At 61.6% G+C, this 41,937-nt stretch carries 43 protein-coding genes and 2 pseudogenes (1 of these 45 cut by a window edge); 18 read left to right on the forward strand and 27 right to left on the reverse strand.

Annotation, left to right across the window (positions count from 1 at the left end; all coding sequences use genetic code 11):
• Window positions 1-266 carry the 3' portion of a zinc-dependent alcohol dehydrogenase family protein gene (locus JJJ17_RS13165; protein WP_234464083.1) on the forward strand. The gene continues 730 nt to the left of window position 1, outside the view, so the window shows 266 of its 996 coding nt (coding positions 731-996); the start codon falls outside the window, past its left edge; its stop codon occupies window positions 264-266.
• 166 nt (window positions 267-432) lie between these two features.
• Here the strand turns inward: JJJ17_RS13165 and JJJ17_RS13170 are convergent, their stop codons facing one another.
• Window positions 433-777: a zinc ribbon domain-containing protein YjdM gene (locus JJJ17_RS13170; protein WP_200687206.1), complete on the reverse strand. Its 345-nt coding sequence runs from the start codon at window positions 775-777 to the stop codon at window positions 433-435.
• A 119-nt stretch (window positions 778-896) separates the two neighbouring features.
• On the opposite strand from JJJ17_RS13170, the gene JJJ17_RS13175 reads away from it, so the two are divergent.
• Window positions 897-1,253, forward strand: coding sequence for a hypothetical protein (locus JJJ17_RS13175; protein WP_200687209.1), 357 nt, complete (start codon window positions 897-899; stop codon window positions 1,251-1,253).
• A 62-nt stretch (window positions 1,254-1,315) separates the two neighbouring features.
• On the opposite strand, the gene JJJ17_RS13180 is transcribed toward JJJ17_RS13175, so the two are convergent.
• The 4 genes from JJJ17_RS13180 to JJJ17_RS13195 form a co-directional block, all read right to left on the reverse strand.
• Window positions 1,316-1,693: a DUF6180 family protein gene (locus JJJ17_RS13180; RefSeq protein WP_200687211.1), complete on the reverse strand. Its 378-nt coding sequence runs from the start codon at window positions 1,691-1,693 to the stop codon at window positions 1,316-1,318.
• Between the two features lies 1 nt (window position 1,694).
• Entirely contained in the window at window positions 1,695-2,381 is a 687-nt protein-coding gene (gene aqpZ / locus JJJ17_RS13185; protein ID WP_200687213.1) for an aquaporin Z, read from the reverse strand.
• A gap of 266 nt (window positions 2,382-2,647) precedes the next feature.
• Window positions 2,648-4,057 carry a sensor histidine kinase gene (locus JJJ17_RS13190; RefSeq protein WP_200687215.1) on the reverse strand — a complete coding sequence of 470 codons (1,410 nt, stop codon included), beginning with the start codon at window positions 4,055-4,057 and terminating at the stop codon, window positions 2,648-2,650.
• The gene (locus JJJ17_RS13195; RefSeq protein ID WP_234464097.1) at window positions 4,054-4,716 is read right to left on the reverse strand and encodes a response regulator transcription factor; all 663 of its coding nucleotides are present in this window, start codon (window positions 4,714-4,716) and stop codon (window positions 4,054-4,056) included. The genes JJJ17_RS13190 and JJJ17_RS13195 overlap by 4 nt, the downstream gene beginning before the upstream one ends.
• 88 nt (window positions 4,717-4,804) lie before the next feature.
• Between JJJ17_RS13195 and JJJ17_RS13200 the strand changes: the two genes are divergently transcribed.
• The 4 genes from JJJ17_RS13200 (at window position 4,805) to JJJ17_RS13215 (ending at window position 9,052) form a co-directional block, all read left to right on the forward strand.
• On the forward strand, window positions 4,805-5,908 hold the full coding sequence (locus tag JJJ17_RS13200) for an ABC transporter substrate-binding protein (RefSeq protein WP_200687219.1): 1,104 nt from the start codon (window positions 4,805-4,807) through the stop codon (window positions 5,906-5,908).
• A gap of 190 nt (window positions 5,909-6,098) precedes the next feature.
• Window positions 6,099-7,040, forward strand: a complete 942-nt coding sequence (locus JJJ17_RS13205) for a Bug family tripartite tricarboxylate transporter substrate binding protein (RefSeq protein ID WP_200687221.1) — start codon at window positions 6,099-6,101, stop codon at window positions 7,038-7,040.
• Window positions 7,037-7,531, forward strand: coding sequence for a tripartite tricarboxylate transporter TctB family protein (locus JJJ17_RS13210; protein WP_200687223.1), 495 nt, complete (start codon window positions 7,037-7,039; stop codon window positions 7,529-7,531). The genes JJJ17_RS13205 and JJJ17_RS13210 overlap by 4 nt, the downstream gene beginning before the upstream one ends.
• Window positions 7,532-7,534: 3 nt before the next feature.
• Window positions 7,535-9,052, forward strand: a complete 1,518-nt coding sequence (locus tag JJJ17_RS13215) for a tripartite tricarboxylate transporter permease (protein WP_200687225.1) — start codon at window positions 7,535-7,537, stop codon at window positions 9,050-9,052.
• A gap of 183 nt (window positions 9,053-9,235) precedes the next feature.
• On the opposite strand, the gene JJJ17_RS13220 is transcribed toward JJJ17_RS13215, so the two are convergent.
• Window positions 9,236-10,594: an aminotransferase-like domain-containing protein gene (locus JJJ17_RS13220; RefSeq protein WP_200687227.1), complete on the reverse strand. Its 1,359-nt coding sequence runs from the start codon at window positions 10,592-10,594 to the stop codon at window positions 9,236-9,238.
• Between the two features lie 118 nt (window positions 10,595-10,712).
• Between JJJ17_RS13220 and JJJ17_RS13225 the strand changes: the two genes are divergently transcribed.
• Genes JJJ17_RS13225 through JJJ17_RS13235 form a run of 3 tightly spaced genes read left to right on the forward strand, consistent with a single transcriptional unit; the run spans window position 10,713 to window position 13,902 of the window.
• Window positions 10,713-12,014, forward strand: a complete 1,302-nt coding sequence (locus JJJ17_RS13225) for a hydroxymethylglutaryl-CoA reductase, degradative (protein ID WP_200687229.1) — start codon at window positions 10,713-10,715, stop codon at window positions 12,012-12,014.
• 54 nt (window positions 12,015-12,068) lie between these two features.
• Window positions 12,069-12,515, forward strand: coding sequence for a hypothetical protein (locus JJJ17_RS13230; RefSeq protein WP_200687231.1), 447 nt, complete (start codon window positions 12,069-12,071; stop codon window positions 12,513-12,515).
• A 13-nt stretch (window positions 12,516-12,528) separates the two neighbouring features.
• Window positions 12,529-13,902: a tripartite tricarboxylate transporter permease gene (locus JJJ17_RS13235; RefSeq protein WP_200687233.1), complete on the forward strand. Its 1,374-nt coding sequence runs from the start codon at window positions 12,529-12,531 to the stop codon at window positions 13,900-13,902.
• A gap of 67 nt (window positions 13,903-13,969) precedes the next feature.
• Here the strand turns inward: JJJ17_RS13235 and phnE (JJJ17_RS13240) are convergent, their stop codons facing one another.
• The 5 genes from phnE (JJJ17_RS13240) to JJJ17_RS13260 form a co-directional block, all read right to left on the reverse strand.
• Window positions 13,970-15,286: a phosphonate ABC transporter, permease protein PhnE gene (gene phnE / locus JJJ17_RS13240; RefSeq protein WP_200687235.1), complete on the reverse strand. Its 1,317-nt coding sequence runs from the start codon at window positions 15,284-15,286 to the stop codon at window positions 13,970-13,972.
• 3 nt (window positions 15,287-15,289) lie between these two features.
• A complete protein-coding gene (phnE, locus tag JJJ17_RS13245) occupies window positions 15,290-16,165 on the reverse strand; it encodes a phosphonate ABC transporter, permease protein PhnE (protein WP_200687308.1) in 876 nt (291 codons plus the stop codon).
• A gap of 62 nt (window positions 16,166-16,227) precedes the next feature.
• Window positions 16,228-17,127, reverse strand: a complete 900-nt coding sequence (gene phnD / locus JJJ17_RS13250) for a phosphonate ABC transporter substrate-binding protein (protein ID WP_200687237.1) — start codon at window positions 17,125-17,127, stop codon at window positions 16,228-16,230.
• A 52-nt stretch (window positions 17,128-17,179) separates the two neighbouring features.
• Window positions 17,180-17,998 (reverse strand): phosphonate ABC transporter ATP-binding protein, encoded by an 819-nt coding sequence (phnC, locus tag JJJ17_RS13255; protein WP_200687239.1) that lies wholly within the window; start codon window positions 17,996-17,998, stop codon window positions 17,180-17,182.
• A gap of 386 nt (window positions 17,999-18,384) precedes the next feature.
• A complete protein-coding gene (locus JJJ17_RS13260) occupies window positions 18,385-19,506 on the reverse strand; it encodes an alpha-D-ribose 1-methylphosphonate 5-triphosphate diphosphatase (RefSeq protein WP_200687241.1) in 1,122 nt (373 codons plus the stop codon).
• Between the two features lie 89 nt (window positions 19,507-19,595).
• Between JJJ17_RS13260 and JJJ17_RS13265 the strand changes: the two genes are divergently transcribed.
• Window positions 19,596-20,288 (forward strand): DUF1045 domain-containing protein, encoded by a 693-nt coding sequence (locus JJJ17_RS13265; protein WP_200687243.1) that lies wholly within the window; start codon window positions 19,596-19,598, stop codon window positions 20,286-20,288.
• On the opposite strand, the gene phnN is transcribed toward JJJ17_RS13265, so the two are convergent.
• The 7 genes from phnN to phnG are packed head-to-tail and all read right to left on the reverse strand — an operon-like array spanning window position 20,258 to window position 25,130.
• Window positions 20,258-20,791 (reverse strand): phosphonate metabolism protein/1,5-bisphosphokinase (PRPP-forming) PhnN, encoded by a 534-nt coding sequence (phnN, locus tag JJJ17_RS13270; RefSeq protein WP_200687245.1) that lies wholly within the window; start codon window positions 20,789-20,791, stop codon window positions 20,258-20,260. The genes JJJ17_RS13265 and phnN overlap by 31 nt on opposite strands.
• A complete protein-coding gene (gene phnL / locus JJJ17_RS13275; protein WP_200687310.1) occupies window positions 20,788-21,459 on the reverse strand; it encodes a phosphonate C-P lyase system protein PhnL in 672 nt (223 codons plus the stop codon). The genes phnN and phnL overlap by 4 nt, the downstream gene beginning before the upstream one ends.
• Before the next feature lie 9 nt (window positions 21,460-21,468).
• Window positions 21,469-22,224, reverse strand: a complete 756-nt coding sequence (gene phnK / locus JJJ17_RS13280; protein WP_200687247.1) for a phosphonate C-P lyase system protein PhnK — start codon at window positions 22,222-22,224, stop codon at window positions 21,469-21,471.
• Window positions 22,221-23,054, reverse strand: a complete 834-nt coding sequence (locus JJJ17_RS13285; protein ID WP_234464098.1) for an alpha-D-ribose 1-methylphosphonate 5-phosphate C-P-lyase PhnJ — start codon at window positions 23,052-23,054, stop codon at window positions 22,221-22,223. The genes phnK and JJJ17_RS13285 overlap by 4 nt, the downstream gene beginning before the upstream one ends.
• A gap of 5 nt (window positions 23,055-23,059) precedes the next feature.
• Window positions 23,060-24,145: a carbon-phosphorus lyase complex subunit PhnI gene (locus JJJ17_RS13290; RefSeq protein ID WP_200687251.1), complete on the reverse strand. Its 1,086-nt coding sequence runs from the start codon at window positions 24,143-24,145 to the stop codon at window positions 23,060-23,062.
• Window positions 24,145-24,699: a phosphonate C-P lyase system protein PhnH gene (gene phnH, locus JJJ17_RS13295; RefSeq protein ID WP_200687253.1), complete on the reverse strand. Its 555-nt coding sequence runs from the start codon at window positions 24,697-24,699 to the stop codon at window positions 24,145-24,147. Before phnH ends, JJJ17_RS13290 begins: the two co-directional genes overlap by 1 nt.
• Window positions 24,699-25,130: a phosphonate C-P lyase system protein PhnG gene (gene phnG, locus JJJ17_RS13300; RefSeq protein ID WP_200687255.1), complete on the reverse strand. Its 432-nt coding sequence runs from the start codon at window positions 25,128-25,130 to the stop codon at window positions 24,699-24,701. Before phnG ends, phnH begins: the two co-directional genes overlap by 1 nt.
• A gap of 96 nt (window positions 25,131-25,226) precedes the next feature.
• Here phnG and phnF point away from each other — a divergent pair, with 96 nt between their 5' ends.
• Entirely contained in the window at window positions 25,227-25,952 is a 726-nt protein-coding gene (gene phnF / locus JJJ17_RS13305; protein WP_234464085.1) for a phosphonate metabolism transcriptional regulator PhnF, read from the forward strand.
• A gap of 22 nt (window positions 25,953-25,974) precedes the next feature.
• On the opposite strand, the gene JJJ17_RS13310 is transcribed toward phnF, so the two are convergent.
• The 5 genes and pseudogenes from JJJ17_RS13310 to JJJ17_RS13330 form a co-directional block, all read right to left on the reverse strand.
• Window positions 25,975-27,219, reverse strand: a complete 1,245-nt coding sequence (locus tag JJJ17_RS13310; RefSeq protein WP_200687257.1) for a type II toxin-antitoxin system HipA family toxin — start codon at window positions 27,217-27,219, stop codon at window positions 25,975-25,977.
• An 11-nt stretch (window positions 27,220-27,230) separates the two neighbouring features.
• Window positions 27,231-27,494, reverse strand: a complete 264-nt coding sequence (locus JJJ17_RS13315) for a helix-turn-helix domain-containing protein (RefSeq protein WP_200687259.1) — start codon at window positions 27,492-27,494, stop codon at window positions 27,231-27,233.
• Window positions 27,495-27,699: 205 nt separating this feature from the next.
• Entirely contained in the window at window positions 27,700-30,048 is a 2,349-nt protein-coding gene (locus tag JJJ17_RS13320) for a DEAD/DEAH box helicase family protein (protein ID WP_200687261.1), read from the reverse strand.
• A 12-nt stretch (window positions 30,049-30,060) separates the two neighbouring features.
• Complete coding sequence (locus JJJ17_RS13325; protein WP_200687263.1) at window positions 30,061-30,498, reverse strand: hypothetical protein; 438 nt, start codon at window positions 30,496-30,498, stop codon at window positions 30,061-30,063.
• 225 nt (window positions 30,499-30,723) lie between these two features.
• Window positions 30,724-30,894, reverse strand: a pseudogene (locus tag JJJ17_RS13330) (IS5/IS1182 family transposase); the annotation flags it as partial.
• Window positions 30,895-31,198: 304 nt separating this feature from the next.
• On the opposite strand from JJJ17_RS13330, the gene JJJ17_RS13335 reads away from it, so the two are divergent.
• Window positions 31,199-32,287, forward strand: coding sequence for a DUF4123 domain-containing protein (locus JJJ17_RS13335; RefSeq protein ID WP_200687265.1), 1,089 nt, complete (start codon window positions 31,199-31,201; stop codon window positions 32,285-32,287).
• A gap of 2 nt (window positions 32,288-32,289) precedes the next feature.
• Here JJJ17_RS13335 and JJJ17_RS13340 read toward each other — a convergent pair whose 3' ends face one another.
• The 3 genes from JJJ17_RS13340 to JJJ17_RS13350 all read right to left on the reverse strand — a co-directional run bounded on the left by JJJ17_RS13340 (window position 32,290) and on the right by JJJ17_RS13350 (window position 34,962).
• Window positions 32,290-33,558: a T6SS phospholipase effector Tle1-like catalytic domain-containing protein gene (locus tag JJJ17_RS13340; protein ID WP_200687267.1), complete on the reverse strand. Its 1,269-nt coding sequence runs from the start codon at window positions 33,556-33,558 to the stop codon at window positions 32,290-32,292.
• A 121-nt stretch (window positions 33,559-33,679) separates the two neighbouring features.
• A complete protein-coding gene (locus JJJ17_RS13345) occupies window positions 33,680-34,267 on the reverse strand; it encodes a hypothetical protein (protein WP_200687269.1) in 588 nt (195 codons plus the stop codon).
• Entirely contained in the window at window positions 34,264-34,962 is a 699-nt protein-coding gene (locus tag JJJ17_RS13350; RefSeq protein WP_200687270.1) for a GAD-like domain-containing protein, read from the reverse strand. Before JJJ17_RS13350 ends, JJJ17_RS13345 begins: the two co-directional genes overlap by 4 nt.
• A gap of 570 nt (window positions 34,963-35,532) precedes the next feature.
• Here JJJ17_RS13350 and JJJ17_RS13355 point away from each other — a divergent pair.
• A pseudogene (locus tag JJJ17_RS13355) lies at window positions 35,533-35,667 on the forward strand (transposase); the annotation flags it as partial.
• A 19-nt stretch (window positions 35,668-35,686) separates the two neighbouring features.
• Here the strand turns inward: JJJ17_RS13355 and JJJ17_RS13360 are convergent.
• Complete coding sequence (locus JJJ17_RS13360) at window positions 35,687-36,529, reverse strand: IclR family transcriptional regulator (protein WP_200687272.1); 843 nt, start codon at window positions 36,527-36,529, stop codon at window positions 35,687-35,689.
• A gap of 30 nt (window positions 36,530-36,559) precedes the next feature.
• On the opposite strand from JJJ17_RS13360, the gene JJJ17_RS13365 reads away from it, so the two are divergent.
• From JJJ17_RS13365 to JJJ17_RS13385, 5 genes are all read left to right on the forward strand, one after another.
• Window positions 36,560-37,783, forward strand: coding sequence for an ABC transporter substrate-binding protein (locus JJJ17_RS13365; protein WP_200687274.1), 1,224 nt, complete (start codon window positions 36,560-36,562; stop codon window positions 37,781-37,783).
• A 59-nt stretch (window positions 37,784-37,842) separates the two neighbouring features.
• The gene (locus tag JJJ17_RS13370; protein WP_200687275.1) at window positions 37,843-39,342 is read left to right on the forward strand and encodes an aldehyde dehydrogenase; all 1,500 of its coding nucleotides are present in this window, start codon (window positions 37,843-37,845) and stop codon (window positions 39,340-39,342) included.
• Window positions 39,343-39,357: 15 nt separating this feature from the next.
• Window positions 39,358-40,128, forward strand: coding sequence for an SDR family NAD(P)-dependent oxidoreductase (locus JJJ17_RS13375; protein WP_200687277.1), 771 nt, complete (start codon window positions 39,358-39,360; stop codon window positions 40,126-40,128).
• 12 nt (window positions 40,129-40,140) lie between these two features.
• The gene (locus JJJ17_RS13380) at window positions 40,141-41,259 is read left to right on the forward strand and encodes a CaiB/BaiF CoA transferase family protein (protein ID WP_200687279.1); all 1,119 of its coding nucleotides are present in this window, start codon (window positions 40,141-40,143) and stop codon (window positions 41,257-41,259) included.
• Window positions 41,259-41,937 (forward strand): ABC transporter ATP-binding protein (locus JJJ17_RS13385; protein ID WP_200687281.1); only part of this gene is annotated, 679 nt, incomplete at its 3' end. The genes JJJ17_RS13380 and JJJ17_RS13385, both read left to right, overlap by 1 nt.

Below are 41,937 nucleotides of genomic sequence, written 5' to 3' on the forward strand. Positions count from 1 at the left end.
TCGTCGATCTTGCCCAGCCGCAGAACCTTATCGAGGCCTGGGGCAAGAACGCCGCCTATCATTTCGTGTTCACCCGTCAGAACAGGGGCAAGCTCGACGCGCTGACCACCCTCGTCGAACGCGGTCTGGTCAAGCCTGTCATAGGAGCGGTGTTGCCTTTGGCTCGCATCGGCGAAGCGCACGAGTTGCTCGAAGCGGGCGGACTTCGCGGCAAAGTGGCTATCGATGTCGTGGGTCAGACTGTGGAGCTTCCCAAACCGCGCTAAGCCCGACCACCAAAACGCAGCCAGCCGCGCTTGAAGCGCGGCTGGTTTTTATGTCGAGACCGCGCGAACGACCACCATAATCTGGTCTCGGTGAGCAGCTCGTTCTCACGCTTGGGCTGGCTTTCGTTGACCGTAACGGAGAAAGTCGCGTCAACACGCCTAAGAGCTACTCGACGACTTTCTTGACGAATTGCGACTTCAGCCCGATCTGGCCGATGCCGGGCACCTTACAGTCGATGTCGTGATCGCCCTCGACCAACCTGATCCCGCGCACCTTCGTGCCGACCTTGATCACCGAGGACGACCCCTTCAGCTTCAGATCCTTGATCACCGTCACCGTATCGCCATCGACAAGAACGTTGCCCACGCTGTCACGCACGGCTGCAGCTTCTGCGGCATCGCCACCCGTTGCCGCCCATTCATGCCCGCATTCAGGGCACATCAACAACGCATCCACCTGATAGGTGAAGGCAGAAGAGCATTCGGGGCACGGTGGCAAGATGTCGGTCATCAGCAAGCTTTACTCTCCTGACCGGGCGAAGGCCATCGCTCGGTCATTGATTTTTCCCTTAACAGTACGCCGAGGTTCAGATATGGCCCGCATATCAACCCCATTTATCGGCAATTAAAATGAACAAAATCATCTATCTGGCACTCGCCGTCGCATTGATCGGCTTCGGCAGCTATCGGCAGTTCGGCGGCAGCAGCGTTTCAGCAGAAGATCAGGCGCGTTGCGAACAAATCACGCGATCGATCTATGGCGAGCAACAGGAAGCACTGGATACGCTCTTGCCGAAATGCAACGAACCCGGCGTGGTCGCGATGATGGATGCCCGCGAGTCCGGCGCCGACGCCGAGACCGCAGCCACCAACATCGCGAACGCCAACAAGCAGGACATCGTCTCCATCCTGATCAACTGCGCGCTTATCGGCGGCGGCATCGGGGCTCTTGGGGCGGCATTCGGGGCGCGTCGTAAGCGGGCTTGAAGCCGCGGGACACGGCAATAAGATGACCAGCGCACATGATTCAATGCGCGCTGGTCGCCACGTTAGTTTGCAGCGGTTTTCACGGCTGCAAAGGCCTGATCGGCGAAGCTGCCAAGCGAACCCTTCTGTTGCTGATAATCGATGCCCTGAACGACAACGACGGTCTTCGCATCCACGGTGATACATTGCGTCACAAACGCGCCTGCGCCATCCGCGCCACCTGACACCGTCACCAGTTGCCCGGGATAAGCCTGAACAGCCGCGCGCAGGCCAGCCTGCGCCGCGACCTGGGCGACGATCTCACCGCATTGCTCAATGCTCAGTTGTTCGGCACCAAGCCGCTCAACATGATATGTCAGACTAAAATCGGCGCTTTGGGCGAACAGCGGCAGGGGTCCGGCCAGAACTGCCGCCGCAACCATCGGAAGGAGCGTTTTCATCTCAATCCTTCTCCCCCACGGTTTTCCAGATCAGGGCACCGATCACGGCACCGACGATTGGAGCGAGCCAGAACAGCCAAAGCTGGCCAAGCGCCCACCCGTCTGCGAACAAGGCCTGACTGGTCGAACGTGCCGGGTTCACCGAGGTATTGGTGACTGGAATTGAGATCAAATGGATCAAGGTCAGCGCCAATCCAATCGCGATCGGCGCGAATCCTGCCGGAGCGCGGCCATGGGTCGCCCCAAGAATGGTCAGCAGAAAGAACGCGGTCAGGATCACTTCAATGATCAGTGCCGCCGTCATCGAGTAACCGCCGGGCGAATGCTCCCCGTATCCGTTGGCGGCGAAACCACCGGCCTCGAACCCGGCCTTGCCGGATGCGATCAGATAAAGCGCGCCCGCCGCCAGAATCGCCCCCAGCAACTGCGCGATGATGTAAGGGGCCAGCCTGGAGGCCGGAAACCGGCCCGCCACGGCCAGACCGACCGAGACAGCCGGGTTGAAATGGCCGCCCGATATGCCGCCGACCGCATAGGCCATCGTCAGAACCGTCAGACCAAATGCCAGCGCGACGCCATAAAAGCCGATACCGAGTTCAGGATAAGCGGCTGCAAAGATCGCACTTCCGCACCCGCCGAAGACCAACCAGAACGTGCCGAGACCCTCGGCAGCAAGCTGCTTCTGCATGAAATTTCTCCAATGAATTTCAACGTGAATGGCTCCACTTTTCAGCGGTAGCTGCCTCATCAATCGATCTTGAACATTGAAAACTCAACGAAAATATTGCGCTTCTAAACTTTTCAGGCCAAAAACCGCTCGCCGAGGATGAAACGGATACGTGCGGCTCAAAGAGCGATCAATGAGCCATGCGGTCAAAGGGCCATGAACCCTTGCGGCTTCCCGGGGCCGCCACTGCGCCAATCCCGGACTTCTCTGGACGCTCGATCAGCGCATCAGGTCGCGAGGTGTGCGACTTGCGGAAATGCAATGCGAACCAGCAGGCCGCGGCCATTTTCGCCCGATGCAAGGCTCAGGCTGGCGCCGAAAAGACTGGCGATCTCTTCCACGACCGGCAGGCCCAGTCCGGTGCCGGGGCCTCGGGTCTCGCCACGCGCAAAGCGGTTGAGCGCGGCTTCGCGCAATGCGGTCGGGATGCCGGGGCCGTCGTCTTCGACTTCCAGCAGCACTTTCCCGTCCCGTTGCAACACCCGCACGGTGACCATCGTTCCACGCCCGGTATGCAGCAGCGCGTTCGAGATCAGGTTGCTTAACGCTTCGCCGATCAGCAGCGGCTCGGCCCGGATCAGCAGCGGACCTTCGCCCGCAAAGCCAAGATCGATCCCGGCTTCGGCGGCCATAGGAATATTGTCGGCGGTCAGGTCGCGCGCCAAAGCGGTCAGGTCAAGCGATGCCGAAACCGGGCCATGACCGCTGGCGGCATCGACCTTGGCCAACAGCAAAAGCTGCGCCAGCACCCGTTCGGCATGGGCGACGGCGGCGTCGCCCTTTTGCGCGGATGCCTGCGCCTCGGTCAGATCGGCGGCGCGCGCGGCAAGGGTTAGCTGCGTGCGGATGACGGCCAGCGGGGTGCGCAACTGATGACCCGCATTGCCGGTGAAATTGCGCAACCCGTCCAGCGTGGATTTCAGCCGCAGCATGAAGATATTGATGGTGTCGACAAGGCTTCGCACCTCTTGCGGCACTCGCGATTCCAGCGGGCTCAGATCGTTCGGGCTACGCTCGGCAATCGCATCGCCAAGCCGGTAAAGCGGGCGCAGCGACACGGTGACGGCCAGCCAGACAATCGCAGCCGCGCCGAATATCATCAGCGTCAGCCGCAAAGCCGACCGCATCAGGATCGCCCGGGTCAGCTCTTCGCGGGCATTGGTCGTCTCGGCGACGGTGACGACAAAGGGCACCTCGTCAATCCCGGTCGAGGCGGCGCGGGCGACACTGGCGATCCGCACCGGCACGCCGCGAAACATCTGGTCGGCAAAGACCGTGCCGCCGCCCTGAACGGCCTTTGCAACCGGCAGATCATCATAGCCGGTGACCAACTGACCCGGCGGCCCGTCCACCCGATAGAAGACCCGGTCCTGCGCGGTCGAACTTAGCATCTCGATGGCGCCATAAGGGATTTCGATGGTGATCCGGCTGTCGTCGTCCAGCGAGGCACGTTCAGCAATGACCAACGCCGATCCCGCCAGCACCCGGTCTGACAGCGATGTCGCCATCCGCACGGCTTCGCGCCAGGTATCGACCAGCGCGCCGATCCCCAGAACCGCCGTCGCGACCAGAAGCCAGATCAGCAGCCTGCGCCGAAGCGAGATGGGCTGTCGCGCGGAACGATTGCGAAAGATCATCCGGGCGTCTGGTCCAGAAAATAGCCGATGCCGCGGGCGGTCCTGACCGTCACCCCGGCAAGGGCCAGCCTTTTGCGCAGACGGCTGACATATTGCTCGATCGCGTTCGGGGACAGGTCGTCATCGATCGTGGTCAGCGACTCGGTAATGGTATCGCGCGCAACCACCTTGCCGGGCCGCAGGATCAGCAATTCCAAGAGATCGCGTTCGCGCGCCGGCAGGTCCAGAGGCTGACCGGCCACCGAAAAGCTGCGGCCATTCAGGTCGAATTCCAGCGCACCAAAGCTGGCCGTCGCGCTGCGCAGGCCCGCCTGGCGGCGCAGAAGCGACCGGATTCGCGCCTCGAATTCACCGATGTCGAAGGGCTTGATCAGATAATCGTCGGCACCAAGATCCAGCCCCTTCACCCGATCCTCGGGTGCGCCGCGCGCGGTCAGGATCATCACCGGCGCCGCGTTCCGGCGCCCGCGCATCGACCGCAGCACGTCAAGCCCGTCCATCTGCGGCAGATTCAGATCAAGGATCACCAGATCGAAGCTGACCGCCGCCGTCAATGCCTCGGCCGAGACACCGTCATGGACCACATCCACCGCATAGCCCGACTGACGCAACACCGTGGACAAACCATCGGCCAGTGACAGGTTGTCCTCAACAAGCATGATCCGCACGGATTTGTCCTCCCCCGACAAACCTAGCCCTGTCCTGCAAGCTTGTGAACGGCCCTTGGCTCATGCATGATCTGCAATCATGTATGTGCCAGCCTTGGGTCAGCCTCTCTTCCGGTTCCTGAACGCCGCCCTGATCGCTGTTCCCCTTCTTGGCGCGGCGGTATCGGCGCAACCGGTGCTGTTACCCGCGCTGTCAGACCATTCCTCGGGCGAGTTGACCATCTATTCCTCGCTGGACAATGATCTGGCCTTGCCGATGCTGAAGGCGTTCCAATCGGCCCACCCCGACATCACCATCCATTACGAAGAACTGCTGACCAGCGCCCTTTATGACCGCGTCGTCCACGAAACCGATGCGGGCGGGCCGACGGCGGATTTCGTGTTTTCCTCGGCGATGGATTTGCAGGTCAAGCTGGCCAATGACGGCTATGCGATGCCGGTGATTACACCCGACACGCCGGACTGGCCGGATTGGGCGAATTGGCGCGACACGGCCTATGCGCTGACCTTCGAGCCTGCCGTCTTCGCCTATAACAAGCAAAGTTTCGCAGACACGACACCGCCCGAAACCCGGTTGGATCTGATGGAATGGATCGAAAGCGATCCTGATCTGGTCCATGGCCGGATCGGGACCTACGATATTACCCGGTCGGGCGTCGGCTATCTTTTCATGGCCCGCGATCAGGAATTGTATCAGGGCATCTGGGATGTCGTGGCGGCGATGGGCCGGGCCGATTTGCGCCAATATCCCACCTCTCGCGAATTGCTGGAGCGGATCACCGACGGGCGGCTGAGCTTTGGCTATAACCTTCTGGGTTCCTATGCGACCGATTGGGCGCGGCAATATCCCGATCAGGTGGGGGTGATCCTGCCGCGCGACTTTACCGTGGTGATCTCGCGGGTCGCGCTGGTGCCCGCATCGGCAGGATCACCGGAAAACGGCGCTGCATTTCTGGCCTATATGATGTCGGAAGAGGGGCAGCTTCTGTTGTCGCAAACCCTTCGGCTGTCGGCGGTCAGCCTTGAGGTCGCGGGCCAGACCACGCCTGCGGGCAGCTTGCAGGATCTGTCGGGGCTTCGGCTGAAACCGCTGCCGGTCAGTCCGGGGCTGTTGGCCTATCTGGATCAGGCCACCCGCGCCCGCCTGCTGGAACGGTGGGACCGCGCCATCGCGGGCAGATAGTCAGCGGCAGGCAAAAACCTTTCCCCGCGTCAGCTTCATGACAGGTTTCTATGCAGAATCGCGACCAAGACGGGGATGAACCCGTCCGGGAGGTCGCCATGCGCTTTGGGAGAGGCGCTGGCCCATGCATGAAAAACCAAAGGTTCCCGGTCGGTGCGACGCATCGGGCCGGACCACGCGGAGGAATACCATGAAGTCACTCGTTCTCGCCACCTTGCTTGCAGGCGCGGTCGCGCTGCCCGCTTTGGCCGATTACACCATCATCGCCCCGGCCAATCCCGGCGGCGGTTGGGACCAGACCGCACGGACGATGCAGACCGTGATGCAGGAAGAGGGTATCTCGCCCCGAACGCAGGTCCAGAACGTGCCCGGCGCCGGCGGCACCATCGGTCTGGCGCAATTCGCCAGCCAGAACAGCGGCAATGGCGAGGCGCTGATCGTCGGCGGCTATGTGATGGTCGGCGCGATCCTGACCAACAACTCGCCCGTCTCGTTGCAGGACGTGACGCCCATCGCCCGGCTGACCGGCGAATACGAGGCCATCGTGGTTCCCGCCGCCTCGCCGATTCAGGACATGCAGGGTCTGGTCGATGCCATGCGCGCCGATCCCGGTGCGGTAAGCTGGGCGGGCGGCTCGGCGGGCGGTGCCGACCATATCGCCGTCGGCCTGATCGCGCAGGAAGCGGGCGTTGACCCGACCAAGATCAACTACATCGCCTATTCCGGCGGTGGCGAGGCGCTGGCGGCACTTCTGGGCAATCAGGTGACCGCAGGCATGTCCTCGCTGGGCGAGATGGAGGCCCAGATCGAGGCCGGGACGCTGCGTCTGCTGGCCGTCTCATCGCCGGAACGGATCGAGGGCGTCGATGCACCGACCCTGATCGAGACCGGGCTGGATGTCGAATTGCAAAACTGGCGGATGGTCGCGGCACCTCCGGGCCTTTCCGACGAACAGCGCGCCAAGATCGATGCAGATATCGAAAAGATGGTGAAATCGGACGCATGGCAACAGCAACTGGCCGACAAGGGCTGGGCCGATACCTATCTGGCCGGTGAAGAATTCGACGCGCAACTGGCCGCAGACATCGCCTCGACCGAGGAAATCCTGCGTCAGATCGGTCTGGTCAAATGACCGCCCGCACCGAAACCAGCAAGCGCCGCCCGAATGTGGCGGCGCTTGTGATCGCCGCCTTTCTGGTCGTGATTGCGGTGGTGATGCTGTTCGACGCAGCCCGCCTTGCCGATATGGGAGGTTATTCCGGCGTCGGTCCCGCCAGCTTTCCCGGCGTGGTGGCCTTTGCCCTGATCGGGCTTGCCGCGTGGACGGTCTATGATGGCATCTTCGGCGACTTTCCCGCCCCCGAGCCGCAAAGGGTGGCGCCGGTCGTCTGGATCATCATCGGGCTGATGCTGCAATTGCTGCTGCTGAACGTCGCCGGTTTTTCGATCGCGACCGGGTTGATGTTTGCCTGCGCGGCCCGCGCCTTCGGCAAACGCAATCTGGCCCTGTCGATCCCAATCGGGATCGCGCTTTCCTTCGCGGTATGGGCCGTGTTCAGCCAAATCCTGATGCTGAACCTGCCGACCGGACCGCTTGAGCATCTTTTCGTCGCGGGGAGATAACCAATGGATGCGTTCTATTTCCTGATGGACGGGCTGGCGACCGCCGCCCAGCCGATGTTGCTGGTCTATGCACTGATCGGCGTGACCTTGGGCACCGCCGTCGGCGTATTGCCCGGCATCGGCCCTGCCCTGACCGTGGCGCTGCTGCTGCCGGTCACCTATCGGCTGGACCCGACCGGCTCGCTCATCATGTTCGCGGGGATCTATTACGGCGGCATGTATGGCGGCTCGACCACCTCGATCCTGCTGAATACGCCGGGCGAAAGCGCCTCGATCATCACAGCGCTGGAAGGCAACAAGATGGCCCGCAAGGGTCGCGGCGGCCCGGCGCTTGCCACAGCGGCCATCGGTTCCTTCGTCGCCGGTCTGATCGCCACGCTGGCACTGGCCTTTCTGGCGCCGTGGATCGTCAAGGTCGCGCTGATCTTCGGCCCGCGCGAATATTTCGCGCTGATGGTTTTGGCCTTCGTGACTGTCTCGGCAGCCTTCGGCGATTCGACCTTGCGCGGGCTGGTATCGCTGTTTCTTGGTCTGGCGCTGGCCTGTATCGGCATCGACCAGCTTAGCGGTCAGGCGCGGCTGTCCTTTGGCGTGCCCGAAATGCTGGACGGGATCGAGGTGACCACGCTTGCAGTCGCAATGTTCGCCATTGGCGAGGCGATGGCCGTCGCCGGTCGTGTCGGGACCGAGGATGACAGCGTGATCGCGGTCAAAGGCTCGGTCTGGATGAGCCGCGAGGACTGGAAGCGGTCGTGGAAACCGTGGCTTCGCGGCACCGCGACAGGCTTCCCGATTGGCGCGATGCCCGCAGGCGGGGCCGAGATCGGCACCTTCCTCAGCTACGCGACCGAGAAGAAGCTGACCAAGCACCCCGAAGAGTTCGGTCATGGTGCCATCGAAGGCGTCGCCGGACCCGAAGCGGCCAACAACGCTTCGGCGGCAGGGACGCTGGTGCCGCTGCTGACGCTGGGCCTGCCGACAACGGCGACGGCGGCGATCATGCTGGCCGGGTTCCAGCAATTCGGCCTGCAACCGGGACCGCTGCTTTTTGCCACCAATCCCACGCTGGTCTGGGGCCTGATCGCCTCGCTTCTGATCGCCAATGCGATGCTGCTGGTGCTGAACCTGCCGCTGATCGGGTTGTGGGTGAAGCTGCTGACGATCCCGAAGCCGTGGCTTTATGCGGGGATCCTGCTCTTCGCGACATTGGGCACGATCGGGGCCAACCCTTCCAGTGTCGAGTTGGGGATGCTGCTGGCCTTCGGGGTGCTTGGCTATGTCATGCGGCTTTACGGCTATCCGATCGCGCCGATTGTCATTGGCCTGATCCTTGGCCCGATGGCCGAACAGCAACTGCGCCGCGCCTTGTCGATCAGTCAGGGTGACTGGACCACGCTGATTCAATCCCCCGTCGCCGCCGGGCTTCTTGCGGTGGCCGCACTGGCCCTGATCATCCCGATGATCCTGCGCGCGCGCGGCAAAGGCGCAGTCCTGTCGCAAATGGCGGCTGACGAAGATTAACCCTTATGCCTGCGCTTCGGCCATCGAAGCGCAGGCATATAGACCCGCGCCGGTATCGGCGGCGGCTTACCAAGCCGCAGGTCAGGGTGATGCGAACTGCACCCCTTAGGATTCCTCGCTGTGTGTCGCAGCAATATCCTGTCTCCTTCGAAGATAGAATCGCCCTCAGAAGACCGGGACAGGTCATCCTCTTAGCAGCGCGATCAATTTCTCCTCTGCACCATAGGCCACATTTACCCGCATTGCTGGCGGGCGGATGACTGCGCGTTCCGGGTAAAAAACACTCGAAGGCGCAAGGAAAATGCCCTTACGAAAGGCCGCCGCGGTCAGCGCTTCTTCATCCGTCTCAATCGGCAGTGGCAGCCAGATGTAGAATCCAAGACTTCCCGGCACGATTGGTGCGAAGCCCGCCTCGGTCAGCGCCCGCAGCGAAGCTGTTTGACTGGCTTTTACACGTGCGACAAGTTTGCGCAGGTGTCGGGCATATTGGCCGCGTGAAACGCAGTCCAGAACCATCTGCTCGACCTGCCCCGAGGATGAGACCATCGTAATCATCTTCAGGTTTACGAAGTCAGCAATCTGGCCGGGGGCGCCACAGATATAACCGCAGCGCAGACTGGCCGACAGCGTTTTTGAGAACGACCCCAGATACAGCACCCTGTCGCGCAGACCAAAAGCTGCCAGACGTGGCAGGTTGGCGGGCAGCATGTCGGCGAAAACATCATCTTCGACCAACAGAAAATCATGCGCCTCGGCGAGACGCATCAGCCGAAATGCGTGCGAGGCGCTGAGCGAGGTTCCCGTTGGATTATGCGCCTGTGACTGAATGAAGAACATGCGCGGTTTGATCCGCGTCAATGCCGCCTCCATCTCATCCAGATCAGGGCCGTCCTGACCTCGGGTAATGGCCACCACCTGCACCTGCGCCAAAGCCAGCTTGGCGAAAAGTGGATAATAGCCAGGACTTTCCACGAAGACCGTGTCACCCGGTTTAAGATGATGCCGGATGATCAGATCCAGCCCGTGATTGACGCCGTGGGTCAGCATCACTCCGTCCACCCCGGTCTGAATTCCCCGTTCCGCCAGACTACGGACCAGCCATTCTCGCAGCGGCCGCAATCCCCAGGGCGAGCCGTAGCCATGCGCGTCAACTGCGCGACTGGCCGAGGCGCGGCTGCTGATCCGGCGCAACTCTACCCCTTCCATCCAGTCGGGCGGCGGCCGCCCATCGCCGGGCCGCAGCACGTAGTTCTGATCCAGTTGTGCGCGTAGCAGCGAAACGATGCTGATCGCTTCCTCGATATGCGGAGCCTCGACCGGCTCAGGCGGTGGGCGGCTGCCGGTGACATACATGCCCGACCCGGCGCGCGGCTCGATCAACCCGCGCGCCGCAAGCCGTTCATAAACCTCGGCCATGGTATTTTTTGACACGCCGTGCAATCGCGCAGCTTCGCGGATCGATGGCAGTCGCGCGCCGGGATGAAACCGCCCGGCAAGGATCTGCGCCTTCAGTTCATCGGTAATGACGCTGGCCTTGCTCATCGCGAGCCCCCGAAAATCTGGGACAGTTTGCCAATAAAATAGCGTCGAACTGTCCCTTGTTTGTTTGCCTATTTTTGGGACAGTTTGCGCCAATTGCAAGCGACTTCGGGAGTGAGAGATGGAGAGTTTGGCGCAAGGTGTGAATTCACGGCTTGAAAACATGCGCAACCTGTCGCCGGCTGAGCGGCTCGAAAAGGTGGCAGAGGCCGTGGGCATCGATGTCGCGACCAGCTCGAAACTGGCCGGGGACGCTCTGCCCGTCGATCTGGCGAATGGCATGATCGAGAACGTCGTGGGCACGTTCGAATTGCCGTTGGGCGTCGCCACCAACTTTCAGATAAACGGCAAGGACTATCTGGTCCCGATGGCCGTGGAAGAGCCTTCGGTCGTCGCGGCTGCATCCTTTATGGCCAAGCTGGTGCGCGATTGCGGCGGGTTTCAGACCTCATCGACAGCGCCGATCATGCGGGCGCAGATCCAGATCCTTGGACTGCAAGATCCCTATGGTGCGCGCCTGCAAATCCTGTCCCGCAAGGCAGAGCTGATCGAGGCCGCGAATGCCAAGGACCCGGTGCTGGTCGGCTTCGGCGGCGGCTGCAAGGATGTCGAGGTGCATGTCTTCCCGTCGTCGCGTCGGGGACCGATGGTTGTGGTACATCTGCTGGTCGATGTGCGTGATGCGATGGGCGCCAACACCGTCAATACGATGGCCGAAACGGTCGCGCCGCTGATCGAAGAATTGACCGGCGGCACCGTCCGTTTGCGCATTCTGTCGAACCTCGCAGATCTGCGGCTGGCCCGCGCCCGCGTCGAACTGACCGAGGCAGCGCTGACGACCAAGGCTTATGATGGCCGTCGCGTCATCGAAGGTATCGTCGATGCCTATGAATTCGCGGCCATCGACCCCTATCGCGCCGCAACCCATAACAAGGGCATCATGAACGGCATCGACCCTGTCGTCGTCGCCACGGGCAACGATTGGCGCGCAATCGAGGCGGGAGCCCATGCCTACGCCGCCCGAAGCGGCCATTACACCAGCCTGACAACGTGGGAAATCGCGGCAAACGGCAATCTTGTCGGCACGATTGAAATGCCGATGGCGCTTGGCCTTGTTGGCGGCGCGACCAAAACCCACCCGGCGGCACAGGCGGCGTTGAAGGTTCTGGGCGTCACCTCTGCGACCGAACTGGCCGAGGTCACGGTTTCTGTCGGTCTGGCGCAGAACATGGCCGCCTTGCGCGCATTGGCGACCGAGGGGATTCAGCGCGGCCACATGGCGCTGCATGCCAGGAATATCGCCATCGGCGCAGGCGCATCGGGCGCCGAAATCGATGCCGTCGCCCGCGAGCTGGCCGCCAATCACGATGTCCGCTCGGCGCGGGCACAAGAAATCCTGAACCGCCTGCGCGGCGAAGGTTGAGGAAGAACCCGCCGGGGACTGCGTTTCCGGCGGGTATCATTTGGGGAGGAAGTCATGTCTATATCTAAGCAGCCATCGGCTGCGGAAACCGATTTGGCCGAAATCTGGGGCGATATCGTTTCGCGACGCCAGCTTGCCATCTCTCTGATCATCGGTGCCGTAGTCAGCCTTCTATTCTATGCGGTCGCCTTGCGGCTATTTCAGGGCATCGGATCATCACCCGCCATCGACAAGGCGCTTGCCATGCTGATGGGGATCGTCGGCTGTCTGACCGGCGGTCTGATCTGCTCGCGGCTTTTCAAACCCAAGCGGCATCTTAGCGAAGACCCTTCGGGCAGCGACGATGCGCGGATCGCTGTCTTGCAGCAGATCGAGAACGAGGAAGGCGAAATCGGCAATGCCCGAGACCTTCCCGAAACCGTGCAGGCCGAGATGAAAGAGGTCGGGCTCTACGATCTCTTTGACCAATACTATCAGAACCAGAAGACCGGGGACCGCTGAGATGGATGGATTGATGTATGAAATCCTGGTCGCGGTCGGGCTGGGCCTGCTTGGCTCGGTCCTGTTCTCGCTGATCGGGCTGGTGTCGGGCACGGACGAGACGACGACCATCGCACCTATTACCCTGTTGGTGGTCCTGTTGGGCGCACCGCCCGCCGGGGTATTCACCTTCTGGATGGCGGCCGCGGTGTCCAAGCATATGACCCATGCCGTGCCCACCGCACTTTTAGGCATTCCGGGCGACACGCTGGCGGTTCCGCTATTGCAGCAGGCCACAGCGCTCCGCAATCTGGGTGCTCCACATATCGCGCTGCGCAAGATGCTGGCCGGTGCGGTTATTTCGGCGTTTATCGCCGTGCCGATGGCGGTTCTGTTCGCGGTGATCCTTGCGCCGTTCGGCACTTACATCACCGCCGCTGCACCTTGGATCTTTCTGGTGGCAGCGCTGTTCATCGCCTATTCTTCGGCCGGGCGTTGGGCTTCGGTCGTGGCTTTGGTGCCGTTCGTCTTCATCATTCTGGCGATGCAGACCTATACCGGCACGCATGATGTGAAACTTGCCATCTGCTATTTCCTTGGTATCGCCATCGGTCCGCTGGTCGCCGAACTGATCTCGGCCATGTCGCCGGTCGAGGCGAAACGGATGGACCGTGACGCCTATCGCGAAACCACCATTGCGCCGGACGTGAAAAGCTGGGGCGGCTATTTCCCGAATCCGTTCCGCGTGCTGGATCGCAGTCAGACGACTCAGGTCGCAGCGGCATCGGCGGTCACCTCGGCAACCTTTGTGTTCTCTCCGGTGGCGATGACGGTGCTGGCGGGCGAGATCGTCGGCGCGCGGGTCAAGCACGCCTATCATCGGCTGACTTCGGTTCTGTCGGTCAAGAATGGCGTCACGGAATCGACCTATATCGCGGAAGCGCTGATTCCGCTGATCGCCTTCGGCCTGCCGCTCAGCCCCGTTGCTGCAGGGCCAGCGGCCCCGCTGTTCAACGCGCCGCCGCGCTTCACCGTCGATGCTGAAACCGGAGTGGTGAACAACCTGCACAATATGATGTCGGTGACAGAGTTTCTGTTCTACGGCCTTGCGGCAGTCGCCATCGCGGCATTGGTGGCCTATCCCTTCGCGATGAACTACGCCCGCAGCGCAGCAGCGTTCGTCGCCCGCAAGATCAGCCACGAAGCGATCATCGGCACGTTCTTCGGATTGGTTCTGGTCATCGGCCTTTGGGAGGGTGGGCTTCTGGGCCTTGCCGTCATCATGACCATCGGCCTTGTCGGTGGCCTGCTCTATCGCATTATCGGCTTCAATACCGGCGTCCAGTTCATGGGTTACTACGCCGCGATTTTGTCGATGCCTGCGATCTTGAAGCTGCTGGGCGCGTAAGGCCCCGGCGGAGCAATACTGATGCGATTCCTCAGGATCGCATCAGTATTCATTGCCAAGTAGCGCTTCAGCCCTTGATCAGTTTCCGCCGCAGCCAGCCGGACAGGCTGTCCATCGCGATGACAGTCAGCACGATCAGGATCATGTAATAGGCGACATCCTCCCAATCCTTCTGGGTCTGGATCGCTTGGGTCAGCAAAAGCCCGATCCCGCCGCCGACGATGGCGCCGATGATCGTGGCGCCGCGCGTGTTGGATTCAAGGAAATACAGAACCTGACTTAGCAGCACCGGCATCACCTGCGGGATCACCCCGAACCGCGCGCGCTGCACCGTGTTCGCACCGGTAGAGCGGACGCCCTCGACCTGCTTTTCATCGATATTCTCCAGCGCTTCAGAGAATATTTTCCCGAAACTGCCGGTATCGGTCAGAAGGATCGCCAGCGCGCCGGTCATCGGACCGGGACCGAAGGCCCGCGCCAGAACGATGGTCCAGATCAGCCCGTCAACGCCGCGGATGAAGTCGAAGACCCGGCGCAGTCCAAAGCGGACCAGACGGAACGGCATCATGTTCGACGCCGCCATGAAGCCCAGCGGCAAGGCCACGATGGCCGCGCCGAAGGTGCCCAGAAACGCCATCAGCACGGTTTCGAACATCGCCCAGATCACGTCGCGATGCCGCCACATAGAGTTGTTCCAGAAATCCCCGGCCATCGCCGCGATATTCGTCCGGTCGGGATCGACACGCTCACCCCACAGGGCCGAGGCGGCCAGTTCGGGCCAGCTCATGCCGTGAAACGCGCTGGCGGGGGTAAAGAAGAACAGCGGCCAGCCGGGCTGATAGCGAAAGGTCTCGACCTTCGAGCGGGTATAGGCAAAGCGGCCCGCATCGGTGGTGACGCTGACCCGGTTATCCGAGGCATTGATCCAGTCGGGCAAAGGCTCGGGCGCGGTCAGGGTCAGGCCGTCCTCGGTCTGGCGGATGTCGATGACGCCGTAATCGGGCACAGAATAGCGCGCTCCGCCTTGATCATAGGTGATCAGATGGTCGTCGCCCAGATCAATGACCGTGACATCGCCATCCTGCGCGACCCAATCGGGCAGGTGCCCCTTGGGATAGGTGCCCTTCGCCTCACCCTCGACCGCGACGATCAAATCGCCGGTGCGGTTCTGGCGGGTCACATGGGTCTTGTGGCTCCAGAAATCGGCCAGAAGGATTGCCGCATTGTCCATCCGGGCACGCGAGGCCAGCCCGGCCAGATCGAAAGAGATCGCCGCATAGACCAGATAGGCCAGCATCACGGCGGGAATGGCAAAGGCTGCCATGCTGCGGCGGGCAAAGCGGCGGGTGATCGTCTCGGCAAGCGGGGGCGCGAATGCGGTCATGGCTTAGCCCTTCACCAGACGATTGCGGAAATGGTCCGAGACGCGATCGATCAGCACGATGGTCAGGAACAACAGGAGGAAGATCGCCACCACCTGATCGTATCTGCCCATGCCCCATTGCATGGCGATTTTCAGGTCATAGCCGATGCCGCCTTCGCCCACGAAGCCAAGGATGGCACTGGCGCGGACATTGATCTCAAATCGCAACAGCGCATAAGACAGCCAGTTCGGCGCGACCTGCGGGATCACCCCGAACCACATCTGCTGACCCCATGAGGCGCCGACCGATTGCAGCCCTTCGACCGGCTTCAGATCGGCGTTTTCCGCGACCTCCGAGAACAGCTTGCCAAGCGCCCCTGCCGTATGCAGCGAAATGGCGATCACGGCGGGAACCGGGCCACCGCCCAGAATATAGATCAGGATCAACGCGATGACGATTTCGGGGATGGCGCGGCAGATATCCATCATTCGGCGGAACAGGCCGGTCAGACGCGGCCAGCGCGCCAAGCCGCGGGTTGCCAGCAAGGCCATCGCCATCGCCGCGATACCGCCCAGCAGGGTCGAGACGGCGGCGATGTTCAGCGTCTCGATCAGCGCGGGGACGTGTTCCAGAAAGATGCCGGGCAGGTTGGCGCGCTTTTCCCATGCCTCCGAAAGCACCTCGGACGGAAAGGCGAAGACGTTTGGCAGGCCGTTCAGAAATCCGCCGGCATTGCGCGACTGGGCAAGGTTGAACCCCGACGCCATCAACGCGATGAACAGGACCAGCAGGATGCCGCCATACATCCGGCGACGCCGCACCAGTTCAAGATAAGCCGTCTGGCTATGGGCAAGATCGCGGCTGCGCTGTGCGCCGGATCCGAAGCTGGTATCGGCCATCTGGCCCCCCGAACAGGAAAAAACCGCGCCCGGTGAGGGGCGCGGCGGTTTGGTCATGGAAATCAGCTATTCGATTCTTCCAGTTTGCGGGCCGCAACGACGCCTTCATAGGCATCATGCGTGACCGGAACGAAATCCTTGGCCTCGCCTGCAGCAACACCATAGGCGCAGTCTTTGTCAGTCTCGTGAAGATCGGCCGTCAGTTGGATGACTTTGTCACGCACGTCTTGCGGCAGGGCATTGCGGACCACCATCGGGCCTTCCGGGATCAGCTTCGATTTCCAGATCTCGACGATGTCGTTCATATCGACCAGACCGGCATCCGCCGCCCGGCGCAACGCGCCCGAATTGTAGCCGTCTTCCCATTCGCCCAGACCATCGGCCCAGGTCACACCCGCATCGACATCGCCATTGGCAACCGCGACGATGGTCTGCTCGTGCCCGCCCGAGAAGCGCACTTCCGAGAAGAACTGATCCAGCGGGCCGTGAGCCTCGGTCAGCTCTGCACCCGGCACCAGATAGCCCGAGGTCGAGTTGGGATCGGCGAAAGCAAAGCTGTGGCCCTTGGCCTCTTCAACCGAAGTGATGCCGCTGTCCTTGCGGGCGATGCCGATCGAATAATAGCCGGTCGAGCCATCGACGTTCTGTTTGGTCAGAACTGCTGAGACGGCTTCGGGGTCGGTCAGATAGATTTTCGCATAGCCCGAAGCGCCCATCCACGCCAGATCCAGCGTGCCGCCCAGCAGCCCCTGGATCACGCCGTCATAATCGGCGGGGGTGAAGACCTTGACCGGAACGCCAAGCGCTTCCTCGATGGCGGCGCGGTAGCATTCGTTGGAATTCATACGGTCCTGCGCGTTCTCGCCGCCAAGGATACCGATGTTGAACTGGGTGATCTCTTGCGCCGAGGCGATCGAGGACAGGGCGGTGGTGGCGGCCAGCGCCAGAACGAGGGTTTTCATGGTCTCTCCATGGGTTGAGGCCCGTCCGCAGGATACGGCAGGGCCGGGGTCGTCAGGTCAGCAGGCGTTCCGCATAGGCGTGATCGGCTGCGGTATCGGCGGGAATAGCGGTCGAGGTCGCGGCTTCGTTGAAGCTGGCATCGGCGCCATAGATGTCGCGGGCCACGCCGGTCGAAAGCTGCGCGGGCGTGCCGTCAAAGACGATCCGGCCATCGCGCATCCCGATCACCCGGTCGCAATAGCGCCGCGCGGTATCCAGCGTGTGAAGGTTGGCGATGACCATGCGGCCATCCTCGATATTGATGCGCTTCAGCGTGTCCATCACCACCTGCGCATTCATCGGATCAAGGCTGGCGATCGGTTCATCGGCAAGGATGATCTTCGGGTCCTGCATCAGCGCCCGGGCAATCGCCACGCGCTGCTGCTGACCGCCGGACAAAGCCTCGGCCCGTTTCGGCGCCTGTTCGGCGATGCCCAGCCGGTCAAGGATTTGCAGCGCCCGCAGGATATCGTTGCGCGGCCAGAGGTTGAACATCGTGGCAAGGGTCGAACGACGGTTCAGAAGCCCGTGCAGCACGTTCGATGCCACATCCATGCGTGGCACCAGATTGAACTGCTGAAAGATCATCGCGCAATGGCTTTGCCACGCGCGACGTGCCGGGCCGCGGAGGGAAAGGATGTCCTGACCCTCGACCATGATCTGCCCGGAAGAGGCGTCGGTCAGGCGGTTCATCATGCGCAGGAAGGTGGATTTTCCAGCGCCCGAGCGCCCGATGATGCCGACAAAGGCGGGTCGGTCGATCGTGAAGCTGATATTGTCAACAGCCGCGCGGGTTCCGAAGATGCGCGTGACGTTCCGAACCTCTAGCATGCTGCCCCCAGATTGCTACCGGGGCGTCTTACGGGCTGAATGTGACGTTTCTCTGCCGAAAGATTGAATGTTTTGTAAAATCGGTAATTATTTGATTTCAAAAAATTAATGCTTCGTTAACGGTCGAAGCTCAGCGTAAAAGCGCCCTGCCCGCCGGGTGCGTTCTGGCGGCGTCTTTCAGCAAAGTTGATTCCGGGTTGGGGATTCAACTTCGGGCGGTGCCGCAACAGGCGCGCGTTGCATCCGGTATTTATGCAACGGAGAAATGGCGGCTGTGGATTTGGGCAGCAAATACTGAAGATCCGGCTGCACAGAAGATGCACCGCATAAGCACAGGCCGTACACAGCCTGTACACCGCTTGCGAGCGTTGCGCGCCCGAACCGCGTCAAGCGACCCTTTTGCCCGCCACCCATGTTTCGCGCATGAAGGGCGTTCCCTCGACGCGCGCGACGCGGATCAGGTCGGCGCGCAGGCCGGGCGCGATCTGGCCCCGATCCGTCAGCCCCGCCGAACGCGCCGGATTGGCGGTCACCGTCGCAAAGCCGCGCGCCAGATCGTTCCATCTGTCGCCCAGCATGAAGGCCGAAGTCAGCAGCGAGGCGGGCACGTAATCCGATGACACGATGTCCAGAAGCCCGCCATCGGCCAGATCGCTGGCCGCGACATTGCCGGAATGCGAGCCGCCGCGGATCAGGTTCGGTGCGCCCATGATCGTGGCGATGCCGTGGGCGTGACAGGCCGTCGCCGCCTCGATCGTGGTCGGGAACTCGGCCAGACGGATGCCATAGCCAGCCGAGGTCTGGACATGCTCGGCGGTGGTGTCGTCATGGCTGGCCAGCACCGCGCCCCACGCGGTCGCGGCCCGCACCGTCGCGGCCTCGTGCTCTTTGCCAAAACGGTCGCGGAGTTCGGTCAGGCCGGCGACGTGATCGGCAAATTCGGCGTCGCTCATGCCGCGCTTACCCTTCACATATTGTGCCAATTTCGACAGGTCGCGGAATTGCCGCTGGCCCGGCGTGTGGTCCATCAGGCTGACGATGCCGATCCGGTCGGCGTCACCGAATTCGGCCAGCTCTTCGATCAGGGTTTCCGAACAGATCTCGGCCCGCAGATGGATCCGGTGGCTGATCCGCAGATGCGGCCGTGCGGCAAGGATTTCATCGGCCAGCCCGCGCGCATATTTGGCATAGGAATTGCTGGTGATGATCGAGCCGACCCGCAGCGCGTCAAAGACCGTGGTGATCCCGCAGGCGGCCAGTTCGGCATCATGGGCGGCGATGGCGGCGGAATGTGGCCAATCGACGCCGGGGCGCGGCTGGATATGGCGCTCAAGGTTGTCTGTATGCAGCTCGATCAGGCCGGGGGCGATGATGTCGCCGCCCATGTCGATGCCGGTGGCCCCCGCCTCTCCGATCTCGGCGATCAGGCCGTCGCGGATGACGATGCTGCCTTGGCGGACCTCATCGGGCAGCACGAGGGTTGCGTTGGTGAAGACCGTTTCGTTCATTGTCGATCCTGCTGGCGGAAAGCTTGCCATGTGCCGCATTTTTGTAACCTTGTTATGTCAGAAGGGTGGGAAAACCGGAAAGGCCCCGAATGAAACGTTATGCGATCTACTATGCCCCCGAGCCCGGACCCTTCGCCGCATTCGGTGCGGCCTGGCTGGGCTGGGACGCCGAAAACGGTGTTCTGGTTCCGCATCCTGAAATCGACGCGACCGCGATCGGGCTGAGCGTTGCCGAGTTGACGACCGCGCCGCGCAAATACGGGCTGCACGGCACGTTGAAGGCGCCATTCCGGGTGCAGGGAACGCAGGCCGATCTTGAAGACGGCATCACCGCCCTGTGCGCCGGTCTGTCGCCGGTGACGCTGGAGGGGTTGGAGCTTGCCGATCTTGCGGGTTTTCTGGCGCTGCGGCCCTTGGGCGATCTGACCGGGCTGAACGATCTGGCCGCGCGGATCGTGACCGGGCTTGATCCGCATCGCGCGCCGCTGACCGAGGCAGAGATCGCCCGCCGCAAGCCCGGCAGCCTGACCGCGCATCAACGGCAGATGCTGGAGCAATGGGGCTATCCGCATGTGCTGGACGGTTTCCGTTTCCACATCACCCTGACCGACAGCCTGCCCGCCGAGACCTTGGCCAAGACGCGCCAGATCCTGCGACCGATGCTGGAACCGCTTCTGCCCCGGCCCTTTGTCATCGACCAGATCTGCCTGTTCGGGGAACAGGATGACGGCTGGTTCCGGCTGCTCAGGCGCTATCCGTTGGGGCATGGAACCACCCCCTGATCCAGCGCGGCAAGGAAGGCGGCAACGCCTTCCGCCACGCTGCCGTCATTTCGCACCGTGATGACCGGAAGCCCGCCCGGCAGAGGCGCCGAGCGGGTCAGCCTTGCGGCGATGTCCTTTGCATCCTCGCGCCCCCGATCCGCCAGCCTTGCGGCAAGAACCGGGGCGGAGGCCGTGACAAGGATCACCCTTAAACCGGGAAAGGCCGTTGCCGCCTGTTCCAGCATCCGGCGCGAGCCGTTGAACAGCGTCACCCCATCATCCGGCGCATGCGGCACACCGTAATGCAGCCCATGCGCCAGCCAGGTCAGCGCAAATTCCCCCGCCGCGTGGCGTCGCGCAAATTCGGCCTCGGTCACGCCTTCGAACGGCTCTCCACCAGCGCTTTCGGGCCGGGTAATCACCCGCCGCAGCACCCGGAGATCGGGTCGCGCCTGTGCCGCCCCGGCGATCAGCGTATCCTTGCCCGCCCCTGAAGGTCCGACCACCGCGAAGACGCTCATGCCGCGAACCTTGCCATGTCGATCATCCGGTCGCAGACCCTGTCCCGCGCGGCCTCGTCATGGAAGATGCCGACGATGGCGGTGCCGCGTGCCTTGGCCTCTTCGATCAGGGTCAGCACGGTTTCGCGATTGGCGGCGTCAAGGCTGGCCGTAGGTTCGTCCAGCAGCATGACCGGCACCTGCCGGATAAAGCCGCGGGCGATGTTCACCCGCTGCTGTTCACCGCCTGAGAAGGTGGTGGGCGACAGCGACCACAGCCGTTCGGGAATGCGCAGACGGGTCAGCAACGTGGCTGCGGCGGCCTTGGCGGTTTCGTCGGGGGTGCCGGTGACCAGCAGCGGCTCGGCCACCACGTCCAGCGTCGGCACCCGGGGCACCACGCGCAGAAACTGGCTGACATAGGCCATCCGGTCACGGCGCAGCGCCAGAATCTCGCGCGGCTCGGCATGGGCCACATCGGTTCCGGCGATAATGATCCGGCCAGAGGCGGCAAGGTAATTCCCCCACAGCATCCGCATCAGCGTGGATTTTCCCGCACCCGACGCGCCCAGCAGACCGACGCATTCGCCGGGCGCCACGGATAGCGACACATCGCGCATGACCGGGATCACCGCTGCGCCCTGATTGTGCAGGGTGAAGGTTTTCGACACGCCGGTCAGTTCGATCACATTCATGGGCTACACCTGCAGGACAGAGGAGACGAGAAGCTGGGTATAGGGATGCTGCGGATCGTCCAGCACCTGATCGGTCAGGCCGGTTTCGACGACGCGGCCGCCCTTCATCACCATCAGCCGGTCGGCCAGCAGCCTGACCACGGCAAGATCATGCGTGACGATGATCGCCGACAGGCCCAGCCGCCGCACCAGCCCGCGCAGAAGGTCCAAAAGCCGCGCCTGAACGCTGACATCCAGCCCGCCGGTCGGCTCATCCATGAAGACCAGCCTTGGCCCCGTCACCAGATTGCGCGCGATCTGCAACCGCTGCTGCATCCCGCCGGAAAAGGCCGAGGGGCGGTCGTCGATCCGGTCGGCGGCGATTTCCACCCGGCCCAACCAGTCGGTCGCGGTCTCGCGGATGTCGCCGTAATGGCGCGCGCCCACGGCCATCAGCCTTTCGCCGACATTGCCACCGGCGCTGACGGCCATGCGCAGCCCGTCGCGCGGGTTCTGATGAACGAAGGCCCATTCGGTGCGGGCCAGAAAGCGGCGTTCGGGTTCGGACATGGCCAGCACGTCGCGACCGTCGAAATGCACCTCGCCCCGGTCGGGGGGCATGTGTCCGGCAAGGCAGGACAGCAGCGTCGATTTGCCCGAGCCGCTTTCGCCGACGATGCCCATCACCTCGCCCGGCCACAGATCGAAGCTGACATCGGTGCAGCCGATCCGCGTGCCATAGCGTTTCTCAAGATCGCGAACGGTGAAAAGCGGGTTCATGCGGCGTCCCCTTGTCGGCTGCGGCAGAAGGCGGTGTCGGAACAGACGAACATCCGCCCGCCCTGATCGTCGGTGATGACCTCATCCAGATAGCTTTCGGTCGCACCGCAGATATCGCAGGCGTGGTCGGCCTTGCTGGCGACGAAGGGATGATCGTCGAAATCAAGGCTTTCGACCTGCGTATAGGGCGGCAGCGCATAGATCCGCTGCTCGCGACCCGCGCCGAACAGCATCAGCGCCGGGCTGTCATTCAGCTTCGGATTGTCGAATTTCGGGATGGGCGAGGGGTCCATGACATAGCGCCCCTCGACCCGGACCGGATAGGCATAGGCGGTGGCGATCTCGCCGTGACGGGCGATGTCTTCGTAAAGCTTGACCTGCATCAGCCCGTAATCGGCCAGCGCATGCATCCGCCGCGTCTCGGTCTCGCGGGGTTCAAGGAACCGCAGCGGTTCGGGGATCGGCACCTGAAAGACCATGATCTGACCTTCGCGCAAGGCCGCCTCGGGGATGCGGTGGCGGGTCTGGATGATCGTCGCCGCCTCGGTCTCTTCGGTGACGGCGACATCGGCGGTGCGCTGGAAGAAGCGGCGGATCGAGACGGCGTTGGTGGTGTCATCCGCCCCCTGATCGATTACCTTCAGCACGTCATCCGCCATCAGGCAGGCCGCCGTCACCTGCACACCGCCGGTTCCCCAGCCATAGGGCATCGGCATTTCGCGGCTGGCAAAGGGCACCTGATAGCCGGGGATCGCCACCGCCTTCAGCAGCGCGCGGCGGATCATCCGCTTGGTTTCCTCGTCCAGATAGGCGAAGTTATAGGCGTCCATCGCGGTCATTCCGCTGCCTCCATCTGGCTGAACGCCGCCGCGCGGACGCTGCGGATCAGTTCCAGCTCTGCCTGAAAATCGACGTAATGCGGCAGCTTGATATGTTCCAGAAAGCCGGTCGCCTGAATGTTGTCGCAATGGGACAGCACGAATTCCTCATCCTGAGCGGGCGCTCCGGTGAAATCCTCGCCCAACTCGCGCCAGCGCAGGGCGCGATCGACAAGGGCCATGCTGATCGCCTTGCGCTCGGTCTGCCCGAAAGTCAGGCCATAGCCGCGGGTGAATTGCGCAGGCTCGGTCTTCGATCCCTTGAACTGGTTCACCGTCTCGCATTCGGTCAACTCGATCTCGCCGATCTCGACCGCGAAGCCCAGCTCGGGGATATCCACCTCGACCGCGACCGTGCCGATGCGCAATTCGCCCACGAAAGCGTGGTTGCGGGCGTAGCCACGTTGCGTCGAATAGGCGAGACCAAGCACGAAACCCTCATCCCCGCGGGTCAGCGATTGCAGCCGCAAGGCCCGGTCGGCGGGCAGTTCCAGCGGCTCGCGGGTCAGGTCGGGCGGGGTCAGATCAGAGGGCGTGGCCGCTTCGATCAACCCGTCGCGATCCAGAAAGCCCAGAATATGTGGCACCGCCACCGGGTCGGCGGGGGCGGTGGGCGCGGCGGGTGGTGCCTCACCCTCGGCCATCAGCGCGAAATCCAGCAGCCGGTGGGTATAGTCGAAGGTCGGGCCAAGGATCTGCCCGCCCGGCGCGTCCTTGAAGGTCGCCGAAACCCGGCGGCTGACGACCATCGCGCCGGTATCGACCGGGTTCGATCCGGCAAGGCGCGGCAAGGTGGTCCGATAGGCACGGATCAGAAAGATCGCCTCGATCAGATCGCCACGCGCCTGCTTGATCGCCAAAGCGGCAAGATCGGGATCGTAAAGCGAGCCCTCGGCCATGACCCGGTTGACGGCCAGCGTCATCTGTTCGCGGATCTGGGCGATGCTCAGTTCGGAAACGGTCGGATCGCCGCGTCGTTCCTCGGCCAGCCAGGCATGGGCGTTTTCGATGGCGCGCTCGCCACCCTTGACGGCGACATACATCAGAGAAACTCCAGTCCGGTGCTGCGAGGAAGGCCCATGATCCGCGCCCCGTCGGTCAGGATCAGGTCAAGGCCAAGCGGAAAGGCGGTGGGCCGATCGCCGGGGCAAAAGGCCGTGATCTCGCCATCGATCCCCGGCCCGGTCAGGCGGGCATTGGCGGCGGGCACCCCGTCCAGTTCAATGATAAGCGTCGCCGCCCGGTCGGGATATTCCGGCGTGCCGATGGCAAAGCGGTCCAGCGGTTGCAGATCGTCCCACGCCCCGACCGCGAAATCCGCATCCTGCGCCGCGACCAACGGTGCGCCGGTGTGAAAGGTGATCCAGCCCCGGACCGCATCGCAATCCAGCGTCCCGGCCAGATGCACGGGTGTATTCGGATCGGCCAGTGTCAGGATCAGCGCCCCACTTGCCTGTGACAGCGGCGCGGGCGGTGCGGCGCCGTCAATCGCCTGCCACAGACCGGGGCGGGACATTGCCTGCAACACCGCCCGAAACGCCGTGGCCGATTGCAGCGGCGCGTTGCTGAACCCGCCCGAAATTGGTTGCATATTCATCAATCCTCTCCCCGAACCATGGTGAAGAATTCGACTTTGGTGGCCGCCGCCTTGGCCCGGCGCGTGGCCGCACGTCTGGCCGCGACCTCTGCCAGCGGCACCAGCACCCGACCGCGAACCTCGTCCGCCGTCGCGCCTTGCATCAGCGCATCGACGATTGCCGCCCGCGTCGCATGGGCCTTGTCACGCCCCTGCACCCAGGCATGGCCGACCGTCCCGTCGGCAAGCTGGATTGTGCAGCGCGTGACGCTCATCTCGCCCAGATTGAAGGGCGCGCCGGTGCCCCCTGCCCGGCCCCGCACCATCACCGCGCCAATTTCCGGCGCGCGGGCAAAGCTGTGCTGTGGCAGCGGACCGATCAGCGCGGCCAGGCTGTCGGGCGCGGAACGGGCCAGAAGCCCCATCCATTCGCGACGATCTTTGTTGGTCATCTGGACACCTTGCCAAGTTGTCTAAATATCTATACAACTAGACAAGTGATAACTCTCATGCCCCGAGTCGCGCAAGCCGTCAGGCATGAATTTTTGATGACAGGACGTATCGCGATGGGCCGCACCGCCATCTGGACCGACATTTCCGGGAAGCTTCAGGCAGAGATCGGAACGGGTCAGCGCCAGCCCGGCGACAAGCTGCCGACCGAGGCAGAGCTATCTGCCCGCTTTGGCGTCAACCGCCATACCATCCGCCGGGCGCTGGCGGATCTGGCGGATCGCGGGCTGGTGCATTCCCGGCGCGGGGCGGGGGTGTTCGTGCAGGCGAAGCCGTTGGATTATGCGCTTGGCCGCCGCACCCGGCTATCCGCCAATCTTGCCGCCATGGGCCGGGAAGCGGGTCGTGATATTCTCAGTATCGAGACCCGGCGCGCCGATCCGGCCGAGGCTGCTGCGCTACGTATCGCGGAGGGCGCTCCCGTCCATGCCGTCGAGGGGATCAGCATGGCCGACGGCCTGCCGATTGCCACGTTTCGCTCGGTCCTGCCGGCGGATCGGTTTCCGACGCTGCCCGACGCTTTGCGCCATTACAACTCGATCACGCTGGCCCTGACAGAGATGGGCGTGGCCGATTACACGCGGGCGGAGACAAGGTTGACGGCGAAGCGCGCATCGGCCTCGACCGCGCTGCGACTTCGCCTGCGCGAAGGGGATCCGCTGATGCTGACCGTCTCGATCAATATCGACAGCGACGGTGTCCCGGTCGAATACGGGCATACATGGTTCGCGGGCGACCGCGTTACCCTGACCATTGCGACCTGATCGTGCCGAACCCTGCCACCGCCTACTGATCCAGCGTCTTCAGGATGCTGCCACAGCGCGCCCGGATCGCCTTCTCAACCTCGTCGAGCATCGGATGATTCCCCGCCGGCATCGACGCGACAGCGGATCTCGCATCATCAAGCTGGTTCTGAATCGCCTCGGCCAGCACTTTCACACGTTCCAGCGCAGCCCTTGGCGCGAGCCCGCATTTTCCCGCCTCGCGGGCCCAGTGCCGCCCCTCGATATACTCCCCGCGACGCTTGTCATCGACATCAAGGGCGAGGTTTTCGGTGATGCCGGGCCAAACCTTCGCACAGATCACATCATATACCGGAGCAAGTTCAACGCCATCGCCGCGGATCAGGATGGAATAATTTTTCAGATGTGCGTCCGTGTTGCAGCACAGCACATTGAAAACCATGGCATCCCACAACCGGAACACCTCTCCGGCGCCGCCGATGGCGCGTAACCGATCCATCATGGCCGCGAAGCTGCCTTTCGGGCCGTTCGTCTGGTTGTGCTGATATTTTGCCGAAGGCGGCAGGCCAAGCGCCTGACAGAAGTCCTCCTGATGCAACCGCCGCAGAGCCTCGCCCTGCTGTAAGCGATCATAGCGCCCGACCAGCAGATATAGCCGCCGCCCTGCTTTGCCGGTGCTGACATCCGGGGCTCGCAGGCCGACCAGCCGGGCCAATGTCAGACACAGCGCCTCGTTCTGCACACCACCCCAAAGGCGGTTGCTGTCAGGTTTCAGGATGTGGCTCGAAGCCGTCCCGTTCACCGGGATGGCGATGCGACCACCCTCCAGCACACGCACGGCCAGCTTGCTCTGCACCCCCGCAAGCGACATGGAAACCCCGTCTTCGCCAGCAAGGAACGGCTTTCTCGGAAGCTCATCGATGATGCGTTCAAGTTGTTCTTCAGAGCCGACGTCTCGCGCCTCGCAGCCGGTCGCGCCGCGTTCGGCAAAGGAAATCGCCCCCGATGTGTCGCGTCCTACCCGCCCCAGAAGGGCCAGCACATCGGTATGCGGCACATCAAGAATGCGCGCCATCATGCGGATCGCGTCATTGTCCTCGGGCAGCAGGTTGATCAGCCACGGGGCAAGCACCGGCCAGCCCCATGGCTCGTCACGAAGCGGCATGGTTGTCGAGAGGGGAAAGGCACCATCCTGTCCCAGCCATGCCGGATCATAGCGGAACACCGGGGCGACACCCTGGCCTGTGACGATCTCGCCGACTGGATAGCGCTCGTAAAACAGCTGCATGAATCACCCACTCACAGAGGCGGCAATACGGGGCCGGACGACCTCGGCCCCTCGGGAAACAGATTACCGATCCGCATCCCCAACACCTCGGCCGCGGCCAGAGCCGGGGCAAGATAGCTGGTCCCCTTTCCCCGCTCCAATTCGCTGACGAAGCGACGATTGGTGCTTATCATGCCCGCGAGATCGGCCTGAGTATATCCAAGCGCCTTCCTGCGCGCCCGGATAGCCGCGCCGAATTCCCGAGCCAGACGTTCTTCAGCCGTGGACAGGTCCATGAAACCCTCGCAGAAATGATACGTAGTTGTATCTCATTCGGCGCGCAGAAACAATATGGTACGCAGGTGTATCATTACAGCAATGAAGCCCAAAATGATACCATACGGTATCACCACACCCATGATCCGCCAGTTGTTACCGAGTGGTATCTTCGACATATGCATCCGAGGGTGTGCTTGACGGTGCTGGTATAGACACATTCGGTCAACGCCAGCTCAGGTGGCTCTGAATGTGGCGTTGGTGGCTGTTCAGGCGGGCCGCCTGCAATTCGCCGCGACCCATCGGGGTGCGGGTGTAGATCAGTTCACCACGCCCAACGATACCCTGCCAGTTGCGCCAGAAAATTTCGGCGCGCTCCTTGCGACCATCGAACCGGGGCGGAACAGCGAAATACTGGAACCGCTTGGTGAACAGCCCCGAGCGAACGATGATGACGTAGCGCGGATTTACCACAGGGTCGAGCAACTGCCGCAGGCTGTCGTGAAACAGGCTTTCGGTCAGCCGCGAGGCACCGCGCAGGCTGATATAGAAACGACCGCCCCTCTGGGACACCTCGGGGGAAAGAGGCGTCGCTGAGGGCAGATCGCCCAGTTCGCGCAAAGCCTCGATCACCAGCCGCGCAAGCCGCTCCAGACCGCGCCGGGTCTCGTCATCCGTCTGATCCCGCCCGAACATCACCATCAGCCGACCGCGCCATGACAGCGCCGAGACCGGCACGACCTGCTGACGGATGCCCCGGTTGATGCCGGATTCGCGCATCAGTTGCGGCTGATCTTCGGCCCCCGCCCGCAGCGCAATCTGCCATTCCGCGGCCAGCGTCGTATGACGCCGCGCCATGTCGCATGTCATCTGGTTCTGCTGCCCGATATCCGCCAGCGGCGCGAAATGCGATCTTATCTCCCCCGCAGGGCGGTCCAAACGGGCGAAACAGTCAAACCGGCGATGCAGCCGCGCGACCTCTTCGCCCTCGACGCGACTGCCGGGCACGATCGCGAGATGCCAGATGTTCGCGCTCTTGTCCGCAACATTGCGATCCTTGCGCAGCGCCCGGCCACGAAGCTGGTTCACCGCCACGAAACGGGCAAGACTGGTCCCAAGGACCAACGCATTCAACGCCGGCGCGTCCCACCCCTGCCCCAAAAACGCCTGCGTGCCGATGACCACCCGGATGTCACCGCGCCCGAAGGCCTCATTAACCCGCGTCACCGCGTTCTGAAAATCGGGACCGGCGACGATGATATAGCCCGGCATTCCCGAAACCTCGCGCCCGGCCAGCCGGTCGCAAAGCCGTCGCGGCAGGCACACCATCTGCCCGGTCAGCAACGCCAGATCGTCATAGCCACCTTCGCGGTGCAGCCAGCGGAAAACGGCGCCGGCATTGTAGTCGCGCGGCTCGTGATCCAGCTTCATTGCGACATGACCGATCCGGTCCAGAAGGATCGCCATGCGCAGCCCATCGCCACGCGTCTCCCGCTCTTGCCGGTGGATCTCGCTGGTCGCTTCCAGCCGGGACTTGTCGTCGTCCAGAAGCGAGATCCGGTCTGCGAAACGGGGAGGCGGCAGGCTAAGCCGGTCGTTGCGCAATGCACCACCCGTCTTCAGCCGGGCAAGCATCGCCTCGGGAAGCGTCGTCAGATGCGCCGCCAACAGGATCTGCAACCACGACCAGTCCAGCCGGGGCCATTCAGCCTCATCCAGCCGCAGCAGGCGACGGGCATAGCTTGGCAAGGGCTGCCCGGCATCCCGCAAATAGATCAGCATGGCGCTGAACAATTCCGGGTTTTCAAGAATCTTCTGGCTCTGATTTTCGCAATCGGTGATCCAGGGTGATTGTTGCAGCATCGTCAGCAGTTGCGGATCGGCAGAGAGCGAGGCGAAAAGCTGTTTCTCTGCCGCAAGGTTTTGATCATAGGCCTGACGATCAGTTGTCCGGGCAACGAACACCAGATCCTGATGCGGGCAAAGATCGCCGGTCAGGACCAGTTCCGGCACCGAGATCTCGGCGTCAACCGGGCCGCAAAGGGCGCTGTAATTTTCCCACTCCCACGGCTCGGAATCATAAGGTGGCGTCGCGGTCAGCGACAATGTCACGGGCTGATGGGTCTCTTGCAATCGCGTCAGGCTCTGCCACCAGGCACGGCGCAGGTGATGCGCCTCGTCCAGACAGATGACATCCATCGGCGGCATCGGCTTGGCGCGGTTCTGGTGGATGTTCTGGTAGGTGCTAAGCCGCAAGGGAACGTCTGCATGCAGATCGGTGCTGATCCAGTCGGGCCGCTCGCCATCCAGAAAATCATCGCAAAGCCGCGCGATCCACTGATCCCGCACAAGCAGACTGGGCGCCAGAATCAGGGTGCGACCGCGAAGCCTGCGGATGATCTCCAGCCCCAGAACGGTCTTGCCGGCACCGGGGGCGGCGACCACATGCAGTTTCCGATCCTCAAGATGATCGGCCATTTCGGCAAGGATGCGGGACTGATAGCTGCGCCAGTCGTGTCGGAAACACATCCGCTGAAAGGCATGCACGGCAGTTGCATGTTCGGGTATCGGCATTCCAACCGTCCGTCAGATCGAGAGGCGCTGGAGCTGATCATCCAGCGCTTCCATCGTCAGGCGCAGGTCATCATGGCTACGGGCTCTGCAGGCCTCGGCAGCAGCGCGGGTGATGTCCAGCCAGTTCCTGAAATCGGCGATGGCAGTCTCATCCGGCGGACGCAGCGGATCGGCATGGGACAGCCGCGCCCAGCGAAGGCACAGTTCGGCCATGGTAGGAAGGTAGAACAGAAGAAACCGGCGCATGGCGGTAATGTTTCCCGGATTACGTTCGACCTGCGCCCGAAGGTCGAACGCCGCCGCCGCCAGATCCCAGAACAGCCGTGCATGGGGCTGCACCGTCATTTCTGCGGACAGGCGGAACTGTTCGGTCGCGCCGTCGATGCTGGCCAGCGCATTGTCGAGCCGGGTCATCGGTCGCCGTCCGAACAGTCTGGAAATCAACCTCATCAAATAGTCCCTGCCCCGCGTTTCTGTTCGAAGCTAGAACCTATTGTGGGCGCGATCAAATGCCTACGCCGGGACGAAGGACGATCGGTTCGCCAGAATGGTGTTTCCAGATGCCCACGGGACAGCCGGTGGGACCAACGATTGGTCAATATCGTAAATCTAAACAGCTATGAAAGACGTGCGCAATTATGCAAATCTTGTAGGTCATGTTGACAAATGGCGAAGTCATAGCCTGCTGCAAGCGATGTCGATGAAGCCGAGGAAACTGTCTGCGATTTTGTCGTAGCGGGTTGCCAAGCGACGACTGTTCTTGAGTTTGTTGCAGCACCGTTCGGCCATGTTGCGCAACGTATAGATCGTCATGTCGACCACCTTGCGCACCTTGCGGTTCTTTTTGTATTGGGAATCACAACCGACCACGCAGGGCAATCCTTTTTGTCAACACAACCTACGACCAGAAAACGATTTTCCACGAGAAGATACTTTGTTCTCGGACGCAGGCGGCTCATGTTTTTCATGACCTCTATGCCGATTACTTCCCGCTGATCGTCGATGGCGAAGGGGTGACAGACCCGATCAGTCGGGCCGAACTGGGACGCTGAGACCACCGGCGCGATTCAATCGACGCGGTGGGGATAGGCATCTGGACCTTGTTTCGCTAGGTTGCAGATATACTGGTTCTTGCATTGCGCCCGCCCGGATGACCTCAACGACTGATAACCATCTTTTTGACCCGTGGCTGGACGTGGCAACGCCACTGGGCGTTGGTGACAGTAACGCCGCACCCTCCGGGCTGCAAATCACCACCATCGAAAGCGTCGGGCCGCTGGATGCCCAGTCCGGGGCTACCCTGAAGAAAACGGTTCCAGATGCTTTGCGGAACGCCCTCTTCGGCCAACCAGAGCCATCACCGGCCGAAATCGACGCGGCCGGCGGTGATCCGGCTGCTGTGCCGCCGATGCGGACCTACGCCATTCTGGATGCCGCCAAGGTAGTGAACCTGCCGGAGGTGATGGAAGACAGCGAGCTGGAGCATCGTTGCCTGTTCAAGGGCAAGGCTTACGACGACCTGAAGGACGCGGCTCCGTGGATCGTGCGGCTGGAGGACGGCAACACCTTCACCCGCAACCTGTTTACCCGCAGCGATGCCTATTGGCACCTGTGGGACAATCAGCCGGGGATCTATGTCAGGTCGCGCGCCTCGCTTGATGATATGTGGCGCCATTTCCGCAAGTTCGTCCGGATACCTGATCGGGACGGGGCATGGCTGATCTTCCGGTTCTGGGAGTCGGCAACGATGGTCGCCTATATGAACGAGCTGTCCACACGCCCCGACCATGCCCGGCGCTGGTTTGCAGATGGCCGGGTCGCTGACATGTTGCTGCCCTCGGCGCGCGATCAAATGATCACGCGCGTGCGGCTGGTCCCGGCACTGCCAAGCGCGCCGAGCGAGCCGCTTTACATCACGCAAGGCGACCGCAATGCCATTGCTGTCGCCCGGACCAAGGCGCGTCTGGATGCGTTGTCGGACCTTCTGGCCAGCACCTTTCCCGAGCTATGTACTCAAAGTCAGCGCGCACGTGATCAGATGACGCAGGACACGGTGCGACGGATGCAGGCTCATGGCATCCTGCAAGCAAAGGCACTGTTCATGATCTGCGCGTGGGAGCTGGCCCACGGGCCGAATTTCGAAGACCGCGACCCCGTGCTTCAAAGCATTCTTGCGCGCGCCTGCGACGAAACGCAGAAAATGCACCTTCTTCGCGCCCGCATGGCCGAACTGGCCTGAGGTCAGATCGCCTTGCCTGGCTGGTTCGGATAGATCTCTCTCTCCCGATCGCTCTCGCCGGACATGCCAATAGAATCCGGATTGGCCGACACATGGACGAAATTATTCACCACGAAGCGCGCATCCGCTCCGCCAACCTCTTCGCCTGCAATGATACGCTGGCCGATCGGTCGCAAATCCGGCGGGATCGTGTATTCTTCGGTCGAGGGCAGATCCAACAAGGGAACACCAAGCTCCAGGGCGCGTCGATGCATTGCCGCCATCGCCACACGCGACAGCCCCAGCCGGACCCAAGGGCGATGCAGGACGCGAGTTTCGTCGAAAACCTGCATGGTCGTTGGTGCGCCGAAGGCACCGGTGACCTGCTCCTCGCGCACAGGCCCGATGCGGTGTTGCAGGGCCGACGTCTGGTCGGGACGAATGAAACCTTCTTCAATCCATGGGACCGCGTCCTCCGGGCGAATACCCATCTGGCTACGGATGTCTTTGATCATGGCGATCTCATCCGGCCATGGCGACATGAATTTCTTTGACCCCGCCAGCGGGGCCGTGTCACCCGGATCGCGATACCCGCCACCCACGTCACTATGCGCGCCCGGCATCTCTTGGCGGTCACCTCCGCTTGGATGGTTGTCGTTCAGTCGGAAATTCCTGCGGTATTCGTTGACAGCCACCATATGAAATATCTTGTCGGCCTGCGCGGTCTTCAGGTGAATGTTGGCGCCGTAATTATATTCGACAGTTCCAAGCCCAATCGAGGCGACCGTTTCGAAGATCCCGACAAAGCGGATGCGGAATTTGCGCCCTTCAGGGACGCGTCCCTGAAGCCTTGTGCCGAACACCGGGTTGTAATCCACCCAACCCTGACGGAACGCATTGACGAAATAACGCGCCGCCGCCGCGCCACGGCTGAACCCGAAGACATCTAGAAGGATTTCTTCGGGCTCGATTCCGGGGGACATCCGGGCGATCTGCTGCCCAAGATCAAGCGCCGCATTTGCAACGGTGTATTCGACGCCGGTTTCCCCCATGCCCAATGCGCCGCCTATCTTGCTGTCCTTACCGCCACTTCTGGTGCCGATGCCTTTGGCGTAATACACACCAAACTTACGGCAAACGCCCGTTCCCCATTCGTTGACGATATCATAGGTGTCGCCGTCCTTATAAATCTGGGACAGCAATGCGACGTTGCTCGCCGCATTCGCATAGGATCCGGTCGTGCCACCCGTCCGTGCATTGGCCAGATTGTTGAACGTTCCATCGAAGAACACGCCGATCTCAAGCGCGGTCTTCGGGCAAGTGGCGGCAACCGAGCCTATGTCGCCTGACAGACCTGCACGGTCTGCGGCCTGATCTGCGCGGTCAGCGATTGGATCGGCTGTTTCCGTCATGTCACTGCTCCTTTTCGCAAGGTTCGGCGATGAGGCGGTCGTCGAAACGCGTCAGCATGTCTGGCAGCCGGGCGGTTTTTTCCGGCTCTCGCAGCAGGTCCCGGTCCTGATCGGGCCGACGGGTTCCACACGAACGAGCGATGTCGCGCGTGATGACCTCACGACTGGTGGGCACCGGGTCCGATCCCACGAGCAACTCACCGCCCGGCAGCATGAGGATATCCAAATGGCCCGTGCGAACATGAGAAGCCATATCGTCGCGGCGGATCTCGGCTTTCGCCTCATAGGCCCGACCCGAAGCAACCTCGATCCAAAGCGCCCTGACCTCGAATTGCTCTGGCAGCGGACCGGTCTCCACGGACATGCCGCCGGTGGTGCGCGGCGCGCTATCGGCGCCGCCCCGCGATAATTTGGGCAGCGGATAGGCAGGTTCCAGATCGTTGATGCGAAAATCGACCACCAGAACAGGGGCGCGCATGTCCGTTCCGAAGCCGAAAGTCAGGCGATCAATTGGTTCGGCCCGGCAGGCCGCAACTGAAAGGCAGGCCGCAGCTATCAGTACCGCAACGCAGCGGCGCGCATTGATCATTTTGGCGATCCTATGTCACGAATGTTGAAGCGATTATTCTCGAAATCCTGCAGCATGAAGCCTGTAACTCGTGCGACTTCAGTAAGATAGTCGACGGCATCGTCGATGGCGACATTCTCGACCCCGATCCCTTCCCCGACATCCTGAATCGGATAGGCCGCGTAAATCTGGCCATAGCTCAGCGGCCCCCAGGCGGCACGCGCCCGATCCAGCATAGGCTGGTTGTCCCGATCCACCCGGTCAAAAAAGAAGGGATGCAGCTCTTGCAGGTAGCTGAGCAGCAGAGCGTCATGATCAAGCGCCGGTGCGCGCTGTGTCAAAGCGGGCGCCTGCACCGCCCCCGATGCGGGTGAAACCAGAACCGCGCCATAACGGCTGTTCCAGCACAAGAAATTGCCCATCGCGCCATAGGCAATCAATTGCGTTCCCGTGCCAAGGTCAGCATCGCCGCCGAAAACCAGCTCGGTCACCCGATCAAAATCGCCCGGCATGGCCAGCCACAACCCACCGTCGCGAAGCGCCCCCACCCCATAGAGGCGCCACAGATCGATCAACAGATCCGGCACATGTCCGATCCTCGGTGTGATCCGCTCCTCGGACACTGCGCGGGCATCTGTCAACGGGCCGTGGCTCGTCATCAACTCGGCAAGAACGATCTCTCCGGGCTGACCGCCGACGGATGACAAAGACTTCATGTTGCATCCTTTACAGCATCTACCAAGTCTGGAGAGCCACATCCCTGATGGCAAGTTATAGCGCTTGGGATGACCATGTCTCGGGCGCGTATCCTTGGCAAGGATCAAGTAAAGCTGGGTAGCTGCGGTGGAATCCGGTTTCTCGACGGTATCTATCGGCGATCTTAAATCACAACCTTAAATCTGTGCCATAGGCGCTGACGGCGGCCACGCGCGGCATTGTGCATCTGGTTGGTGGATGTGGAGTCGCGAAATTGAGCCCTGGATTGACGGTCCGATCTTGATCGTTCTGGCAGCCCCGATCTGTGGGCTGTCAGCTTTTTACCTAATCGGGTTCTATATGGGCGGCTGACTTATAGTAGGCGCATTTCTGATAGCACAGCGCGGAATACGATCGCGCGGTGATGTATTCGGTGACCCCGACCGCCATCAGCTCGCGGGCATGCCCGCGAGCTGATAGGCATCGACACTTACAATCACTGGCACGAGGGGCTGATTGCCGATCCCGGCAAAAACCACCGAAGGCGTCTTACGATCAACAACAGGGCCGACACCTTCATGCAGCACAACAAACGGCGTAGCCGCATCGAGATCATGTTCGGACAGCTCAAAGATTGGAGGCGTGTAGCGATCCGCTACAACCGATGCCCGAAAGTCATCCTCTCCGCCATCGCGCTCGCAGCCACCGTAATCTATTGGCTTTGAGCCTTGACCCTAAATGACTCTAATCGGGCATATTTTTGAGGCTCAGATCGTGGTCCACTAGAGCTTCAACAATATGCCGATAGAGGTCAGATCGCTTTTCGAGACAGCGAGATGTTGGACCTGCCACAACAAGCGAGAGACGACGCCGATCTGCAGGCAATGGCACAGAAACACCGGCGAGATCAGGGACAAACTCGGAGTTGCTCTGATGGTAGCCTCGCTTCGAGGCTTCTATTAGCTCGTGCTCTACCTCTGCAGCGCTCTGCGGTGCATTCGGACTGCCGGAATCGAAATCCATACGGCGATACAGCGTATCGCGATCGCTTTTGGACATAAGCGCCATCAGCGCTCTTCCGACCGAGCTGGCATGGATCGGGACCCGGCTGCCGGCTGCGGCGAAGTATCGGATCGGTTGCCGGGATTCTGCCACAAACAGCATGATAGCGCTTAGGCCAGATGCCGAAGCAATACAGGTGGTTTCACCTGTCGAATCGCGAATCGCGCGCGCGGCGGCGATCACTGCATCAGGTAGAGGATCAGCCTCGGCTACAGCTTGCGACGCTGAAAGCCATCGCGGTGTAGGATAGTATCCGCCGCGTCCCGATGGCTCATAAAGATATCCGCGCCCTGACAATGTGCCGATCAGATTGAAAGTGCTGGACCTTGGCCAGCTCAGAGCTTCCGAGATTTCCGCCATCGTTGCGGGCTGCTTTCTTTCGGCGAAAAATTCCAAAAGGTCCAAAACATTGGCTGCTTGTCGAACTTCCACCTTCACGGTCCTTCCACATCTTCGATGATGCTTGTCATCAATTTTACCGCCCTCGCATAAATTCATATACAGAGACAAGAAGTTCATGTACATGAATTTAGAACTTGGCTTTGGGAGGAGCTTATGCCGAAATCACTGTTAAGGGGACTCTTGGTTTGCACAGTCGCCGCAGCGGCGCCGATCTGCGCATCTGCGCAAGAGACAGTCGGAGTGAAGCTGGGAGTGCTCGCCGATATGAGCGGCATTTTTTCAGACATCGGCGGTCAAGGGTCGGTCATAGCGACGCAATTTGCTGTTGACGACTTTATGAAGCGGCCGGAATCGGAGGGCTTCGACATCAAGGTCGTCGCGGCTGACGCCCAGAATAAACCTGACATATCGTCCGCAATCGCACGCCAATGGCTGGATGCCGACGGCGTCGATGCTCTGATTGACATGCCTACGAGCGCCATTTCTCTTGCGCTTGCGCCGATGGCGGAAGAGGCGAACAAAGTGGCGCTTCTGACTGCATCAGGAACATCAGACCTGACGGGTTCAGCCTGCACTCCGAATTCCGTCCACTGGACATATGATACCTGGGCGTTGGCTCACGGAACTGCCGATGCCCTAACCCGCCAGGGAAAAAAGAACTGGTATTTTATCACAGTAGATTTCGCACTTGGACATTCTCTCGAGCGCGACGCGTCGGCTGTCATCAACGATAATGATGGCTCAGTGCTGGGCTCGATCCTGCACCCAACTGCAACGTCTGACTTTTCGTCCTACCTTCTGCAAGCTCAGGCCAGTGGCGCTGATGTCATAGCCCTCGCGAACACTGGGGGTGACGCTAGCAATACATTGAAACAGGCGCGCGAATTCGGGCTTATTGATGGCGGCCAGACCTTTGCGGGAATGCTGATGTTCTTATCGGACATCCATTCCACCGGCCTAGAAATCGCACAGGGTTTGCTGCTGACCACCGGTTTCTACTGGGACCGCGATGATGAAACGCGCGCCTTCGCGCAGCGGTTTGCCGAAGAGAATGAAGGCAGGATGCCCACGATGAATCAGGCGGGGGCCTATTCGGCGACGCTTGCGTATCTCGAAGCTGTGGCAACGGTTGGCTCGCCAGAAGATGGGGCGGCTGTTGTGAAAGCCATGCGCGATCGTGGTACATTTGAAGACCCGCTTTTCGGTCCCACCTCATTGCGGGAGGATGGTCGGGTGATCCACGACATGCTGTTGGTTGAGGTTAAGTCACCTGCCGAATCCACGCAGGCCTATGACTATTACAAAATCATCGAAGTTCTGCCCGGTGAAACTGCCTTCCGTCCGCTTGATGCAGGCGGTTGCAGGCTGGTGCAATAGACCAACTGGGTCGGGGGCGATCTTCGCCCACCCAATCCACACAGTTCATGAGGTTTAAGATGGCCATTGAGTTGGCAGACGACGTATTGCGGTTGGACAGGCTGTATATCGGTGGGGAGTGGCGGCGTTCTGAGGATGGCGCTGAGATTGAAAGCATGGATCCATCGACAGGGCGAGTTTGGGCCGTCGTGGCAGCAGGCGGAAAGCGCGACGTGGACCTTGCAGTCGCTGCCGCACGGCAGGCGCTCGAAGGTCCCTGGGCGCAGATGCCGGGACACGAGCGAGCCGCCTTGTTACGACGTTTTGCCGATCTCTACGCCGCTCGTGCCCAGCAATTGGCAGAAATGGAAGCAAGAGATTCTGGCCGGGCGATCAGGGAAGCGCGAGCCGATATTGGAAGCCATCATTTTGGCTATCATTGGTGGGCTTCGCTTGCAGATAAGGCTTCGGGGCGAACCATTCCCTTCGACAGCACGGTTCATGCCTTCACGAGCCGTGTGCCAGTAGGGGTCGTCGCCGCAATCACCCCATGGAATGTGCCACTTATGGCGGCGGCCTGGAAGCTGGGCCCGGCGTTAGCCGCAGGCTGCACCGTGGTCATCAAGCCCGCAGAGCAAACCCCGGTCGGCACACTTGAATTGGGCAAGCTGTTCGAAGCGGCAGGCTTTCCGCCAGGTGTGGTCAACATCGTTCCAGGTCATGGCGCCGATGATGTGGGCGAATGGTTGGTGTCTCATCCGGGCGTCGACAAAATTGCTTTTACCGGTGAAGGCGCGACTGCGAAGGCGATCCTGCGCAAAGGTGCAGAGACGATGAAGCGGTTTACGTTTGAATTGGGCGGCAAGTCTCCGCACATCATCTTTGCTGATGCAGACCTCGAACAGGCCATCAACGCGGCGACGAATTCGGCGTGGACACTTTGTGGCCAAAGTTGCGCCCTTGGCTCTCGCGTGCTTGTGCAGAGATCAGTTTATGAGAAGGTTGCCGAGGCTTTCAGGCAACGTGCCCTCAATGTGCGCGTGGGGCCCGCCATAGACCCTCGCACACATATGGGGCCGCAGGCTCATCTTGCGCAACTTGAGAAGACCTTATCCTACATCGCCATTGGTCAAAGCGAGGGTGCAGACCTCCTGACAGGTGGAAAGCAGTTGTCCGGCGGCGATTTCGGGGATGGCTATTTTATACAGCCGACGGTTTTCGCGAACGTTTCCAACGACATGAAAATCGCGCAAGACGAAATTTTCGGACCGGTCGCCGCGCTGATCCCGTTCGATGATGAGGACGATGCCGTTCGCATCGCGAACGACACGCGCTATGGCCTGACGGCCGGTCTCTGGACCGGCGATACCGGACGGGCGCATCGCGTCGCATCACGGATACGGGCGGGGATGGTGTGGGTGAATACCTACCGCTTTATCCGCTGGTCCACGCCTTATGGAGGTTTCGGGGCAAGTGGCTGGGGGCGCGAGAACGGCGTCGAAGCTCTTGATGGATATCTCGAGACGCGCACAACAGTGGTTAGCACTCATGGCCGCTTTCCTGATGCATATGCAGATTAGAACGGAGTGACGCCCATGCGGCTGAAGAACAAGAGAGCCATTATTACCGCCGCCGCCTCGGGTATGGGTCGCGCTGGCGTCGAACTGTTTTTGCGCGAGGGCGCGACCGTCGTCGCGGTGGACGTGAACGAAGATGGGCTGAAAGCGCTTGTATCCGAGATGCACGGAAAGGGCTTTGACCTGCAGACCGTTCAAGCAGACCTTTCGAAACCTGAAGAAATGAGGAGCTCTATTCACGCGGCCGCGTCCCTTTTAGGCGGCGTGGACCTGCTTTGGGCACATGCAGGCATTCCCGGCCCGGCGGGTGTCGAAGGTCTGGATCTCGAGGAATATGACCTTGCCATGCGGCTTAACGTAACCTCGGCCACTTTGGCCGCAGGTGAAGCGATTGGCTACATGCGAAAAGCGGGAGGCGGCTCAATCGTATTCACTTCGTCGATCTCCGGCCTCATGGGATCAATGATGAGCCCTGTCTACTCTGCTGCAAAATTTGCGGTGGTCGGGCTGGCAAAATCGCTTTGCCAGCGCTTTGCACCTGACAACGTCCGCGTTAACGTCGTTTGTCCGGGCCTCGCCGACACTCCCATGAAATTGGGCTTTACCGGACGCTCGGGCGATCCGAAGGAGGCCGAGGCGAACCAGTCAAAGATTCTTGCCGCTGTTCCGATGGGTCGACTGGTGCGGGCGGACGAGGTGGCTCAGGCTGCCCTGTGGCTGTCTTCCGACGACGCGTCCTTCGTGACCGGCGTGGCTTTGCCCGTCGATGGCGGCTTCACCGCGCGGTAAAAGGGGGAAAACATGGTTGGCCCTCTTTCTGGGATTCGGATCATCGACCTGACCACTGTTATCGCCGGACCCTATGCCACACAGATGCTTGGTGACATGGGCGCTGAGGTGATCAAGATCGAACCTCCGGTCGGAGACATCATGAGGGCACCGGGCCCCGCCCGTTCGCCGGGGATGGGCGCTGCTTTCCTCAACTGCAACCGGAACAAGGATAGCATTTGTCTTGATCTCAAGAATTCCAACGATCTGAGCCGATTGGTTGATTTGATCGCTGAAGCCGACGTCTTCATTCACAATATGCGAATGAACGCGGCGAGACGCTTAGCTCTAGACCCAGAAGCACTGAACAAGCGCTTTCCCAGGCTGGTCTACTGCGCGATTACCGGCTTCGGGCAAGACGGACCCTATCGGGATCGTCCGGCTTATGATGACATCATCCAGGCGATCTCAGGCTGGGCGGCGCTGTCCTCTGACCCGGATGAGCCACCGCGCTACGCCCCGACCATTGTGGCTGACAAAACCGCAGGGCTTCACGCCGTTTCCGCGATCACTGCTGCATTGCTACACCGCGAGCGGACGGGACAAGGTCAAGCTATCGAAGTGCCGATGTTCGAGGTGATGGTGTCGTTTCTGGCCGTCGAACACCTGGCCGGGAAAAGCTTTCTGCCAGCCGAAGGACCAAGCGGCTATAATAGACTGTTAAATCCTTGGCGCCGACCGTATCGGGCAGCCGACGGTTTCATAGCGGTCATGCCCTATACTGCGGCCCATTGGAAATCTTTCTTCACCGCCGCGGGCCGAGCCGATTGGGCTGATGACCCCATCCTGATCGATGACGGGCAACGGGCAGCATCCGTGGGACAGCTATATAAGCGTCTGTCAGAGTGCGTTGTCCACAAAACGGTCGCCGAGTGGGCGGAACTCCTTGGAAAACTGGACATACCCTTTTCTCCCGTTAACCGACTGGATGAACTGGAAGGCGATCCTCATGTGCAAGCAACGGACCTCTTTCAAAAAGTCGATCATCCAACCGAAGGGAAAATGCTCGTGGTGCGGCCTCCAGTCCGCTTTTCGCACACACCATGTTCGATCCGTCGCTTGGCGCCGTCACTAGAGAGGAGCGTCCGGTGATGGCCGAAGTCAACGCTCGGGTGGTTTTGACCGCCCGGGGTCTGGGCAAGGACTTTGCCGGGTTCACGGCGGTCAACAATGTGGATCTGGATGTGCGTCACGCGCAGATCCACGCATTGATCGGGCCGAACGGGGCAGGCAAGACCACCGTCTTTAACCTGCTGACCAAGTTCCTGCCGCCGACGCGCGGCAGGATCGAGCTGTTGGGCAATGACATCACCCATACCGGCCCGGCCAAGGTCGCGCGGATGGGCTTGGTGCGCAGCTTCCAGATCTCGGCGGTGTTTCCGCATCTCAGCGTGCGTGAGAACGTCAAGGTCGCGCTGCAACGTCCTGCCGGGCTGGCCACGCAGTTCTGGCGGCCGCTTTCGGCGCTGGACCGGCTGAACGACCGGGCCGATGAATTGATCGACCGGCTGGGCCTTGGCACCTATCGCGACCACCGCGCCGCCGATCTGTCCTATGGCCGCAAGCGCGTGCTGGAGATCGCGACGACGCTGGCGCTGGACCCCGAGGTGCTGTTGCTGGACGAGCCGATGGCCGGAATGGGGCGCGAGGATGTGGCGATGGTGGCGGGGATCATCCGCGATCTGGCCGCCGACCGCGCCGTCCTGATGGTCGAACATAACCTGAGCGTCGTCGCCGATATCTGCGACCACGTCACCGTGTTGCAACGCG

Source organism: Paracoccus caeni, assembly GCF_016629665.1.
GTDB lineage: Bacteria > Pseudomonadota > Alphaproteobacteria > Rhodobacterales > Rhodobacteraceae > Paracoccus > Paracoccus caeni.

Coding starts and splice junctions, on each gene's coding strand:
- JJJ17_RS13170 (WP_200687206.1), bottom strand. CDS start 777: ATGACCGACATCTTGCCACCGTGCCCCGAATGCTCTTCTGCCTTCACC.
- JJJ17_RS13175 (WP_200687209.1), top strand. CDS start 897: ATGAACAAAATCATCTATCTGGCACTCGCCGTCGCATTGATCGGCTTC.
- JJJ17_RS13180 (WP_200687211.1), bottom strand. CDS start 1,693: ATGAAAACGCTCCTTCCGATGGTTGCGGCGGCAGTTCTGGCCGGACCC.
- aqpZ (WP_200687213.1), bottom strand. CDS start 2,381: ATGCAGAAGCAGCTTGCTGCCGAGGGTCTCGGCACGTTCTGGTTGGTC.
- JJJ17_RS13190 (WP_200687215.1), bottom strand. CDS start 4,057: ATGATCTTTCGCAATCGTTCCGCGCGACAGCCCATCTCGCTTCGGCGC.
- JJJ17_RS13195 (WP_234464097.1), bottom strand. CDS start 4,716: ATGCTTGTTGAGGACAACCTGTCACTGGCCGATGGTTTGTCCACGGTG.
- JJJ17_RS13200 (WP_200687219.1), top strand. CDS start 4,805: ATGTATGTGCCAGCCTTGGGTCAGCCTCTCTTCCGGTTCCTGAACGCC.
- JJJ17_RS13205 (WP_200687221.1), top strand. CDS start 6,099: ATGAAGTCACTCGTTCTCGCCACCTTGCTTGCAGGCGCGGTCGCGCTG.
- JJJ17_RS13210 (WP_200687223.1), top strand. CDS start 7,037: ATGACCGCCCGCACCGAAACCAGCAAGCGCCGCCCGAATGTGGCGGCG.
- JJJ17_RS13215 (WP_200687225.1), top strand. CDS start 7,535: ATGGATGCGTTCTATTTCCTGATGGACGGGCTGGCGACCGCCGCCCAG.
- JJJ17_RS13220 (WP_200687227.1), bottom strand. CDS start 10,594: ATGAGCAAGGCCAGCGTCATTACCGATGAACTGAAGGCGCAGATCCTT.
- JJJ17_RS13225 (WP_200687229.1), top strand. CDS start 10,713: ATGGAGAGTTTGGCGCAAGGTGTGAATTCACGGCTTGAAAACATGCGC.
- JJJ17_RS13230 (WP_200687231.1), top strand. CDS start 12,069: ATGTCTATATCTAAGCAGCCATCGGCTGCGGAAACCGATTTGGCCGAA.
- JJJ17_RS13235 (WP_200687233.1), top strand. CDS start 12,529: ATGTATGAAATCCTGGTCGCGGTCGGGCTGGGCCTGCTTGGCTCGGTC.
- phnE (WP_200687235.1), bottom strand. CDS start 15,286: ATGACCGCATTCGCGCCCCCGCTTGCCGAGACGATCACCCGCCGCTTT.
- phnE (WP_200687308.1), bottom strand. CDS start 16,165: ATGGCCGATACCAGCTTCGGATCCGGCGCACAGCGCAGCCGCGATCTT.
- phnD (WP_200687237.1), bottom strand. CDS start 17,127: ATGAAAACCCTCGTTCTGGCGCTGGCCGCCACCACCGCCCTGTCCTCG.
- phnC (WP_200687239.1), bottom strand. CDS start 17,998: ATGCTAGAGGTTCGGAACGTCACGCGCATCTTCGGAACCCGCGCGGCT.
- JJJ17_RS13260 (WP_200687241.1), bottom strand. CDS start 19,506: ATGAACGAAACGGTCTTCACCAACGCAACCCTCGTGCTGCCCGATGAG.
- JJJ17_RS13265 (WP_200687243.1), top strand. CDS start 19,596: ATGAAACGTTATGCGATCTACTATGCCCCCGAGCCCGGACCCTTCGCC.
- phnN (WP_200687245.1), bottom strand. CDS start 20,791: ATGAGCGTCTTCGCGGTGGTCGGACCTTCAGGGGCGGGCAAGGATACG.
- phnK (WP_200687247.1), bottom strand. CDS start 22,224: ATGAACCCGCTTTTCACCGTTCGCGATCTTGAGAAACGCTATGGCACG.
- JJJ17_RS13285 (WP_234464098.1), bottom strand. CDS start 23,054: ATGGACGCCTATAACTTCGCCTATCTGGACGAGGAAACCAAGCGGATG.
- JJJ17_RS13290 (WP_200687251.1), bottom strand. CDS start 24,145: ATGTATGTCGCCGTCAAGGGTGGCGAGCGCGCCATCGAAAACGCCCAT.
- phnH (WP_200687253.1), bottom strand. CDS start 24,699: ATGAATATGCAACCAATTTCGGGCGGGTTCAGCAACGCGCCGCTGCAA.
- phnG (WP_200687255.1), bottom strand. CDS start 25,130: ATGACCAACAAAGATCGTCGCGAATGGATGGGGCTTCTGGCCCGTTCC.
- phnF (WP_234464085.1), top strand. CDS start 25,227: ATGACAGGACGTATCGCGATGGGCCGCACCGCCATCTGGACCGACATT.
- JJJ17_RS13310 (WP_200687257.1), bottom strand. CDS start 27,219: ATGCAGCTGTTTTACGAGCGCTATCCAGTCGGCGAGATCGTCACAGGC.
- JJJ17_RS13315 (WP_200687259.1), bottom strand. CDS start 27,494: ATGGACCTGTCCACGGCTGAAGAACGTCTGGCTCGGGAATTCGGCGCG.
- JJJ17_RS13320 (WP_200687261.1), bottom strand. CDS start 30,048: ATGCCGATACCCGAACATGCAACTGCCGTGCATGCCTTTCAGCGGATG.
- JJJ17_RS13325 (WP_200687263.1), bottom strand. CDS start 30,498: ATGAGGTTGATTTCCAGACTGTTCGGACGGCGACCGATGACCCGGCTC.
- JJJ17_RS13335 (WP_200687265.1), top strand. CDS start 31,199: ATGACCTCAACGACTGATAACCATCTTTTTGACCCGTGGCTGGACGTG.
- JJJ17_RS13345 (WP_200687269.1), bottom strand. CDS start 34,267: ATGATCAATGCGCGCCGCTGCGTTGCGGTACTGATAGCTGCGGCCTGC.
- JJJ17_RS13350 (WP_200687270.1), bottom strand. CDS start 34,962: ATGAAGTCTTTGTCATCCGTCGGCGGTCAGCCCGGAGAGATCGTTCTT.
- JJJ17_RS13360 (WP_200687272.1), bottom strand. CDS start 36,529: ATGTACATGAACTTCTTGTCTCTGTATATGAATTTATGCGAGGGCGGT.
- JJJ17_RS13365 (WP_200687274.1), top strand. CDS start 36,560: ATGCCGAAATCACTGTTAAGGGGACTCTTGGTTTGCACAGTCGCCGCA.
- JJJ17_RS13370 (WP_200687275.1), top strand. CDS start 37,843: ATGGCCATTGAGTTGGCAGACGACGTATTGCGGTTGGACAGGCTGTAT.
- JJJ17_RS13375 (WP_200687277.1), top strand. CDS start 39,358: ATGCGGCTGAAGAACAAGAGAGCCATTATTACCGCCGCCGCCTCGGGT.
- JJJ17_RS13380 (WP_200687279.1), top strand. CDS start 40,141: ATGGTTGGCCCTCTTTCTGGGATTCGGATCATCGACCTGACCACTGTT.